Genomic DNA, 54,603 nt, shown 5'->3' with positions numbered 1-54,603 from the left:
CCGCCGCTGAGCGCCCCGACCTGGAGGTTGCTGTAGCCGAAGGTGGTGTAGGACAGCCCGAAGCCGAACGGGAAGAGCGGCTCGATGTTCTTGGCGTCGTACCACCGGTAGCCGACGTTCAGGCCTTCGCTGTACTGCACCTGCCCGTTGGTGCCGGGCCACTGGGCCGGGGTGTTGGCGGGCACGTCGGCGATCGACTTCGGGAAGGTGACCGGCAGCTTCCCGGACGGGTTGACGTCGCCGAAGATCAGCGCCGCCATCGCCGTGCCGATCTGCTGGCCGGGGTAGAAGCCCTCGAAGACGCCCGCGACCTGGTTCAGCCACGGCATGTTGATCGCCGAGTTGTTGTTGAGCACCACGATGGTGTGTGGGTTGGCCGCCGCGACCTGCGCGATCATGTCGTTCTGCTTGACCGTGCTGCCGCCGTTGTTCGGCAGGTCCAGCGTGGTGGTGTCGTGCTCCTCGTTGCCGTAGTTGTCGCTCGCGAAGACGATCGCGACATCGGAGCCGCGCGCGAGCGACACCGCGGAGTCCAGGTTGGTCGCGTCGTTGTACTGGACGGTGGTGCCGGTGCCCGCGACCCGGTTCTGGATGCCGGTGATGGGCCAGACCGTGCCGGAGCTGGTGACGGTGGCGCTGCCGCCGCCGATGGACTGCACGCCCGCGCCGCCGTCCCAGCCGATCACCGCGATCGACTTGGTGGTGGCGGTGGACAGCGGCAGGATGCCGTTGTTCTTGAGCAGGACCGTGCCCTCCTCCGCGCCCTGGAGCGCGACCTGCACATGCGCCGGGGTGGTCACGGTGGCGTCGCGGTTGCCGCTGGGCGCCTTGTCGAACAGGCCGAAGGCGAAGTACTGCGTGAGCAGCCTGCTGACCATGGTGTCCAGCGTGGCCTGGCTGACCGTCCCGGCGGCGACGGCCTGGGCCAGGAAGTCAGCGAAGAAGTACCCGTTGGGCATCTCCACGGTGAGTCCGGCGTTGGCCGACTCCACCGTGGAGTGGGTGCCGCCCCAGTCGCTGGTGATGAAGCCGCCGAAGTTCGCCTGCTGGTAGAGCCCGGTGTTCATCAGGTCCGGGTTCTGGCACGCCGGGACGCTGTTGACGATGCTGTACGCGCACATCGCCGCGGCGGGCGCGCCCTGCTGCGCCGCCGCCTGGAAGGCCGGCAGGTACAGCTCCTGCATCGTCCGCTTGTCGACGACGACCGTGCCCGCCGGGTTCTCGATGTTGTAGACGGCCACATGCTTCATCTCGGCCATCACACCCTGGCTCTGGATGCCCTTGATGTCGGCGGTGGCCATCTGCCCGTTGAGGTACGGGTCCTCGCTGAAGGTCTCGAAGGACCGGCCCCAGCGCGGGTCGCGCACGATGTTGAGTGTCGGGCCGAGTGCGACCTGCACGCCCTTGCCCGCGAACTCCTGGCCGATCGCGGCGCCGTACTGCTGCTCCAGCGCGTTGTCCCAGGTGGCCGCCGACAGGTTGGCCGAGGGCATCTGGGTGACGCCGCCGAGGCCGTCACCGACGCCGTGCGGGCCGTCCTGGAGGCCGATGGCCGGGATGCACAGCGAGGCGATACCGCTGATGTTGCCGATGTAGGGCGAGGAGTTGTTGTTGCCGTGCAGGATGGAGACCTTCTGCGCGTTCGTCATCTGCGCCATGACCTGGGAGACCCGGGTGGAGACCGGTGCGGTCGAGCCGACCCAGGGGCAGTTGCCGTCGCCGCCGCTGGGCGGCGGGGTCGTGGTGCCGCCGCTGCCGGGGGTCAGGATCGTGAACTCCCAGAGCGAGTAGCCGTACTGGGTGGCGCGGGCGGTGCCGTACATGCGTACGTAGCGGCCGGTGGCGGTGAAGGAGAGGTTCTCCACCCCGCCCTTGCCGGCGGTCGTGGAGTAGACGGTGTTCCACGTGGAACCGTTGTCCGAGACCTGGATCTGGTACGCCGTCGCGTACGCCGTCTCCCAGCTCAGCTGGGCTCCGCACAGCGACTGCGACGAGCCGAGGTCGACCTGGACCCACTGCGGGTCGGAGGCCGCGCTGGACCAGCGGGTGCCCGCGTTGCCGTCGAAGGCGGCGGAGGCCGGTGTGCCGGCGTTCTCGACGGAGGAGGCCGTGGCGGGCTTGCCGAGCGCCGCGGTGGTGGTGCCGCACACGGCGGGCGGGGTGCCGCCGCCTCCCGAGCCGCCGTAGACCTGGAACTCCCAGAGCGAGTAGCCCCACTGGGTGCCGCGGGCGGTTCCGTACATCCGCACGTAGCGGCCGGTCCCGGTGACATTGAGGGTCTGGACGCCGCCGGTGCCGGTGGTCGTGGAGTAGATCGAATTCCACGTCGACCCGTTGTCCGACACCTGGATCTGGAAGGCCTTGCCGTAGGCCGTCTCCCAGTTCAGTACGACCTGGGTGATCGGCTGGCTGGAGCCGAGGTCGACCTGGAGCCACTGCGGGTCGGACGCGGCGCTGGACCAGCGCGTGCCGGGGTCGCCGTCGACGGCCGCGCTGGCGGTGAAGGCGTCCTGGACGGAAGAGGCGGTGGCGGGCTTGCCCTGGGAGAGCAGGACGGGGCCGGCCGCGTGGGAGGAGGACGCCACGATCGACAGATACGCCGACGCGATCATGACCAGCACCAGCAGGACGACGCCCTGCGGGGATCGGAAACGTTTACGGGACAGGGAGAGCCCTTGTGGGGTGACCCTCATGTGTCTGCTCCTGTGTGTCGACTGCACAACGGGTGGGGGGTGAAGCAGAGGTGGGGCACCAGGAGCCTGAGAGCGCTCTCTGGCAGGGGATGTCTACGCCCGACCCCAGGGGGTGTCAACCTTTCTGACAGGGCGGCGGACGCGGAAAACGCTTGCTTTGCGCCGCCGTTGACATGGGAGCGCTCCCGTCCCCCCTTCGCGCCCCCGGCGGTGGCAGCCTGGGGGCATGGACGAGCAGGACGAGCGGGACGAGCAGCACGGGCAGGGCGGGGACGACCGGACCGGGGACGGACAGGGCGGGGACCGCGAGCGGATCAAGGTCGCGCTCGACGGCGTGCCCGAGACGCTGCTGTGGAATCTCTACCAGCGCTCGGTGGAGGCCGCCCGTCCCGAAGGGCGGGTGCTGGACGACCCCCGGGCGGTGGAACTGGTCGAGCGCATCGACTACCCGTTCTCCCGGTTCGGCGGCGCCGGGCTGGCCCAGTGGCACGCGCTGCGGATCGCCTGCCTCGACGCCGAGGTGCGCCGCTTCCTCGCCGCGCATCCTGGCGGCACGGTGGTGGCCCTGGGCGAGGGCCTGGAGACGCAGTTCTGGCGGGTCGACGACGGGCTGGTGCGCTGGCTGTCGGTCGACCTGCCGGAGACCGTGGCGGTACGCGACCGGCTGCTGCCCCCCGACCCGCCGCGTCGCCGCACGCTCGCCTGCTCGGCGCTCGACCTGCGCTGGATGGACGAGGTGGAGCCCGGAACACCGCCGCAGAACGTGCTGGTGACCGCCCAGGGGCTGCTGATGTACCTCCCGCCGCGGGACGTCAGGAAGCTGATCGCGCGGTGCGCCGAGCGCTTCCCCGGCGGGAGCTTCCTCTTCGACGCCGTCCCGCGGGCGATGGTGGCCCGCAGTCAGGCGGCCCAGGAGCGTGGCGCGGCGAGCGGGGACGGCTACCGCGCCCCGGCGTGGCAGTGGGGGATGAACGCCGGGGAGTACCGCAAGGTGGCCAGCGCCTCGCCGCGGATCGCGGAGGTGCGGCGGCTTGTACTGCCGCGCGGCCGGGGGCTGTTCGCGATCGCCCCGGTCTCCCATCTGGTGCCCGGACTGCGTTCGGCGCGGATGTCGATCGTGTCGGTGCGCTTCGGCCCGGCCGACTACCGTAACGGGGTCGCGCGCGGCTGACAGCGGGCGCGTGGTGGGCAGGCAAAACAAAAGACAGCAGGGCGAGTTCGGTTCGGCGACGGAAGGACGTGGACGGGTGACGGTGGAAGCCGGGTCCGGGGAACGGTCGGGCGGCAGCGGGCAGGGCGGAGCGGCAGCGGACACGGAGCTGCTGCCGTCCACCCGCAGGGCGCTGCTGCACCGGGTGGCGGTGGGGCAGCGGGACGGCCGGGCGCCGTCGCTGGTCGGCGCGGTGGTACGGGACGGGGCGCTGGTCTGGTGCGGCTCGCGCAGCATGATCGAGGGTCACGCGCCGGACGGGGACACCCAGTACCGCATCGGCTCGATCACCAAGTCCTTCGTCGCGGTGCTGGTGATGAGGCTGCGGGACGAGGGCCTGCTCGACCTCGCCGACCCGCTGGCCCGCCACCTCCCGGAGACCGCGGAGCCCGCCGGGCAGAGCGCTGACGCGGCGGCGGGTGCCGGGCTGGACGCCGCGGGCCTGCGCGCGGCCGGCCGTCTGACGGTCGCCCAACTGCTCAGCCACACCTCGGGTATCGCCTCGGAGACCCCCGGCCCCTGGTGGGAGCGCACCCCCGGCGATCTGCGGCCGGAGCTGGCCGACCTGCTGGGCATCGACCCCGTCAAGCACCCCGCAGGACGCCGCTACCACTACTCCAACCCCGGCTTCGCCCTGCTCGGCGCTCTCGTGGAGCGGCTGCGCGGGACGCACTGGTACGAGGCGCTGCGGGTGGAGGTGCTGGAGCCGCTGGGGATGCGGCGGACGACGCTGCTCCCGCAGGCTCCGGCAGCGGGCGGCTTCGCCGTCCACCCGTGGGCGGACGTGATGCGGCCCGAGGCCGTACAGGACACCGGGCGGATGGCGCCTGCCGGGCAGTTGTGGTCGACGGCCGAGGACCTGGGGCGCTGGGCGGCGTTTCTGCTCACCGGGCGGGACGGGGTGCTCGGTGCGGCGACGCTGGAGGAGATGCGGCGGCCCGCCGCGCCCCCCGAGGAGCCGGGCGCGGGGTACGGCCTGGGCCTCCAGCTCGCCCGCTTCGGGAAGCGGCGCCTGGCCGGGCACACCGGGTCGATGCCCGGCTTCCTGGCCACGGTGTGGGTGAGCCCCGAGGAGGGCGTCGGCGCCGTCGCGCTGGCCAACGCCACCTCGGGGCCGGCGGTGGGAGCCGTCGCCGCGGATCTGCTGGCGATCACCGCCGACGCCGAGCCCGGCCTGCCGCGGGCCTGGCGCCCGGCCGAGACCCTCGCGCCGGAGCTGCTGGAGCTGGCCGGGCCCTGGTACTGGGGGACCAATGCCCATGCGCTGCGGGTCGATGCGGACGGCGGGCTGAGCCTCGCCCCGCTGACGGGCCAGGGCCGCAGCACGAGGTTCCACGTGGAACACCACGGGACGGGCGGCACCTGGACCGGGCGCGAGGGCTACTACGCGGGCGAGACGCTGCGGCCGGTACGGCGGGAGGACGGCTCGCTCAGCCATCTGGACATCGGGTCGTTCGTCTTCACGCGCGAGCCCTACGATCCGTCCGCTCCGGTGCCCGGCGGTTTCCCGGGCTGGAGCTGACGGCGGAACCGGCCGCCTCCACCGGGGTGGCCGCGGGTCCCCCGGCGTCCACCGGGTCGCCCGCGGCAGGCTGGCCCTCGGCGGCGAGCACTCCGCGGGGGGCGGGGGCCCGCAGCAGCACCGCGGCGGCGACCGCGGCCACCACCAGCAGTCCGGCGGCGACCAGGAAGGCCAGGTGGTAGCCGCCGGTCAGGGCGCTGCGCAGCGGGTGGCCCGCCGCGGTGAGCCGGTCGGTGCGGGCGGCGGAGAGCGCGGCCAGCACCGCGAGGCCCAGCGCGGCACCGATCTGCTGGGCGGTGTTGAAGACACCGGAGATCAGACCGGAGTCGGCCGGGGTGGCGTCGGCCATCCCGAGCGTCATCAGCGCGGGCATCGCGAGCCCGAAGGCGGTGCCGAAGACCAGCGTCGCCGGGAGCACGTCGACCGCGTAGCCGGCGTGCCCCGCGGGCAGCCGCGCCAGCAGCAGGAAGCCGAGGGCGAAGAGCACGAGGCTCGGCAGCAGCACCGCGCGCTCGCCGAAGCGGGCGCCGAGCCGGGCGGACAGCACGAGCGACATCACACCGATGACCAGCCCGGTCGGTGCGATGGCCAGGCCGATCTCCAGCGGGTCGTAGCCCTGGACCTGCTGGAGGTAGAGCGAGACGGTGAACTGGAAGCCGAAGCCGCCCGCGACCATGAGCGCCTGCACGATGTTGGCGCCGGTCACCCGGCGGGAGCGGAAGATCCGCAGCGGCATGAGGGGCTCGGCCGCCCTCGTCTGGCGGACCAGGAAGGCCGCCAGCAGCACGAGCGACAGCACCGCGAGGCCGACGGTGGCCCCCGACGTCCAGCCGCGGTCGGCGGTGCCGACGATGGTGTAGACGCCGACCATCATCGCGGCGGTGACCAGCAGGGCCCCGGGGGCGTCGAGGCCGCGCAGCCGGGCGGTACGGGCGGTGCTCTCGGTGCGGGCCGCGGGCCGGTCGTCGGGCAGCAGTCGCAGGCTCAGGACGGCGGCGGAGGCGCCGATCGGCAGGTTGACGAAGAAGATCCAGTGCCAGTTGACGGTCTGGGTGAGCACGCCGCCGGCCAGCAGTCCGATGACGCCGCCCGCCGACTGCACGAAGCTGTAGACGCCCATCGCCCGGCCGCGGGTGCCCGGGTCGGGGTAGAGGGCGATGACCATGCCCAGGCTGACCGCCGAGACCATCGCGCCCGCCGCGCCCTGGACGAAGCGGGCGGCGATCAGCAGGCCCGCGGAGTCGGCGAGGCCGCAGGCGAGCGAGGCGGCGGTGAAGGCGGTGAGCCCGCCGACCAGGATCCGGCGGCGGCCGAGCAGGTCGCCGAGCCGTCCGGACAGCAGCAGCAGGCCGCCGAACGCGATCAGGTAGGCGTTCACCACCCAGGCCAGCGCGGACTGGGAGAAGCCGAGGTCGTGCTGGATGGACGGCAGGGCGACGGTCACGATCGTGCCGTCCAGGATGATCATGAGCGTGCCCGCGCTGAGGACGCCGAGGGCGGCGCTGCGGGATCGGGAAGACAGTGGCATGAGGTCGCCTCCTGGCGGGTGGGGATGCCAGGATCGACCGTAGCAGAAGGTTTTGTTGGGGACTATCTTTTACGGACCTAGCTTCACGGAGATCCGTCGGCCTGCCCCGTCACCGGCAACCCGCCCGTGGCGGCGGCTACTTGCGGGACTGCCGCGGGCGGCGCACCACCTCCGGGCAGTCGACCGGCTCCGCGAGCAGCCCCGTCGCCAGCGCGTTGAGCGCCGCGACGAAAGCGGCACGCTGGGGCTCCGGAAGGACGTCCAGCACCTCCTGGTGCACCCGGTCGACGATCGCCTGCCCCGTGCGCACCACCTCGGCGCCGCTCTCCGTGACCCGGATGATCCGGGCCCGGCGGTCGGTCGGCGACGGCACGCGCTCGGCGAGCCCGGCCTTCTCCAGGTGGTCGACGGTGACGACCATCGTCGTCTTGTCCAGGTCGGACAGGTCGGCGACCTGCGCCTGGGTGCGGTCCTGCTGGGCGGCGTGCGCCAGGACGCAGTGCTCGCGCGGCGACATGCCGATCTCGGCGAGGGCCGCGGTCATCCGCGTGGTGAGCACATGCGCGGTGTGCTGGAGCAGGTAGGAGACATCCGTGGTGGCGCCGAGCGCGCCTCCCGGCGGGGCGGCGGCGGGGGCTTGTGCGGTCATACCGTCGAGCGTAGCAAAATAGGTCCGCTACGGGATCGTCCCGTAGCGGACCTACTTGGGGGAGCGGTCGCGGAGCGGCGGCCGCTCAGCCCAGCTCGGGGCCGAGCAGGCCGAGCACGCCCTCGATGTTCGCGTCCAGGTAGTGCCGCAGCGTCAGCGGCACGATGTCGACCGAGGCGATGCCCTGCCGGGTGAACGGCACCCGCACCACGTCGTACTCCCCGCAGGGGTTGTCCACCTCGGGCCCGTGCCGCAGCGACAGATCCATCGACTCCAGGCGGCAGGCGAAGAAGTACTGCACCTTCACCCCGTGCGACCCGTCCCCGGCGATGTGCTCGACGGTGTCGACGAAGGCCGGGACCACGTCCGTGACCTTCGCGCCCAGCTCCTCGTCGACCTCGCGGTGCATGGCGGCGACGATGCTCGCGTCGTCGTCCTCCACCCCGCCGCCCGGGGTGACCCAGTACGGGGCGATGCCCGGCTTGGTGCGCTTGATCAGGACGAGCTGGTCGCCGTCCAGCAGCAGGGCGCGGGCGGTGCGTTTCACGACCGGGCGGGTGGCGGCGGGGCTGGGGCTGGGGTGCGTATCCGGAGGCATGCCAGTCATCTGCCGCGGCCGGAAGCGGGGCAAACGTGCGCACCGCCGGGAATCGGAGCGTGCGGGCCGGCCGTGCGCGTCCGGCGGCCGCGCCCGGCCGCCCACCTCGTCGCGCCCGGCGGCGGGCCCGTCACGTCAGACGGCCGCCGCCTCGTCCAGCGCGCGCAGCACATCGGCCACGATGTCCTCGGCGTCCTCGATCCCGACGGAGAAGCGGACGAATCCCGGCGGCACCGCGTCCCCGCCCCAGCGCGCGCGGCGCTCGGCGGTGCTCTGGATGCTGCCGAAGCTCGTGGCCTCCGACGTCATCCGCAGGGCCGCCAGGAAGCGTTCGGCGTGCGCCCGGTCGGGCAGTGTGAAGGACACCACGCTGCCGAAGCGGCGCATCTGCCGGGTGGCGACCTCGTGCGAGGGGTCGTCCGGCAACGCCGGGTGCCGCAGATCCATCACTTCGGGGCGTTTGAGCAGAGCCGTGGCAAGAGCCAGGGCGTTCGCGGACTGCTTGTCCACGCGCAGCGCGAACGTCGCGATCGAGCGGTGTGCGAGCCAGGCCTCCATCGGCCCGGGGATCGCGCCGACCGTCTTGCGCCAGTAGCGCACGCTCGCCGCGAGCCCGGCGTCGCGCGTGCTGACGTACCCCAGCAGCAGGTCGCCGTGGCCGCTGAGCGCCTTGGTGCCGCTGGCCACGGAGAAGTCGGCGCCGAGCGAGAGCGGCCGCTGCCCCAGCGGTGTGGCCAGCGTGTTGTCGACGGCGACCAGCGCGCCGGCGGCGTGGGCGGCGTCGGCGAGGCGGCGGATGTCGCACACGTCGAGCCCCGGGTTGGACGGGGTCTCCAGCCACACCAGCGACACCCCGTCCAGCGCCGCGAGCTGCGCGTCGCCCGCGGTCGGCGCGAACCGCACCGCGACCCCGTACGACTCCAGGCGCTCGCGCAGCGCGCGCGTCGTCTGGTAGCTGTCGGACGGCAGTAGCACCGTCTGCCCGGCCCTGACCTGCGACAGCAGCACCGCGGCGATGGCCGCCATGCCCGAGGCGAAGACCGCGGTGCCGACCTCGGGGTCGCCCGGTGCCTCCAGCTCGGAGATCGCCGCCTCCAGCCGCTCCCACGTCGGGTTGTCGTCGCGCCCGTAGACGTACGGCCCGGTGGGCTCGCCGGGCAGGTGGTAGTGCGAGACGAAGACGGGACCGGGCAGCGACGGCTCGTACGCCGTGGCCGGTGGCCGCCCCGCGTGCACGCTGCGCGTGCTGTCCCCGGGCCCGGCGGCGTCCCCCCGGCCCGCGGCGTCCTCGGAAGAGTGCGTGGAAAAGTTCGTGCCCCCCGGCTCGGCCGTCACTCGTCGTCCGGGAGGACGACGTGCAGGGCCCAGGACACGATGCTGACGATCAGGCCGCCGACGATCGCGGTCCAGAACCCGTGCACATGGAAGTCCAGATTCAGCTTGCCCGCGAGCCACGACGTGAGCAGCAGCATCAGGGCGTTCACGACCAGCGTGATCAGCCCCAGCGAGAGGATGAACAGCGGGAAGGACAGCACCTTGACGACCGGCTTGACCAGCCAGTTCACGACGCCGAAGACCAGGGCGACCAATATCAGGCTGAGCACCTTGCGGGCGTTGGAGTCACCGGTGAGGGTGATGTCCTTGATCACCCACGTGGCCACGCCGAGCGCTGCGGCGTTCGCCAGCGTTTTGACGACGAAATTCTTCATGGTGTGATCGTCGCAGACTCGATCAGCAGGACAAGAGACAGAGCGAAACCGTAGCCCGACCGCAGCGGAGGAGTGGCGATGAAGGTGTTCCGGCTGGACGACCTGGACGCGGAACGGGCCGCGAATCAGGGCGCTTACCTGCGCTTTCTCAAGGAGCGCACGATGTCCGCCGGGTTGTACGCGCTGCGCGCCGGTGAGACCGATACGCAAGCGCCGCATGCCCAGGACGAGATCTACCTCGTCGTGAGCGGGCGCGCGGCGCTCACGGTGGGTGACGAGACCACGACCGTCGCGCGCGGCAGCGTCGCCTTCGTCCCGGCCGGCACCCCGCACCGCTTCCACCACATCACCGAGGACCTCAGGGTCATGGTGGTCTTCTCCCCGCCCGAGCCCTAAGGGTGCAGTCAGGGTCGGATCCGGTCTCCCGGGGCCCCGCACGGGGTAGCAGTGGCCCTACAGTCGAAGTACCGGCGGATGCGCCGCCGGAAGGACCGGACCCGAAGAGGGGACGAAGGAGAGTCAAGGCGTCATGGACAAGCTGCTGAAGGGCCTGCCGTGGTGGGTCAAGTGGGTCGCGGTCCCGGTCATCGCGCTGGTGATCTTCGGCTCCCTCGTCGCGGCCCTGGTGAGTTTCGTCATCGGGCTGCTGTTCAAGGTGATCGTGTTCGTGATCCTCGTCGGCGCCCTGGTGCTGGTCGTCAAGCGCTTCACCTCCGGCGGGTCGTCCAAGCGCGACTGGTGACGGCGCCCGCGCCGTACCCCGCCCCTCCCGTACGTCTCCTCCGCCGCCGGTGGCCCCGCCACCGGCGGCGGTCGTGCGCCAGGGGCGCGGCGGCGGTGGCGGTCGTGTGCCGGGGGCGCGGCGGTGGCGTGAGACCCCCTGGTCCGGCGGTGGAGGCGGCCGCTACCGTGGTGGCTGCCTTTGCACACGCGGGAGCTCGGAGCACCGGGCTGAGAGGGCGCTGAGGAGCGGGCGCGGGCGTACACCGGTACGCCGGAGCCCCGCCGTCGCTGTGCCGACCGCCGAACCTGTTACCGGGTAATGCCGGCGTAGGGAGTAGGTCTCATGACCACGCAGGACTCACGCACGCACGCCATCGGCTGGCACAAGGACTACGTCACCGGGCCGCGGCCCGGCGTACGCGTCCCCGTCCGCCGGGTGCACCTGACCACCGGGGACGACGTGACGCTGTACGACACGTCCGGCCCGTACACCGACCCCGCGGCGGACACCGACGTCCGGCGCGGCCTCGAACCGCTGCGCGGCGAGTGGATCGCCGCCCGCGCGGACACCGAGGAATACCCGGGCCGCCCGGTCCGGCCCGAGGACGACGGCCGCAAGGCCGCTTCCGGCGGGGACCTCCGCAACCTCGACGCGGTCTTCCCCGGCCGCCCCCGGCTCCCCCGGCGCGGCCTGCCCGGCCGCCCGGTCACCCAGCTCGCGTACGCGCGCCGCGGGGAGATCACCCCCGAGATGGAGTTCGTGGCGCTGCGCGAGAACGTGGCGCCGCAGACCGTGCGCGACGAGATCGCCGCCGGGCGGGCGGTGCTGCCGGCCAACGTCAACCACCCGGAGATCGAGCCGATGATCATCGGCAAGAGCTTCCTGGTGAAGGTCAACGCCAACATCGGCAACTCCGCCGTCACCTCCTCCATCGAGGAGGAGGTCGAGAAGATGACGTGGGCGACCCGGTGGGGCGCCGACACGGTCATGGACCTGTCCACCGGCCGCAACATCCACACCACCCGCGAGTGGGTGCTGCGCAACTCCCCCGTGCCCATCGGCACCGTGCCCCTCTACCAGGCGCTGGAGAAGGTCGACGGCCGCGCGGAGGAGCTGAGCTGGGAGATCTACAAGGACACCGTCATCGAGCAGGCCGAGCAGGGCGTCGACTACATGACCGTGCACGCCGGCGTCCTGCTGCGCTACGTGCCGCTCACCGCGCGCCGCAAGACCGGCATCGTCTCGCGCGGCGGCTCGATCATGGCGGCGTGGTGCCTGGCGCACCACCAGGAGAACTTCCTCTACACGCACTTCGACGAGCTGTGCGAGATCCTCGCCGCCTACGACGTCACCTACTCGCTCGGCGACGGCCTGCGCCCCGGCTCCATCGCCGACGCCAACGACGAGGCGCAGTTCGCCGAGCTGCGCACCCTCGGCGAGCTCAACACCGTCGCCCGCGGGCACCAGGTGCAGACGATGATCGAGGGTCCGGGCCATGTCCCGATGCACAAGATCAAGGAGAACATCGACCTCCAGCAGGAGATCTGCGACGGCGCGCCCTTCTACACCCTCGGCCCGCTCACCACCGACATCGCGCCCGCCTACGACCACATCACGTCGGGCATCGGCGCCGCGATGATCGCGTGGTGGGGCACCGCGATGCTCTGCTACGTCACGCCCAAGGAGCACCTGGGCCTGCCCGACCGCGACGACGTCAAGACCGGTGTGATCACCTACAAGATCGCCGCCCACGCCGCCGACCTCGCCAAGGGCCACCCCGGCGCGCAGGCCTGGGACGACGCGCTCTCCGACGCACGCTTCGAATTCCGCTGGGAGGACCAGTTCAACCTGGCCCTCGACCCGGACACGGCCCGCGCCTTCCACGACGAGACGCTGCCCGCCGAACCGGCCAAGACCGCGCACTTCTGCTCCATGTGCGGGCCGAAGTTCTGCTCGATGAAGATCAGCAAGAGCATCACGGAGCGCTTCGGCGGCGACGCGGATCCGTCCGTCTCCGACGAGGAGGTAGCGGCGGGGATGCTCAGGAAATCCGAGGAGTTCGCCGCCGCGGGCAACCGCGTCTACCTGCCGCTGACCGACTGAGCCCACGGTCCGGCGCTGCCCCGGGAGCCCGTCCGCTTCCGGGGCGGCGCCTTGTGCACGGGCGCCACCTCCGCGCTCGTCAGGCGGCGGGGACCGGGGGCGGCCAGCCGACGGTGGAGAAGCTGCGCCACAGGCCGAGGTCCAGGACCGTGGTCGCGGACAGCGAGGTGGCCAGGTACGAGCTGGGGCGGCCGGGCGGGTCGGTGCAGTTGGCGCCCTTGTGCAGGACGATGTCGATGCCGGTGTTGTTGCTGACCTGGTCCACCCCGCTCGGCGCGAAGGAGTGGCACTTGTCGTGCACCGGGTCCTGGATGGACTGCCGGAAGGTCAGGCCGCGCGTGCCGATGACCTGCCCGCCGGAGGAGTCCGAGCAGCCGCTGGCCGCCCACACCAGCGGGGCGAGCGCGCACAGGGCGGCGAGCGTACGGCGGACACGCATGGACTTCTCCCGTCTGACCGACCCGCCTGATCAGGTACGGGACGAGTCAAACGCCGCCGGACCGCGCCCGCGAGCGGGGGCGGGCCAACCGGGTGCCGGGACGTCACGGCACCCGGGCCGCTGCGGGCGGGCCGGGGGGCGGCTCACTCCGGGGCGTGGTCGGGGCCGCCGAAGTCGGGGCTGGAGAAGTCCGGGCTGCTGAAGCGCGGCGCCGTACGCGGCGGTGATTCCTGCGGGGCGCCGAAATCGGGCCGCGAGTAGCCGAGCCGCGGGGTGCGGCGCAGCGTCGGCGCGGCGGCGGGCGCGGCGCCCGCGGTCGCCGGGTCGCTCAGCGCCTCCGTCAGGAAGGGCAGCATCCCGCGGGCGAGCAGCGCCTCGTGCCAGGCGTCGCGGGCCGCGAGCACCTCGGGCGGCATGCCCTCGGCCGAGTCGTGGATGGCGCCCGAGCCGTCCCGCAGCGCCGTCACCAGCAGCCCTATCGCGCCGACCAGGACGGATGCCGCGGTGACGGCCGCGAAGAACCACCCGGCGGTGCGCAGCGGTGAGGCGATGGCCGGCTGCGGGTCCACGGCGGACATCGCGTAGCCGATGAGCAGGAAGATCAGCGCCGCCGCGCCCGCGAGCAGCGGGGTGAGGACGGCGATCACGGCCAGCAGCCCGGCGCCCGACCCGGCGCCCTCCGCGACGCCCATCGCCGCGTAACCGAAGGCCCGGCTCTCCCGCGAGCGGGCGGCCTCGCGCACGGCGGTGCGCGCGTCGGCGCGCAGGGCGCGGTAGTCGTCGTACTCGGCGGCGGCCCGCGCGCATATCCGGTCCGCCGCGGCGAGCGCGAGCGTACGCAATTGCTCGGCGTTCAGCGGACTTCCGGCCTCGTCCGGGCCGGTGTCCGCGCCCGCCTCGGCGCCGCCGGTGCGGCCCGTACCTCGGGGGCCCCCGGTGTCGTCCTGGTCGAGGACGATGCGCAGGGCCCGGTCCAGTACGTGCTCGAAATCGGGGCGGTCCTCGTTGAGCAGGTGTGGAGCGGTGGTCATGTGCATCCCCCGATGCTCCGACTCCCCGTACGAGGCCGGTGTTCCGGTGACGGAACGGGCTCGGCCGACCGGATGCGCGGAGAGCGGTGTGCCTACGGATAAGCCGATGGTAGAGCGGGGAGGTGAGAGCGTGACAGGGTGCAACCGCGAAACGGGAAGAAATTGCGGCAGCCGGGTTCCGGCAGAGCTACGGCACGGGCGGACGGGAGCAACGGGGCACCGGGTCGGAAAACCGGACGGGAGCAACGGGGCACCGGCGCGGAGAACCGGACGGGAGCACCGCGGCACCGGTACGGAAAACCGCACGCCGACGGCCGGCCGGCCGCGGGAATCGCCGGTGGGTACGACCGGTGGGTACGACGGGTGGGTACGACCGGTGGCCGCGGAAATTGCCGTGGAAGGCCCTGTGACTAACCGATGAGCGGGAGTTGGGCGACCAGCAGCCGGCCGTCCATCGTCACGCCGCCGTCCATCGCGACCGCGAGGCTGTCGGCGTAGATCATCGGACCGCTCACCTGGTGCCCGTGTTCCTCGCCGTCCTGCGGCCCCTCGCCGCCCGCCTCGCCGAGCAGGTACGGGATCGGGCTGTGGCCGTGCACGACCCGCTGTCCGCCGTAGACACCGAGCAGTTCGCGGGCCGCCTCCGCGCCGCCGTCGCCGCGGAAGGCGAAGCGCTTGGTGAACTTGCGGAAGAGGTCCCAGCATTCGTCGGCGTCGTTGCGCTGGAGCACGCCGGTGACGGCGTCGTTCATCTCCTCGATGCTGCTGCCGTAGTCCAGGTACGCGGTGGTGTCGGAGTGCACCAGCAGGTGGCCGTCGGTGAGATGGGCCGCGTCCAGCCGGGAGATCCAGGTCAGATGCCGGTCCTCCAGCCGCTCCATGTCGGAGGGCTGGCCGCCGTTGAGGCGCCAGGCGGCGAGGAAGGAGGCTGTGCCGCCGGTGGAGTTGACCGGCTGGTCGCCGAAGCGGTGGGCGCCGAGCAGCAGCAGCTCGTGGTTGCCCATGAGGGCGCGGCAGTAGCCGCCGGCCGCGGCCGCCTCGGCGGACAGCTGCATGACCAGCTCGATGACGCCGATGCCGTCGGGGCCGCGGTCGGTGAAGTCGCCGAGGAACCACAGCCGGGCGTTGCCCGCCGACCAGTGGCCCGCGTCGTCGACCAGGCCGCGCTCGCCCAGCGCGGCGAGCAGCTCGTCGAGGTAGCCGTGCACGTCGCCGACGACGTAGAGCGGTCCGGGGCGTTCGGGCCGGTCGCCGGAAATCTCCGCGGGCTCGGCGATGACGGGCAGGTCGTGGGCGGTGGGCGTGTACTCGGCGGGGACGAGCGGGGTGTCGCGCTGGGTCGGTTCGTACGGCCGGGGCGGGGCGGGCACCGCGGGGGCGTGCGGGGGCGCGGGCGGCGCGCCGTCGAACGAGGCGGAGGGCGCGGAGGCGGGCGCCGGGTAGCCGCCGGGGGCGTGCTCGTGGCCGTAACCGGTGGCGGGCTCGGGCTCGAAGCCCGTGGAGGGGGCGTACGCGGCGGGCGCGGGGCCGAAACCGCCGGACGGCTCGTACCGCGCGGCCTGCTCGGGGCGCGGCTCACGGCCGAGTTCACCGGCGGGGACGTGGCTGGGTCCGTGGCCGGGTCCGTGGCCGTGCTCGCGCAGCGGTTCGCGGCTCGGCCCGCGCTCCGCGGCCTGCTCGTACACCGGGGCGGACAGCCCGCCCACCGCGTGCTCGTAGCCTGCCGCGCGCTCGAATCCGGGCTCGGGACGCCAGCCTTCCGCGGTCCCGGGCTCGGCCCCCTGACCTGCCCCCTGAGTCATCGACCCCTCCACGCTCGCGCCGCCATCCGCCCATCATAGGAATGACGCTGTCGCGTTGTGACATACCCGGGCAGCTGGATTTCGCAGGGTACAGACAAAACACCGCGTAGTCCCCATGGGAATGCCAAGCCTTGACGAAGGTTGTCCGGGCACGGTCCGCGGCCCGGTCGTGCGGGGCCCGCGGGCGGCTCCGGGACGGCCTGCCGGCGGCCCGGCGCAGGGCCCCGGAAGAGGCCCCCGGGGAGCCCGTGGAGGGGCCCTTCGCCGAGGGGGCCCCTGCGGAGGCCCCGTCCGTACCGTTCCCGGGGAGCGGCGGTCAGCCCTCCCCCTGGCTCGGCCCGCGCGGCGGGCTCACGGTGGTGCGGTGCGGACGCCGCTGCGACGAGGTGCGGACGATCAGCTCGGTGGGCATCACCTGCTGCACCGGGTGGGCGGGGCCGACGCCCTCGATGGCGTCGATGAGCAACTGCACCACGGCGGTACCGATCCGGCGCGGCTTGAGCGACAGCGTGGTGATCGGCGGTTCGGTGGCGGCGTATCCGGTGCTCTCGCTGCAGCAGACCAGCAGCAGGTCGTCGGGCACCCGCAGACCGTAGCGGCGGGCGGCGGCGAGCAGGTCGGTGCCGTTGGGGTCGAAGAGCCCGTAGACCGCGTCGGGACGGTCGGGGCGCGCGAGTAAGCGGTCGGCGGCGACCGAGCCGGCACACGGATCGTGCGCGGGATAGGCCTCGTAGACCGGCTCCTGCCCGACGCGCTCGCACCACTCCAGGTAGGCGGTCGTCGACAGCCGGGTGTACGTGTCGGTGCTGGTGCCGGTGAGCAGCCCGATGCGGCGGGCGCCGGCGTCGGCGAGGTGGTCGAGGATGCCGAGGACGGCCTCCTCGTGGTCGTTGTCGACCCAGGCGTGCACGGGCAGACTGCCCGCCGGGCGGCCGTCGCTGACCACCGGCACGCCCTGCCGGACGAGTTCGGTGACCACCGGGTCCTGGTCGGAGGGGTCGACGACGACCGTGCCGTCCAGCGCCACATTGCCCCACACGTCGTGCCGCGAGGACGCCGGCAGGATGACCAGGGCGTAGCCGCGGGCGAGCGCGGCGGAGGTGGCGGCTCTGGCCATCTCCGCGAAGTACGCGAACTCGGTGAAGGTGAACGGTTCTTCGCCGTATGTCGTCACCGTCAGGCCGATCAGGCCCGACCTGCCGGTGCGCAGAGTGCGGGCGGCGGCGGACGGGCGGTAGCCCAGCCGGTCGGCGACCTCGCGGACATGGCGGCGGGTGGCATCGGGCAGTCGGCCCTTGCCGTTGAGCGCGTCGGAGACGGTCGTGATCGAGACGCCGGCGGCTGCGGCGACGTCCCTGATGCCCGCCCGCTCCAGCCGGCGTCCGATGGACCGGCTCGCCTGGTGATTACCTGCTGCTGTCATGGCGTGCCGATAGTAGGGCGGCGTTGGTCCGTCCGGTGGCCTTCCCGACAGGCGTATGGAAGAAAGGTTTCTCCATGATCGAAGCCGTTATGCGAGGTGGAATATGCAGGCGGCAGGCGGGGAGTTGGCGGAATACACCCGCGTGGGCGCGATTCCATCGGCCAATGGCCCAGCGCAAGCAGGAGCGGCAACTCACTCCTACGGGGGATGCGCGCCACCCAGCGCGCCACCGGAGCATGGTGCGGCGCACACTCCCGACGCAACTCCCGGCACGCCGAGACCCGGGTGGCGTGGGCCGATACGCGCGCCACCTCGCGCCGATGCCGCGCCGGTGGCGCGCCACCCCCACCGCGCCACCCCCGCGGCAGGACAGGGGTGGAACAGGGGGTGGGCCTGCGGGGTGACGTACCGCACTCCCCAGCGGCGCGGCGCCCTCGTAGGGTGTGGCCATGAGCCCCGAGACCCCCAAGCTGCGCGCGGAACTGGACGGTATCCCGACCTACAAGCCGGGACGCCCGGCGGCGGCTGCCGCCGGCGCGCCCGCCTTCAAGCTGTCCTCGAACGAGAACCCGTATCCGCCGCTGCCCGGCGTCCTGGAGGCGGCGACGGCCGCCGCGGCGTCCATCAACCGCTACCCGGACCTGGCCTGCTCGGAGCTGACCGCGGAGCTGGCCGAGCGTTTCGGGGTGCCGGCCGCGCACGTTGCGACGGGGACGGGCTCGGTCGGGGTGGCGCAGCAGCTGCTCCAGGCGACGTCCGGACCGGGCGACGAGGTCATCTACGCCTGGCGGTCCTTCGAGGCTTATCCGATCATCACCCAGATCAGCGGGGCGCGGGCGGTGCAGGTACCGCTGGACGCCGCGGAGAAGCACGATCTGGACGCGATGGCCGACGCCGTCACCGACCGGACCCGGCTGATCTTCGTGTGCAACCCCAACAACCCGACCGGCACCGTCGTGCGCCGCGCCGAGCTGGAGCGGTTCCTGGACCGGGTGCCGGGCGATGTGCTCGTCGTACTGGACGAGGCCTACCGGGAGTTCATGACCGACCCGGAGGTGCCGAACGGCATCGACGTCTACCGGGACCGGCCCAATGTCGCGGTGCTGCGCACCTTCTCCAAGGCCTACGGCCTCGCCGGGCTGCGCATCGGCTTCGCCATCGCGCACGAGCCGGTCGCCGAGGCGCTGCGCAAGACCGCGGTGCCCTTCGGGGTGAGCCAGCTCGCCCAGGACGCCGCGGTCGCGAGCCTGCGGGCCGAGCCGGCGCTGCTGGAGCGGGTCGCGGGGCTCGTCGCGGAGCGGTCCCGGGTGGTGGCCGAGCTGGCGGCGCAGGGCTGGACGGTGCCGGAGACGCAGGCGAACTTCGTCTGGCTGCGGCTGGGGGAGCGCACCTCGGACTTCGCGGCGGTGTGCGAGCGGGCCGGGGCGACGGTCCGGCCGTTCGCGGGCGAGGGCGTCCGGATCACGATCGGCGAGACCGAGGCCAACGATCTGCTGCTGCGGACGGCGGCCGACTTCCGCAAGGAGCTCTGACCGAGTCCTTCCGGCCACCGATAAACAACCTCTGACCTGCTCTTTCGCCCTCTGACCACCCCCCGGTGGCAGGGGGCGAACGCATGTGCGCGATACTGCTTGTGAATGAGTTCACGTTCACAAGCGCGACGCAAAAGGAGACGTATCGTGCAGCTCGCACTGGAGCCACTGAACGTCGCCAGGTGGCAGTTCGGAATCACGACGGTCTACCACTTCCTGTTCGTTCCCCTGACGATCTCGCTGTCCGCGCTGACCGCGGGACTGCAGACCGCCTGGGTGCGGACCTCCAAGGAGAAGTACCTCCGGGCCACCAAGTTCTGGGGCAAGCTTTTCCTGATCAACATCGCCATGGGCGTGGTGACGGGCATCGTCCAGGAGTTCCAGTTCGGCATGAACTGGTCGGACTACTCGCGCTTCGTCGGCGACATCTTCGGCGCCCCGCTGGCCTTCGAGGCGCTCATCGCGTTCTTCTTCGAGTCGACCTTCATCGGGCTGTGGATCTTCGGCTGGGACAAGCTGCCGAAGAAGATCCACCTGGCCTGCATCTGGATGGTCTCGCTCGGCACGATCCTGTCGGCGTACTTCATCCTCGCGGCCAACTCCTGGATGCAGCACCCGGTCGGCTACCGCTACAACCCGGTGACCAAGCGGGCCGAGCTGACCGACTTCTGGGCCGTGCTGACCCAGAACACCGCGCTCGCGCAGTTCTTCCACACCATCTCCGCGGCCTTCCTCACCGGCGCCGCCTTCATGATCGGCATCGCCGCCTACCACCTGGCGCGCAAGCGGCACATCGCCGTGATGCGCTCCTCGCTGCGGCTCGCGCTGGTCGTCGCCGTGGTGGCCGGGGCGCTCACCGCGATCAGCGGCGACCAGCTCGGCAAGGTGATGTTCAAGCAGCAGCCCATGAAGATGGCCGCCGCGGAGGCGCTGTGGGACGGCGAGAAGGGCGCGCCCTTCTCGATCTTCGCCGTCGGTGACGTGAACAAGGGCCACAACGAGGTCGCCATCGACGTCCCCAACCTGCTGTCCTTCCTGGCCACCGACAACTTCGGCTCGTACGTCGGCGGCATCAACGACGTCGAGAAGGCCGAACAGCAGAAGTACGGTCCGGGCGACTACCGGCCGAACATCCCGGTCGCCTACTGGGGCTTCCGCTGGATGATCGGCTTCGGTGTCGTCTCGATCGGCGTCGGCGCGGCCGGGCTGTGGCTCACCCGGCGCCGGCTGTGGGTCGCGCCCGAGCACCGCACCGGCCCCGACGAGGTGCCGAACCTGATGCTCACCCGCTCGACCCGCTTCGGTCCGGGCCTGTCCCGCTGGTACTGGCGGGTGGCCCTGCTGACCATGGGCTTCCCGCTGCTCGCGAACTCGTGGGGCTGGATCTTCACCGAGACCGGCCGTCAGCCCTGGGTCGTCTACGGCGTGCTGCGCACCCGCGACGCCGTCTCCCCCGGGGTGACCACCGGCCAGGTGCTGACCTCGCTCATCGTCTTCACCGCCCTCTACGGGGTCCTCGCGGTCGTCGAGATCGGGCTGCTCGTGAAGTACGTCAAGGCGGGCCCGCCGGAGCTGACCGAGGACGACCTCCGGTCCCCCACCCGGATCGGCGGCGGCGGTACGGCCGACGGCGACGCCGAGGACGCCGACCGGCCGATGGCCTTCTCGTACTGAGCGGCAGGAGGAAAAGATCATGCAGTTGCACGACGTCTGGTTCGTACTCATCGCCGTTCTGTGGACCGGCTACTTCTTCCTGGAGGGCTTCGACTTCGGCGTCGGAGTGCTCACCAAGCTGCTCGCGCGGGACCGCACCGAGCGGCGCGTGCTCATCAACACGATCGGCCCGGTCTGGGACGGCAACGAGGTGTGGCTGCTCTCCGCGGGCGGCGCGACCTTCGCGGCCTTCCCCGACTGGTACGCGACGCTCTTCTCCGGCTTCTACCTGCCGCTGCTGGTCATCCTGGTGTGCCTGATCGTGCGCGGGGTCGCCTTCGAGTACCGCGCCAAGCGGGACGGCGAGCGCTGGCAGCGCAACTGGGAGCACGCGATCTTCTGGACCTCGCTGGTGCCCGCCGTGCTCTGGGGCGTCGCCTTCGCCAACATCGTGCACGGCGTGAAGATCGACGCGCACAAGGAGTACGTCGGCGGCTTCTGGGACCTGCTGGGCGGATACGCGCTGCTGGGCGGCCTGGTGACCCTCGTGCTCTTCACCTTCCACGGCGCGGTGTTCGTCTCGCTCAAGACGGTCGGCCCGATCCGGGAGCGGGCCCGAGCCTTCGCCACCCGGGTGGGCGCGCTCGCGGTCGTCCTGGCGCTGGCCTTCCTGATCTGGACCCAGGCCGCGAGCGGCAACGGGCGCAGCCTGGTCGCACTGGTCGTGGCCGCGGTCGCGCTGCTGCTCGCGCTGGGTGCCAACGCCGTGGGACGGGAGGGCTGGTCGTTCGCCTTCTCCGGGGTGACGATCGCGGCGACCGTCGCCCTGCTCTTCCTGAGCCTGTTCCCGAACGTGATGCCGTCGTCGCTGGACAGCGCGTGGAACCTGACGGTGACCAACGCCTCGGCGACCCCGTACACGCTGCGGATCATGACGTGGTGCGCGGCCGTCGCCACCCCGCTGGTGCTGCTCTACCAGGGCTGGACCTACTGGGTGTTCCGCAAGCGCATCGGGACGCAGCACATAGCCGGGGCGCAGCCCGCGAGCGTCCCGGCGGCGGGAGCGCGGTGATGTTCCACGTGAAACACATACGCGACGCAAGGGGGTGTTCCACGTGAAACCGGTCGATCCGCGTCTTCTGCGGTACGCGCGCACCACCCGGGTCTTCCTCGCGGGCACGGTGGCGCTGGGCCTGGCGGGTGCCGTGCTCATCGTCGCGCAGGCAACGCTGCTCGCGGACCTGGTGGTCGGCGGCTTCCAGCACGGTGAGGGCACCGGCCGGCTGGGCAGCGACCTGCTGTGGCTGGCGGCCGTGTCGGTGGGGCGGGCGCTCGTGGCCTGGCTGACCGAGCTGTGCGCGCACCGCTCGGGGGCCGCGGTCACCTCGCAATTGCGGGGCCGCTTGCTGGAGAAGGCCACCGCGCTGGGACCGGCGTGGCTGACCGGGCGGCGCAGCGGTGAGCTGACCACCCTGGCCACCCGCGGTATCGACGCGCTGGACGACTACTTCGCCCGCTATCTGCCGCAACTGGGCCTCGCCGCGGTGGTGCCCGCCGTGGTGCTGGCCCGCATCGTGCTGGCGGACTGGATCTCGGCGCTCACCATCGTGCTGACGCTCCCGCTGATCCCGCTGTTCATGGTGCTCGTCGGCTGGGCCACCCGGGACCGGATGGACCGGCAGTGGCGGCTGCTGGGCAGGCTCTCCGGGCATTTCCTCGACGTGGTCGCCGGGCTGCCGACGCTCAAGGTCTTCGGACGCGCCAAGGCACAGGCCGAGAACATCCGCGCCATCACCGGCGACTACCGCAAGGCCACGCTGCGGACCCTACGGATCGCCTTCCTGTCGTCCTTCGTGCTGGAACTCCTGGCGACGATCTCGGTTGCACTCGTCGCTGTCGACATCGGCATGCGCCTGGTGCACGGTGAACTGTCGCTGCGCACCGGACTGCTCGTGCTGATCCTCGCGCCCGAGGCGTATCTGCCGCTGCGGCAGGTCGGGGCGCAGTACCACGCCGCCGCGGAGGGCCTGGCCGCCGCCGAGCAGGTCTTCGAGGTCCTGGAGACCGAGCCCGCCGCCCGGCCCGGCACCACCCCGGCGCCCGACCTCGCCACCGCGACCGTACGGGCCGAGGGCCTGGCCGTCCGCAGCGAGGGAGTGCTCGCGCCCACCTCCTTCACCCTCGCGCCCGGCGAGACGCTGGCCGTCACCGGGCCCAGCGGCGTCGGCAAGAGCACGCTGCTCAGCGCACTGCTCGGCTTCGCCCCCGTGGCGCAGGGCAGCGTCACGATCGAGGCCGCGGACGGCACGGCGGTCGACCTGCGCACGATCGACCCCGCCTCCTGGCACCGGCAGATCGCCTGGGTGCCGCAGCGGCCGCACCTCTTCCCGGGCACGGTCGCGGACAACGTCCGGCTGGTACGGCCCGACGCCCGCGACGCCGACGTGGACGCCGCACTCGCGGCAGCCGGTGTGCTGGGCTTCGCCGCCCCCGACGACCTCGTCGGGGAGGACGGCGCCGGACTGTCCGCAGGCCAGCGGCAGCGCCTCGCCCTGGCCCGCGCCTTCCTCGCCGACCGCCCCCTGCTGCTGCTCGACGAGCCGACCGCCAACCTCGACGGTGACACCGAGGCCGCGCTCATCGCGACGCTGCGCGAACTGACCCACGGCCGCACGACGGTCCTGGTCGCACACCGTCCGGCCCTGCTGCCGCTCGCCGACCGGGTTCTCGCGCTGGAGCCCGGGGAACCGGGGACGGCGTACGGCGTCATGGCGGCTGCGGGGGAGACCGGACGGGCGCGCGCCACCGCGGTGGCCGCACCGGTCACGGGCGGTGCCGACGGGGCGCGCGCGGATGCGAGGCAGGACCGGGACGGGGACACGGCAGGTGCCGCGGCCGCCCGTACCGGTGCCGTGCCGCGGACCGGCGACGACGAGACGGGTCCGCTGCTGCGCGGACGCGGGCTGCTGCCGATGGCGCGGGCACGCGGATTCCGCGGGCGGTTCGCCGCGGCGTGCGGGCTGGGCGCGCTCGCGCTGCTCTCCTCTGTGGGGCTGATGGCGACGTCCGGGTGGCTGATCAGCCGCGCGTCGCAGCAGCCGCCGGTGCTCTACCTGATGGTGGCCGTGACCGCGACCCGCGCCTTCGGCATCGGGCGGGCGGCCTTCCGCTACGGGGAGCGGCTGGTCGCGCACGACGCGGTCTTCCGCGCGCTGGCGGGCGTACGGGTCGCCGTCTACCGGCGGCTGGAGCGGCTCGCCCCCGCGGGGCTGCGCGAGCGGCGGCGCGGCGATCTGCTGTCGCGGCTGGTCGCGGACGTCGATGCCGTGCAGGACCACTACCTGCGCTGGCTCCAGCCCGCCATCACCGCCGGGCTCGTGGTGCTGACCTCCGCGGCCTTCGCGGGCTGGCTGCTGCCCGCCGCGGGAGTCGCGGTCGGTGCCGGGCTGCTGGTCGCCGGGGTCGCGGTGCCCGCGCTGGCCGGAGCCGCCGCCCGCCGGACCGAGGCCCGGCTCGCCCCGGCCCGCGGGGAACTGTCGGCCCGGGTGCTCGCCCTGTTCACCGGCACCGCAGAGCTGACCGTGGCCGGTGCGCTCGACCGGCGCCGCGCGCAGGCCGCCGACGCCGACCGCACCCTCACCGCGATCGCCGCCCGGTCCGCCGCGGTGACCGCGCTGGGCGCCGGTCTGACCACGCTGGCCTGCGGTCTGACCGTGACGGCCTGCGGCTGGCTCGGGGTACGCGCGGTCGTGGCGCACCAGATGCCGGGGGTGGCCCTCGCGGCGCTGCTGCTCGCGCCGCTCGCCGCCTTCGAGGCCGTCAACGGCATGCCGCTCGCCGCCCAGCAGCGGCAGCGCAGCCGCCGGGCGGCCGAGCGGGTGAACGACGTGCTCGACGCCCCGCTGCCGGTCAGCGAGCCCGAGCATCCTGCGGCCCCGCCCGCCTCGCCCTTCCCGCTGGTGGTCCGCGACCTGACCGCGCGCCACCCCGGCCGGGGGGAGGCGGCGCTCAACGGTGTCGACCTCACCCTCACCGCGGGGCGCCGGGTGGCGGTCGTCGGCCCGTCCGGCGCGGGCAAGACCACGCTGGCCCATGTGCTGCTGCGCTTCCTGGACGCCGAGTCCGGCACGTACACCCTGGGCGGTGTGCCCGCGGCCGACTGCGACGGCGACGACGTACGGCGCCTGGTGGGCCTGTGCGCGCAGGACGCACATGTGTTCGACAGTACGGTCCGGGAGAACCTGCGGCTGGCCAGGCCGGGCGCCGGGGACGACGAGCTGCGGTCCGCGCTGGCCGCCGCCCGCCTGGACCTCGACCTGGACGCGGCCGTCGGCGAGCACGGCGCCCGGCTGTCGGGCGGCATGCGCCAGCGGCTCGCGCTGGCCCGCGCCCTGCTCGCCGGCTTCCCCGTGCTGGTGCTCGACGAGCCCGCCGAGCACCTGGACACCGCCACCGCCGACGCGCTGACCGCCGACCTGCTGGACGCCACCCGCGCGCACGACCGTACGACGCTGATCGTCACGCACCGGCTCGCCGGGCTCGCGGACGGCGCCGTCGACGAGATCGTGGTGCTGGACGCGGGCCGGGTCGTGCAGCGCGGCTCCTACCGCGACCTGGCCGAGGCGGACGGCCCCTTCCGCCGCACCCTGGAGCGCGAGCGGACCGCCGACGCGGCAGCCGCCTGCGGGGTGTCCTCGGCATCCGCCGCGGGGGCGCTGCTGACCGCCGCGGCCTGACACCCGGCGGAGGTGGGCGGAGGTCCTGCGGCCCGGTTGCAGCGGTATCCGGGCCGCAGGACGCTGAAAAGGACGGCGCGGCCGCGTTTTTCCGTGCGCGCGCAGAGCGCAGACCGCCGGCCGCGCACTGCCGGAAGGGTGAATCCCCATGCGGATGCTGCTCACCGCGAGGATGGACACCGAGGCCGCGAACCAGGCGGTGGACGACGGCACGATGTCCAAGACGATGCAGGAAATGGCCGAGGAGCTGCGGCCGGAGTCCGCCTATTTCACGGCGTCCGAAGGCGAGCGCTGCTGCTACATGGTTTTCGACATGAAGGACAGCGCGCAGATGCCGCCGATGCTCGAACCGTTCTTCCACGCCGGGGCGAAGGTCGACGTGCGGCCTGTGATGACCATGGACGACCTGCAGACCGGGCTCGCCCGTCTGGGCCGCTGACCTGGGTCCGGCCGGTCCGCCCCGGCCGTCCGGAAAGAACCCGCAGCGCGCTCCGGACATCCCCGAAATCGCCGCCGCATCACCCGCGCCGCCCTCCGCCGCAGGCGCATATTGCGCCAGGGGGGTGGCGTTGGTCTGAATATCGGCGAACTCGGGGTGCGGATCCGGCGAATCCGTGCTCGTTTCCTCATCATCGGATTAGTCAGCTCGATGGATAAGAAACGAGAGAGGTCATGGCTGCCACCACTTCCCGGATCAGCGCCCTCTGGGTCGCTTTCCTGAACCTCCTGATCACCTGCATCGGCGCCCTGGGCTTCACCGCCCCGGCCCGTCTGCGCGCCGCCGCGTCGGCCGCCCCCGCCGCCCCCACGGCCCCGGCCGTCCCCACCGCCCCGGGCGTTCCGCCCCTCCCCACGGCCGCGCCAACCGTGCCGGCCGGACGCCCCGCCGCCGGGCCGCCGCCGCAGGCGCCCGTGCGCGCCGGGCTGACCGCCGTACCGCAACAGGCGGTGGCCGGACGCGGGCGGACGGCTGCGCTGCCGGCGCAGGCCACGGCTTCGCCGGAACCGCGGGCCGGTGCGCCGGCCCGCCGGAAGAAGGCCGCCGCGCAGGACCGCCCCGCCGCGCCGTCCGCCCGGACGTCCGTGCCCGCACCGCGGCCGTACGGGCGGGAGCGCACGCTGCCGCCGACGATGAAGCAGCGCATCGGGGCCGAAGCACACGGCGCCTCCCCCAGCGCGCGCAGCGTGGCCGAGCCGTTCGACCTCGCCTTCGGCCCGCTCGTCTCCACGGCCGCCGCAGGTCAGGGCGAGGCCCGGATCCCCGCCGCCCGTCGTCGCCGCGACCGTGCGCTGTGCGGCTGAGCGCTGTGCGGCCGAGCGCGCGCACCGCGCGCCGCAACACCGCCGCGGTCGAGTGGCCGGACGTCCCGGTGTCCGGGTACGGCGCCACGCACCGCACGCCCCGCTCCACCCCGCAGGTCCGGCCGGCACACGCCACCGCCACCGCGTCACCACGGCGCCTTTCCGCGGCGACGGCGACCGGCCCGTGCGGGAGACCGGTGACCCCGGCGCTCTCCGCACACCAGTAGTCCCGTGCAGTACCCGTAATCCCGGAAACACCAGCAGCATCGCACCGTGCAGGACCCGTAGCACCCCGGACCACCGGCTCTGCTGAGCACGTATCCGCACCTTTGTGCGGGACAAGCACGGCGGATACGGGAGTATGGGGTACGTGACCCAAGCAATCGGTGCCCCCGGAGGGCATTCCCGCTCCACGGGCGCGCACCAGCAGCCCCACGCACACGACGACATCGCCATGGCCTCGCCGCGGCTGATCGCCACCGACCTGGACGGAACGTTGCTGCGCAACGACCGGACCGTGTCGGAGCGTACGGTCGCCGCTCTCGCCGCCGCGGAAGCGGCCGGCATAGAGGTCTTCTTCGTCACCGGGCGGCCCGCCCGGTGGATGGGTGTCGTCGCCGAACACCTCGCAGGCCACGGGATGGCGATCCTGGCCAACGGCGCAGCGGTCTTCGACCTGCGCGCCGGCCGGCTGATCGAGGCCTTCCCGCTGCCCGAGGACGACGCCCTGGCCGTCGCGCGCGATCTGCGCGCCGCGCTGCCCGGCACCGCCTTCGCGGTCGAGCGCGCCTTCCGTTTCCGGCGCGAACCCGCGTACGCCCCCGTCGAGCCCGATGGTGCTCCGGCGGCGTCGATCGAGGTGCTGCTCGCCGAGGACCGCGCGCAACCGCTGCTGAAACTGCTGGTCAAGCACCCCTCGATGGATCCCGACGGCTTTCTCGCGGCGGCGTTGGACGTCGTCGGCGGGCGGGCCGAGGTCACCCGCTCCAGCGACTACGCGCTGCTGGAGGTCAGCGGCGCGGGCGTCAGCAAGGCGACCACGCTCGCGCGCTGCTGCGCCGAGCGCGGGGTCACCGCGGCGGAGGTCGTGGCCTTCGGCGACATGCCCAACGACCTGGCGATGCTCGGCTGGGCCGGCACCTCCTACGCCGTCGCCAACGCCCATCCCGCCGTCCTGGCCGCCACCACCCGCAGGACAGCGGCGAACGAGGACGACGGGGTGGCGCGGGTGATCGAGCGGATCGTCGCCGCCCGCCGCAACTGACCGCCCTCCGGCCACCGGGCCAGGCGCGGGGGGCCGGGCGGCGGGCTTACGACGCCAGCGGGGCGACCACGGAGAAGACCGCGCCCTGCGGGTCCTGGACGACGGCCATGCGGCCGACCTTGTCCATGTCGAAGGGCGGTGCGAGCACGTTGCCGCCCGCGTGCACCACCGCGTCGACGATGCTGTCGGTGCTGTCCACCGCGAAGTTGACGAGCCAGTGCGGCGGGGTGTTCGGGGGCAGGTTCTCCATGCCCTGGACACCGCCGACGGTGCGGCCGTTGACCTGGATTCCGGTGAATTCCGGCATCTCGGGCATCGGTCCCGCGGCCACACCGAGGACGGCCGAGTAGAACGCGCCCGCCGCCTTCGGGTCCGGAGTCTGCAGCTGGTTCCACACCAGCGCGCCGTGCTCGTTGACGATCTCGGCGCCCTTGAAGTCGCGCGGCTCCCACACGCCGAAGACCGCGCCCTGCGGATCCGCGGCGACGAACATCCGCCCCAGCGTCATCACGTCCATCGCGGGCATGATCACGGTGCCGCCGTTCGCGGCGACCTTCGCCGCCGTGTCGTCGGCGTCGAGGACCGAGAAGTACGTGGTCCAGGCGGTGGGCGGGGTCGGCTGGCCCTCCTGGGTCATGGTCTTCATCAGACCGGCGACCGGCTTGCCCTTCTGCAGGCAGACCGAGTAGCCGCCGTACTCCTCCGGCCCGATCTCGGCCTGCCAGCCGAAGAGGTCGCGATAGAAGTCGAGGCCGGCCTGCTGGTCGGGCACCATCAGGTCGATCCAGCACGGCGTGCCGGGGTCGTAGGGGCCGGTGACTTCGGGCATCTGGCGTCTCCTTGCGTGGTGCGGGCGCCGGACGGGCGCCCGGCGGACGTCTCCCCGGTCCGGCCGGACGGCCGGGCCGCCCCCGCGGGCGAACCACCCCCGGCTTCCACCCTCCCCGCCGCCCGCCGCTCCCGCTACCCGAGCACGCCCGGTCCCGCCGCCCGTCCCGCCCGAGGGCTTCCGCGAGAAGGCGGTCGGCCGACGGGGCGGGCGGGACGCGGCCCGGCGGGGCGGCCGGTCAGCGGAAGGCCGGGGCGTGGGCCGCGGCCCAGTCGGCGTAGGAGCCAGCGGGGCGTCCCAGCAGCCGCTCGACGTCACCGGCGACCGCCTGCTCGGTCGGCAGCGGGCTGCCGAGAATGCCGAGGGTGGCGTCCACGACCGGTTCCGGCATGAAGGTGAGCATCCGCGCGCGGGCCTCGTCCCGGCTCTGCTCCACAAAGCGCACCTCCTCGCCGAGCGCCGCGCCGATCGCGCGGGCCTGCTCGCGCGGGGTGACGGCGGCGGGGCCGGTCAGCTGGTACGTCTGCCCGGCGTGGCCCGCGCCGTCGCCCGCGAGCACGGCCGCCGCGGCCGCGGCGATGTCCGCGGGGTCGATGACGGGCAGGGCGACGTCGCCGAAGGGCGCGACGACGGTGCGCTCGGCGCGGACCGACTCGGCCCAGCCCATGGAGTTCGTCGCGAAACCGCTCGGGCGCAGCACCGTCCAGTCCAGGCCCGAACCGCGGACCGCCGCCTCGAAGGCCGCGGGGTGGGCGTACGCCTCGGGGCGGGTGCCGGCGCCCTGCGAGGAGAGCAGGACGACACGGCGGACGCCCGCGGTCTTCGCCGCGTCGAGCACCTCGTGCGGGGCGTCCCCGGCGACGAGCAGGAAGAGCGCGTCCGCCCCGTCGAAGGCGTCCCGCAGGCTGCCGGGCTCGGCGAGGTCGCCGCGTACGTTGCGGACGCCCGCGGGCAGGTCGCCGGACTGCTGCCCGCGGGACATCGCCGTCACCTGCTCGCCGGCCGCGGCCAGCGCCTCGACCACTCGGCGGCCGACGTTTCCGGAGGCTCCGGTCACCACGATCATGATTGCTCCCCAGGTCTGCGCAGGCCCGTTCACCTGCTGACCCGACGAAGCTAACATCGTGCGGATAGTAGGTACCTAGGAGAAAGTATTGGCGAACGGGCTCGGCGTTCAGGCTCAGGAGGCTGCGGCGAGCTGGGCCAGGCCCTCGGTGGCGATGCGGGTGAAGACATCGTGGTCGGCGGCGAATTCGGAGTCCGGGATCGGGCGGTGCAGCACGATCTCGGTGATGCCGAGCTCCGCGTGCCGGCCGGCGAAGTCCACGAAGGCGTCGACGGAATCCAGCATGGCGTTGCGGTCCGGGGTGAAGCCGGTGAGCAGGATGTGCTCCAGCTCCCCGGGATCCCGCCCGGCGGCCGCGCACGCCGCGCCGAGCCGTTCGATCTGGCCGCGGATCGCCGCCCGCGACTGCTCCGGGGTGCCCTCGTCGAAGAGCGCCGGGTCGCCCGTGGTCACCCACGCCTGGCCGTACCGGGCGGCGAGCGCGAGGCCGCGCGGCCCGGTCGCCGCGACGGCGAAGGGCAGCCGCGGCTTCTGCACGCAGCCGGGGATGTCGCGCGCCTCGTCGGCCGTGTAATACGTGCCGCGCTCGGTGACCGCCCCGTGCGTGAGCAGCTTGTCGAGCAGCCCCACGAACTCCCCGAACCGCGCCGCCCGCTCCCGCGGCGACCACGGCTCCTGCCCCAGCGCGGTGGCGTCGAATCCGGTACCGCCCGAGCCGATACCGAGCACGACCCGCCCGCCGGAGATGTCGTCGAGCGACATCAGCTCCTTCGCGAGGGTGACCGGGTGCCGGAAGTTCGGCGACGTCACGAGGGTGCCGAGGCGGATGCGCTCCGTCGCGCCCGCAGCGGCGGTCAGCGTCGGCAGCGCCCCGAACCACGGCTTGTCCCGGAACGTCCGCCACGACAGGTGGTCGTAGGTGTAGGCGGCGTGAAACCCCAGCTCCTCGGCCTCCCGCCACACCTCCCGCCCCTGCTCGTGCCAGCGGTAGATGGGCAGGATCACGGTGCTCAGTCGCATGAGGACGACCCTATGGCCGATCGCGGGGCCCGGCCGCAGGAGTTGCCGTCCGCCACTCTGTTACAGCACGTCCTACCGTGTGCACACGGCTGCTCCTCGCCCCGGCGACACCCGCGTGACCAGCGTGTCCTTGCGCGCCGCGAGGATTCGAGCGCACTATGCGTGCCACCGTGTCGAGGCCCCACCGGCGGAACTCCGCGGTCCGACGACCCGGAGCTGCCGCGCCGTCGTGCCTCGTCGTCCGCCGTACGGTCAGGGGCCTTCGCGGTCGGAGGGCCGGGATACCGTCGCGAGGGCGTCCATGCGGCGGGCGGCGACCTCGCGGTCGGCGGCCGCCGCGACGAACGCCGCGACGTGCTCCGCGCCGACCAGCTCGCGGACGGCGTTCACGGTCGCGGCGGGGAGGGGCACCGCCAGGCCGTCCGCCGGAGCCGGGGCCGGAGCCGGGGCGGGCTGTGGTACGGGCTGCGCTACGGGCTCGGGCTCGTGGTCCGGGGCGGCGGCGGGCAGCACCGCGTCGCCGAGGTGGCGCCGTACGTGCGCGGTGGCGCGCAGCCGCATCGCGCGGGCCAGTTCCGCGTCGACCGTCTGCTGGGCCAGCGGGCGCAGCCGCCGCACCAGAGCGGCGGCCTCGGCCGCCTCGGTGTCGCTCGGCGGGTGCTGGAGGAAGCGCTGGAAGACATATTCGGTGGTGAACTCCAGGAAGCGCTCCGAGATGTGCTCCACCTGTCCGCGCAGCTCCCGCAGATGCCCGGTGATCGCCCCCAGCGGCACCCCGGCGGCGTGCAGCTCCACCGCCACGGCCAGCTCCTGCGGGCTGGGCACCGTGTACTCGTCCTGGCTGCCCGGCACCGGTTCCAGCACCCCGAGCCGCACCGCCTCCCGCACCGCGGTCGGGTCGGGGCTCCCGCCGAAGGCCTCGGTCAGCTCCTCCAGCCCGATGCGCGCGGGCCGCTCGTCCGACCAGGGCCGGTCCACCTCGCCGACCAGCCCGAGCACCCCGCCGAGCCCCGTGCCCGCGTCCCACGCGGCCAGCAGCTCCTTGATGCTGGCCAGCGTGTAGCCGCGCTCCAGCAGATCCGCGATCCGCCGCAGCCGCTCCAGGTGGGTGTCGTCGTAGACGTTCGCCCGCCCGCGGCGCTCGGGTTTCGGCAGCAGCCCGCGATCGGTGTACGCCCGGATGGTGCGGACCGTCGTCCCGGTGATCCGGGACAGGTCCTCGATCCGGTACGCGCTCCTCCCGGTGTCGGCGTCGCTGCTCACCCGCTGGCCCTCATGTGCTTCCGCTCGGCTGCTCGTCCCCGTCGTCCGGGCCCCGGGGCGTGACCGCCACTAGGCCCGTACCGCTCCCGCCTGCACCGTACGCCACCGGCTACAGCGGGGGATCGACCCGGGCGAGGGCCCGTATCGCGCCCGGGGACAGCCGGCCGAGCAACCGGGCGCCGCGGGCCTCGGGCGTCACGGGCACGACCGCGGTGTCCCGCAGCACCGCCCGGACCACCGCGCGGGCGACCTTCTCCGGCGGGTAGTTGCGCAGCTTGTACAGCCGCGCGGACCTGGCACGGCGGCGTTGCTGCTCCTCGTCGCTCACGCCGGTGTGCCGGGCGCTGGCGGTGATCGGGGTGTTCACCGGGCCCGGACAGATGGCGCTCACGCCGATGCCCAGCGGCGCCAGCTCAGCCCTGAGGCATTCGCTCAGCATCAGCACGGCGGCCTTGGAGGTGCTGTACGCGGGCAGGGTGCGCGAGGGCAGGAAGGCCGCCGCCGAGGCGGTGTTGACGATGTGTCCGCCCTCGCCGCGCTCGGCCATCTGGCGGCCGAAGAGGCGGCAGCCGTGGATGACGCCCCACACGTTGACGTCCAGCACCTGCTTCCAGTCCTCGGCGGTGGTGTCGAGGAAGCGGCCGGCCAGGCCGATGCCCGCGTTGTTGACCACCACGTCGGGCACCCCGTGGTGCTCGCGGGTGCGCGCGGCCAGCTCCTCCATCGCCGGGCCGTCGGACACGTCGACCGCCTCGGCCCAGGCGCCCGGCGCTCCCGCCGCGCGTGCCACTTCCGCGGTGTGCGCGGCGCCCGCGCCGTCCCGGTCCACGGCGACGACCCGCGCACCCGCCTCGGCGAACGCCACCGCGGTGGCCCGCCCGATGCCGCTGCCCGCGCCCGTGACCAGGACCAGCTGGCCGGCGAACCGTTCACCGGCCGCCCGCAGCTCCCGGCCCAGCACGGACCGCGCCCCCTTGCCGCCCTTCGCCGGGCGACCGCTCGCGGTGCCGGGCTGCGCCGGGGCGCCCTCCTGCGTCGCCGCGGCGAACTCCGCGATCCAGCGGGCCATCTGCTGCGGGCGGGAGCGCGGCACCCAGTGCTTGGCGGGCAGCGTGCGCCGGGTCAGCCGGGGCGCCCAGCGGTCCAGGTCGTCGTACAGCCGCTCGGACAGGAAGGCGTCGCCGGTCGGCGTGACGAGCTGCACGGGCACCTGCGCGTACGCGTCCGTCCGGGGGTGGCCCAGACGGCGGCGCACGTTGTCGCGGTAGAGCCAGGTGCCGTTCGCGGCGTCGCGCGGCAGGGAAGCGGTGGGATACCCGTCGGACGGCAGCTTCTCCGCGCGCGCGAGCATCCGGGGCCACTGCTTGCCGAGCGGGCCGCGCCACGCCATCTCGGGCAGGACGGGGGTGTGCAGCGCGTAGATGTACCAGGACTTGAGGCCCTGGCCGAGAACCTGGGCCGCGCGCCGCGGGGTGGGACGGCGCACCCGGCGCCGGATCCAGTGGCCGAAGTGGTCCAGGCACGGGCCGGAGACGGAGGTGAAGGACGCGATCCGTCCCGCGGTCTCCGGCACGGTGACGAACTCCCAGCCCTGCACCGAGCCCCAGTCGTGGCCGACCAGGTGGACGGGCCGGTCCGGGCTCACCGCGTCGGCGACGGCGAGGAAGTCCTGCGTCAGCTTCTCCAGCGTGAAGCCGCCACGCAGCGGATCCGGGGCCTGCGAGCGCCCGTGCCCGCGCACGTCGTAGCGGACCACGTGGAAGCGGTCGGCGAGCAGCCCGGCCACCTCCGACCACACCTCCTTGCTGTCCGGATAGCCGTGCACCAGCACCACGGCCGGCAGCGCGGGATCACCGGACTCGGCCACGCACAGCCGGACCCCGTCCGCACCGGTCACGAACCGCTCGGCCGTCCGCGACTCCCCGCCCGCGCCCGCGCTCCCGCCCGCCGCAGCCCGCGCTCGCTCCCGCTGCCGTTCCTCGTTCTCGCCGGCTCCCTGCTTCCCGCCCGTCCCGTTCATCCCGCTCACCCGCCCCTTCGTCCCGCACATCCGAAGCTGACATCACTCACTGTGACATCGCTCGATGGGACGGTCAAGGCCCGGTCACTCCCTGTGGACAACCCGCCCCCACCGCCCGCCGGCAGACCCCGGTCGTACCGACCCCTACGGGTGGTCAGCCCCGAGGAGTACATGAATCCACGACCCCGGGGGGACGCCAGGGTGCGCCGCGGACCACTACGGTCGTCCCGTGACTGTGATCTCCACCGAAAGCCTGAGCAAGCGGTACCCGGGCGTGACCGCTCTCGACCGGCTGTCCGTGGCCGTCACCCCCGGCGTGACCGGGCTGGTGGGGGCCAACGGCGCCGGGAAGTCGACGCTGATCAAGATCCTGCTGGGGCTGTCCCCGGCGACCGAGGGCAGGGCCGCCGTGCTCGGGCTCGACGTCGCGAAGGAAGGACCGCAGATCCGCAGCCTGGTCGGCTACATGCCGGAGCACGACTGCCTGCCGCCCGACGTGTCGGCGACCGAGTTCGTCGTGCACATGGCCCGGATGTCGGGGCTGCCGCCGTCCGCCGCGCGCGAGCGCACCGCGGACACGCTGCGTCATGTCGGCCTGTACGAGGAGCGGTACCGCCCGATGGGCGGCTATTCGACGGGCATGAAGCAGCGGGTCAAGCTCGCGCAGGCGCTCGTGCACGACCCGAAGCTGGTGCTGCTCGACGAGCCGACCAACGGCCTGGATCCGTCCGGCCGGGACGAGATGCTCGGCCTGATCCGCCGGGTGCACACCGACTTCGGCATCTCGGTGCTGGTCACCTCCCATCTGCTCGGTGAACTGGAGCGCACCAGCGACCACATCGTCGTCATCGACGGCGGCAAGCTGCTGCGCGCCTCCTCCACCAGCGACTTCACCCAGACCACCGCGTCCCTCGCGGTCGAGGTCACCGACCGCGAGGAGGAGCTGCGCGCGCGGCTGACCGACGCGGGCCTGACCACCCAGGCGCAGGGCCACCTGCTGCTGGTCGACATCGCGGACGACGAGACGTACGACATCGTGCGCGACGCGGTCGCCGGTCTCGGGGTCGGCCTGGTGCGCATGGAGCAGCGCCGGCACCGGATAGCCGAACTGTTCGTCGACGACGACACCACCCCGGCAGGGGACGACGCCCACAGCACGGAAGGAGACGGCCGTGAAGCAGCCTGACGTCGCCGCACCCGGCGGCACGCCGGCCGCCGCCGCGGATGCCCGCGCCACCGGTTCACCGCCCGACGTCATCCACGACATCGGCTACCGCAACTACACCGGGCCGCGTCTCGGCCGCGGCTATGCGCGCACCTCGCTGTTCGTCCAGAGCCTGCGCGGTGCGTACGGTCTCGGCCGCAGCGGCAAGTCCAAGGTGCTGCCGATGATCCTGCTCGGCGTGATGTGCCTGCCCGCGCTGATCATGGTCGCCGTCGCGATCTTCGCCGACGGCACCGACCTGCCGGTCGCGTACACGCGCTACGCCGTGGTGCTCCAGGCGGTCATCACGCTTTTCGTCGCCGCCCAGGCCCCGCAGTCGGTCAGCCGCGACCTGCGCTTCAAGACCACGCCGCTGTACTTCTCCCGCCCCATCGAGCGGGTCGACTACGTGGCGGCCAAGTACGCGGCGCTGGCGGCCGCGCTCTTCCTGCTGACCGCGATCCCGCTCCTCATCCTCTACATCGGCGCGCTGCTGGCGAAGCTGGGCTTCGCCCACCAGACCGCCGGGTTTGCGAAGGGCCTGGTGTCCGTCATATTGCTCTCCCTGCTCTTCGCAGGGATCGGCCTGGTCATCGCGGCGGTCACGCCGCGCCGCGGCTTCGGCGTGGCAGCGGTGATCGCCCTGTTCGTGATCACCTACGCGGCCGTCTCCAGCGTCCAGGGCGTGGCCGGGGCGCAGGAGCACTACGACGTCATCGGCTGGATCGGGCTCTTCTCACCGATCACCCTGATCGACGGCTTCCAGACCTGGTTCCTCGGCGCCCATTCCGCCTTCCCGCAGGCCGCGGGCCCGCCGAACGCGGCGGCAGGCCTCGCCTACCTGCTGGTCCTCGTGGGTGTCATCGCGGGCACCTTCGGGCTGCTGATGCGGCGCTACCGGAAGGTGGGCCTGTCGTGACCACGATCACCATCGACAACGTCTCGCGCTGGTTCGGCAACGTGGTGGCGGTCAACGACGTCACGATGACCATAGGACCGGGGGTTACGGGCCTGCTGGGCCCCAACGGCGCCGGCAAGTCGACGCTCATCAACATGATGGCCGGCTTCCTCGCCCCCTCCAGCGGCGCGGTCATGCTGGACGGCAGCGTCATCTGGCGCAACGAGCAGGCCTACCGGGAGATCGGCATCGTGCCCGAGCGCGAGTCGATGTACGACTTCCTCACCGCCCGCGAGTTCGTCGTGGCCAACGCCGAGCTGCACGGCCTGCCCGATCCCGGCGCCGCCGCCCAGCGGGCGCTGGCCACCGTGGGGATGGAGTACGCGCAGCACCGCCGGATCGAGACGTACAGCAAGGGCATGCGGCAGCGCGCCAAGATGGCGTCCGCGCTCGTCCACGAGCCGTCCGTGCTGCTGCTCGACGAGCCGTTCAACGGCATGGATCCGCGGCAGCGGCTGCACCTCATGGAGCTGCTGCGGCGGATGGGCGCCGACGGGCGCACCGTGCTGTTCTCCTCGCACATCCTGGAGGAGGTCGAGCAGCTCGCCCACCACATCGAGGTCGTGGTGGCCGGCCGCCATGCCGCCTCCGGCGACTTCCGCAAGATCCGCCGGTTGATGACCGACCGACCGCACCGCTACCTCGTGCGGTCCAGCGACGACCGGCGGCTGGCCTCCGTGCTGATCGCGCACGCGTCCACCGCCGCGATCGAGCTCGACCAGCGGGAGAAGGCCCTGCTCATCCAGGCGGTCGACTTCGCCGGCTTCACCGAGTTCCTGCCCCGGATCGCCCGCGACCACGGCATCCGGCTCTTCACGGTCTCGCCGTCCGACGAGTCCCTGGAGAGCGTCTTCTCCTACCTGGTCACGGCGTAAGGAGCGACCGACATGACCGTCACCACCGCCCCGCCCGGCCGCGGCGCCGCGCCGCCGTCACCGGGCCCCCGGTTCTACCACCCGACCGTCGCCCGGCTCACGTACGGCGCGCTGCTCGGCCGCCGCCGCGCCCTGCTGCTCTTCGGCCTGCCGCTGCTGCTGCTGATCATCGCGGCCGCGGTCCGGCTGCTCGGCGGCGCCGACGACTCCACGGCGAACGACGTGCTCCAGGGCTTCGGCCTGAGCGCCATGGTGCCGCTGGTCGGCGTCATCGCCGGCACCGGCGCCATCGGTCCGGAGATCGACGACGGCGCGATCGTCTACCTGCTGGCCAAGCCCGTCAAACGCGGCACGATCGTCCTCACCAAGCTGGTCGTGGCCATCGGCGTCAGCCTCGCCTTCACCGCGATCCCCATGCTGCTCGCCGGATTCATACTCAACGGCAACGGGCAGAACGTGGCCGTCGCGTACGCCGTCGGCTCCGCCGTGGCCTGCGTCGCCTACTCCGCGATCTTCCTGCTGCTGGGAGTGGTGACACGGCACGCGGTGGTCGTCGGCCTGGTCTACGCGCTGGTGTGGGAGGGCACGGTAGGCAACGTGGTGCCGGGCGCCCGCAAGCTCAGCGTGCAGCAGTGGGCGCTGGCGGTCGCGGAGAAGTCCGCGCACGGCGATGTCCTCAGCTCCGACGTGGGCCTCACCGCGAGCGTGGTGCTGCTCGTCGTCGTGACGGTGGCTGCCACCTGGTTCGCGGCCCGCAAGCTGCGCACCCTGAAGCTCTCCGTCGAGGAGTGACCCGGCGCCGCTGACGCACATGTGCGCATGCGCGTCGCCGGGCGGGGGAGCACGGCGCGGTGAAGACTGAGGGCGATGCCCCCGCAGACACCGCAGGCGGCGCGGCCGGCACCTGACCGGGTCCGCGCCGCAGCGCTCCGGCTCCGCCGCGTCACCCCGCGCGACGCGCGCCGCTTCGCCGTGCGGTGGGTGCGCTCCTCGCCCGGCACCCACATCTGGCTGGCCACGCTCGCCGTGACCAGCGTGGTCGTGGCGGTCGTCGCCCCGCAGACCCGCTCGGCGCTGCTGCACCACTACAGCACCAACCTCGTCGAACTGCACCGTCACCCGGTCCGCGTACTGATCGGCAGCGCGTTCTGGATCCAGACGCCGTCGGCGTTCGCCTTCTACGGCGTGCTCTTCGCGCTGGTGCACGCCCCCGCCGAACGCTGGCTCGGCACCTGGCGCTGGCTGTTCACCGCCGCCACCGCGCACGTCGGCGCGACACTCGTCAGCCAGAAGGCGGTCTTCTTCGGGATAAGGGACGACCGGCTGCCGCACTCCCTCGCGCACACCGTGGACATCGGGGTGAGCTACGGCCTGGCCGGGATCGTCGGGGTGCTCGCCTACCGGGTGCCGTTTCCGTGGCGCTGGGGGTATCTCGCCGCGCTGCTCGGCTTCTTCGCCCGGCCGGTGCTCAACGGCGGCACGTACACCGACCTGGGGCACCTCACGGCCTTCCTGCTCGGGCTGTGCTGCCACGCGGCGACTCCGCTGCCGGCGTCCCGCGGCAGGGCGGGGGCGGGGGCGGCAGGATCAGGGGCGGGCGGCGGCGGACCGTTCAGAGCAGCGGGCCGAAGAGCCTTTCCAGGACCGGCACGATCCCGTCCTCGTCGTGGGACGCGGTGACCTCGTCAGCGACCGCCTTCAGCTCCGGGTGCGCGTTGGCCATGGCCACGCCGTACCCGGCCCACGCGAACATCGGGATGTCGTTGGGCATGTCCCCGAAAGCGATCGTCTCAGCGGCCGTCACGCCCAGCCGCCGCGCTGCCAGCGACAGCCCGGTCGCCTTGCTCAGGCCCAGGGGCAGCAGTTCGACGATGCCCGCGCCCGCCATGGTCGCGCTCACCATGGTGCCCGCGACCTCCGTGGCCACCTGCGTCAGCTCGTCGTCCGTCAGCTGCGGATGCTGTATGTAGAGCTTGTTGAGCGGCTCGGCCCACAGCTCCTGCGGGCCGGAGATGTGCACGACGGGCAGCTCGGGATTGTGCACGTACCCCGGGCCGACCAGTACCTCGCCGGTGAGCCCGTCGCGGCTCGCGGCCACCGCCAGCGGGCCGGTCTCCGCCTCGATCTTGGCCAGCGCGAGCGCGCCGAGCTGCCGGTCCAGCGTGACCGAGGTCAGCAGCCGTCCCGATCCGGCGTCGTAGACCTGCGCGCCCTGGGCGCAGACGGCGAGCCCCTGGTAGTCGAGGTAGTCCAGCACGTGCCGCACCCACGGGACGGCCCGGCCGGTCACCACGATGTGCGCGGCGCCCTTGGCGGCGACCGCCTTGAGCGCGTCCCGCGAACGGGGCGAGACGGTGGCGTCGCTGCGCAGCAGCGTGCCGTCCAGGTCGGTCGCGACCAGCCGGAAGGGCAGCTCCCCCACGGCCGCCGCGGCGGCGGCCCGGTCCGGCGCGCTCACTTGGCGGCGGCCGGCGCGCCGGCGGACACGGTGCCGGCGGGCTCCAGAACCTCACGCCCGCCCAGGTACGGCCGCAGCACCTGCGGGACGCGCACCGAGCCGTCGGGCTGCTGGTGGTTCTCCAGGAGGGCGACGATCGTGCGCGTGACCGCGCACAGCGTGCCGTTGAGGGTGGCGAGCGGGCGGGTGCCGTTCTCGTCGCGCAGGCGCACGCTCAGCCGCCGGGCCTGGAACTCGTCGGTGTTCGACGTCGACGTCAGCTCGCGGTACTTGCCCTGGGTCGGGATCCACGCCTCGCAGTCGAACTTCCGCGACGCGGACATGCCCAGGTCGCCCGAGGCCAGCTCGACCACCTGGAAGGGCAGCTCCAGCGAGGTCAGCCACTCCTTTTCCCAGGCCAGCAGCCGCTGGTGCTCGGCCTCCGCCTCCTCGGGAGTGGTGAAGACGAACATCTCGACCTTGTCGAACTGGTGCACCCGGAAGATGCCGCGGGTGTCCTTGCCGTACGAGCCGGCCTCGCGCCGGTAGCAGGACGAGAAGCCCGCGTAGCGCAGCGGCAGCCGCCGTGCCTCGATGATCTCGTCCATGTGGTAGGCCGCGAGCGGGACCTCGGAGGTGCCGACCAGGTACAGGTCGTCCTTGTCGAGGTGGTAGACGTCGTCCTCGGCCTGGCCGAGGTAGCCGGTGCCGGCCATGGCGGCGGGCTTGACCAGGTTCGGCGTGAGCATCGGGGTGAAGCCGGCGGCGGTGGCCTGCGCCATGGCCGCGTTGACCAGGGCCAGCTCCAGCAGCGCGCCGATGCCGGTCAGGTAGTAGAAGCGCGAGCCGGAGACCTTCGCGCCGCGCTCGGTGTCGATGGCGCCGAGCAGCTCGCCCAGCTCCAGGTGGTCGCGCGGGGTGAAGCCCTCGGCGGCGAAGTCGCGCGGGGTGCCGTGCTGCTCGACGACGGCGAAGTCCTCCTCGCCGCCGATCGGGGCGTCGGGGTGGACGATGTTGCCGATCCGGAGCAGCAGCTGCTGGGCCTCCTCGGCAGCTTCGTGCTGCTCGGTGTCGGCGGCCTTGACCGCGGCCGACAGCTCGCCTGCGCGGCGCAGCAGCTCGGCCTTCTCGTCGCCCTGCGCCTTGGGGATCAGCTTGCCCAGCTGCTTCTGCTCGGCGCGCAGCTCGTCGAAGCGGGTGCCGGAGGAGCGGCGGCGCTCGTCGGCGGACAGCAGGGAGTCGACGAGCGCGACATCCTCTCCACGGGCACGCTGCGAGGCGCGCACACGGTCGGGGTCGTCACGGAGCAGGCGAAGGTCGATCACGGCTACAGGCTACCGGGGCGGGGCGCGCGGGCGCGACAACTTAGCGGCTTTATGCCCGATATGAGAACTTCACGACATAAGCGCGGGAAATCCGCAGTAGGGGCGAAAAAATGGCGCGTCAACCATATTGCGGGCGACCCACCGGCAGGTGCATCCGGCTTGTGGAGAACCGGAGTTGATCATCGCTTCCGGGACGAGTTATCCACAGGCCTGCGGAAGATCTCCGCAACTTGTCCACAGGGTGTGGGGAAGTTCTGTGGAGGAAGACGAGATCATTCCCGGGGCGGGATGATCGGCTATGGATTCCCCGTCCAAACTCGCCCCACACTCACTTTCGAGTGAGAAATACTCCCTCGGACGAGTGGGCCGCGCGAAATGGGCTGACGAGGTGCACCTGTGCCGCTCTGTGGTGCGCCGGTGTCTGTGTACCGATTTGTCGATGACGTCGGCTTCGCCTGTCGACTTGTCCCCACGTTACCCACAGGCTCGCGGTGCTCCCTGTGGATAACTCGCGGGTAGCTGTGCAGAACAGTGCAGAACCCCTGTGCGGGGCCGGTGTGCCGCAGTCGCGGGGCCGACACGGCCCGCCGCGCGGAACCGCTCAGCCGCGGCCGTCGAGCGCGCGGTTCAGCCAGTCCGAGGCCTCGGCGAACTCCGTGTCGCCCGTGCCGCGCGCGACGGCCCCGGCCACCTCGTCCGCCCGCGGGTACGACCCGAGGAAGCGCACGTTCAGGCAGCGCCGCCGCAGCCCCATCAGCGTCTCGCCGACCCGCCGGTCGGTCAGGTGCCCCTCGGCGTCGACGGAGAAGCAGTAGCGGCCGAGGCCCTCCCCCGTCGGGCGGGACTCGATCCGCATCAGGTTCACACCGCGGATCGAGAACTCCTGGAGCAGCTCCAGCAGTGCGCCCGGGTGGTCGTCGCGCAGCCAGAAGACCGCCGACGTCTTGTCCGCGCCGGTGGGCGCCGCCAGCCGCGCGGGGCGGCCGACGAGCACGAAGCGCGTCGTCGCGTTGGCCGCGTCGGCGATGTCCGTCGCCAGCGGCTCCAGCCCGTACGTCGGCGCGGCGAACTCCCCCGCGAAGGCCCCGTCGAAACGGCCCTCCTGCACCAGCCGCGCGCCGTCCGCGTTGGACGCCGCCGACTCCCACACCGCGTCCGGCAGGTGGTCCGACAGCCACTGCCGCACCTGTGCCTGCGCCGCCGGGTGCCCGGTGACCGTCTTCACCGACGACAGGTCCGTGCCGGGCCGCACCAGCAGCGCGAAGGCGATCGGCAGGAGCACCTCGCGGTAGATCATCAGCGGCTCGCCGAAGGCCAGCTCGTCGAGGGTCGCGGTGATGCCGCCCTCGACGGAGTTCTCGATCGGCACCAGCGCGCCGCCCGCCTCGCCCGCGCGCACCGCGTCCAGCGCGGCCGGCACCGACACCATGGGGACGAGCTCGCGCGTCGCCGCCTCGGGCAGCGACCGCAGCGCGGCCTCCGTGAAGGTGCCCTCGGGACCCAGGTACGTGTAGCGGCTCGCTGACGACATGTACGCAGCCTAACGGCCCCCGCGCACTGCTCCGTACGGGTCACGCACCGTCACGCCGTCCGCGGTATCCTCCGGCGCGCTCACCCCTCCAGCAGCCGCTGACCCACGTATTCCCCGGGTCCCGCGCCGCCCGGCACCGCGAACAAACCGCTCGCCTCGTGCCGCAGGAAGCGCGACAGCCCGTCCGCGCCGTCGAGCTTGCGCTGCACGGGCACGAAGCCCCGCATCGGATCCGCCTGCCAGGCCACGAACAGCAGCCCGGCGTCCGGCGTCCCGTCCGCGCCGATGCCGTCGTGGTACGAGAACGAGCGCCGCAGCATGGCCGCGCCGCCGTTGGACGCGGGGGCCGCGACGCGGATGTGGGCGTCGCCCGGGATCGCGAGGGTGCCGTCCGCGCCGAACCGCGCGAGGTCGACCGGTGTGGTCTCGGTGCCGCCCGACAGCGGCGCCCCGTCCGACTTGCGCCGCCCGATCACCCGCTCCTGGCGCGGCACCGGGAGGTGGTCCCAGTCGTCGAGCAGCATCCTGATCCGCCGCACCACCGCGTACGACCCGCCCGCCATCCACGCCGGGGAGCCGTGCGGCGGCACGAAGACCCGGGCGGCGAAATCCGTGTCGGAGGGCTTGGGGTTGTTGGTGCCGTCGATCTGGCCCATCAGGTTGCGGCCGGTCATCGGCCGGCCCGTCGCGCCGGGGCTGCGGGTGAAGCCGTTCATCTGCCAGCGCACCACGGCCCGGTCCCGCGCCGCCTTCTGGAGCACCCGCAGCGCGTGGAAGGCCACCAGTGCGTCGTCGGCGCCTATCTGCACCCACACGTCGCCGTCGCTGCGCCCGGCGTCCAGCCGGTCGGCGGGGAAGCGCGGCAGCGGGGCCAGCGCCTCGGGCAGCGCCGAGGCGAGCCCGGTGCGCGCGAAGAAGCCGCGGCCGAAGCCGAAGGTGACGGTCAGCGAGGCAGGACCGGCGTCGTCCGCGATCTGGTCGTCGTACGCCGCGGGGGCCGCGGGGCGGTCCTGCCGGGTCATCGTGCGCACCGCGGCCGACCAGCGGCGCATCAGTGCCGCCGCGCCCTGCCGCCCGGCGTCCGGCAGCAGGTCGAAGGCCACCAGGTGGCCGCGGGCCTGCGCGGGCTGCACGATGCCCGCCTGGTGGGCGCCCTCGAAGGGGATGTGCGCGGAGCCGACCGTGCCGAGCGCGACAGGGTCCGTGTGCGCCGCGGCCGCGCCCGCCGCCCCGGCCGCGCCTCCGGCGACCAGCCCGGCGGCGCCCGCGGCCCCCGCGGCACCGAGGAGGCGGCGCCGGGTCATCGGCGCGGCAGGGTGCCGGGCCGTACGGTCCTCGGCACATACTGCCGGTCCGTCGGTGGGCGGGACGTCTGTGCCGAGCGAGACGTCTGTGCCGGGCGGGGGCGTCTGCGGGACGTCTGTGCCGGGTGGCGCCGGTTGCGGGTCGTCGGCGGGCGGGGGTGTCCGCGGGGAGTCCGTGCCGGGCGGCGCCGACTGCCCGTCTGCCGTGGGGCCGTGGGCGGTGTGCGGGGCCTGCGCCCCCGGGCCGGCGGCGGATCCGCGGTCCTCCGCCGCGGATCCGCCGCCTCCCTTCCCCTCTGCGGGGCCGGTCCTGCCAGTTGTGCTCATCTGTGCTCGCTCTTGCCGTGGCTCGGTGATGCCGGTGCTCAGGAGGTGATCTGCACGGTCCGCGTCACCGTGACCTCGTCGATGTCGGAGGTGCGCACGGTGAGCGCGAGCTGCCAGGTGCCCGCGAGCGGCAGCCGTACGCCGGTCGCGATCCAGTGCCCGGCGGTGAAGGCACCGACCTTCGCCTGGAGCGGGCCCAGGTGCTGCGCGGGCAGCGTGAAGGCGAGCCGTACCTCGGGTGCCTTGATCGGCTTGCCCGCCGGGTCGGTCAGTTCCAGGTGCACCTCGGCGTCCTTCCCCGCGCGCGGCGGGGCGAGGGTGAGGGACGCGGTGCCCTTGCCTCCGGCGCCGCCCGTGTCGAAGGGGATGCTCAGGCTGACCTGCTGCGGCGCGGTGGCGGCCGGGGCGCTCGCGCCGGGGGCGGCCGGTGCCTTGCCGAGGTTCTTCTGCTCCTCCGCGGCCCGGCCGGGCTGGCTGCCGGTGAGGATCGTGGTGACGGTCAGCAGGACGACGGCGATGCCCGCCTCGATCAGCACCGAGCGGCGCAGCGCCACCCGTGCGGGGTCGGCGTCGCGCACCTTGCGCTCACGCGCGGCGGCCCGTACCTCCTGCTGTCTGCGCAGCTGAGCCGCCCGCCGCGGGTCGCCCCCGGCGGCGCGCCCGACGGCGCTGTCCGGGGCCGGGTCCGCCGCGGAGGAGTCCCCCGTCCCGGCTGCCGCAGAGGCGGCGTCCGCACCGCTCTGCGGGCCCTGGGCGGGCTCCTGGGGGCCTCCCGCGTCCGTCACGGCCTCCGGCCCGCCCGCCGCGGCCACGACGGCCTGACGGGCCGTCCGGCGCGTTTCCCGCTCCCGCCCGGCCGCGCGCTCCTTCTGCCGCCCGACCTTCGAGCCCCGGCCCGCGGCCGCCGCCGCGGGCACCGCCTCGCCGAGGGACTGCGTCCAGCGGCGCGAGAACCACGCCGTGCCCACGAGGCAGCACACCAGCCCGATCTTGATGAGCAGCAGCCGCCCGTACGAGGTGTCGGTGAAGGCGCGCCAGGTGCCGATCTGCCGCCAGGCCTGGTACGTGCCGGTGCCGACCAGCGCGGTGATCGCGGTCAGCGCGATCGTGGAGAAGCGGCGTACGGCGGCGCGTTCGAGGGCGGCCGCCGCCGAGGGCACGCTGAGCGCGGTGAGCAGGGTGATCAGGCCGCCCAGCCACACCGCCATGGACACCAGGTGGACGACGTCGACCGGCATCGCCAGCTTGCGCTGGATGCCGACCGAGGCGTGCTCGGCCATCGCCCAGGTGGCGGCGATGCCCACCGCCACGACGCTGCCGCCGATGCCCAGGCCCCAGGCCAGGTCGGCGCGTTCCTCCGGGTCCTCGCGCTCGGTGAAGCTGCCGAAGAGCACGGCGAGGAAGACCGCGGCGGCGGCGAGCAGCAGCAGCCGGGAGACCAGCGCGGCGCCCGGCCGGGTTTCCAGCTGGGTGCGGATCACGTCCAGGTCGAAGGCGTTGCCGAGCCCGGTGCCGTTGGCGTAGGGGCCGCGCAGCATGATCAGCGCGATGGTCGCGGCGACCAGGGCGACCCAGCCGCCGGCCGCGAGCCGCTTCATGGGGCGCAGTTTGGCGCCCTGCGGCCAGCACACCGACAGGAAGACGCAGCCGCCGACCAGCAGGGCGAAGCCGCCGTACGCGACGTAGCGGGCGACGCCGTAGAGCGTGCCCGCGGCGCCGCCGCCCACCGCGGCCTCCGCCGACACGTCGACGGTCGTTCGGGAGGGCGCGCCCACCGAGAAGGTGAAGGCGCCCGCGACCGGGTGGCTGTCCTGCGAGACGGCCTTCCACGCGACGGTGTACGTGCCGTTGCCGAGCCCGGTGCGCAGTCCGACGGTGGCCGTGGACCCGGAGTCCTTGCCGTCGGCGTGCGCCGGGGTGCCGACGGCGACGTTCACGCCCTGCGGGTCCAGGACGCGCAGCGAGTCGGCGGACAGGAGCACGCCCTCGGAGAAGGTGAGCACCACCCGCTGCGGCGCGGTCTGCACGACCGAGCCGTCGGCGGGGTCGGTGCGCAGCAGCGCCGCGTGCGCGGACGCGGGCGTGGCGGTGCCGAGCAGGACCGCGACGAGTGCGCCCAGCGTGGCGAGCACCGCCGCCGCGGCACGGCGCGGCATGGTCCGCCGCTCGTGCCGCCGTGCGGGAAGCCGTCTGTTCATCGGTGGATCAGCCCCTCGGGTCGTACGCCGTCGGCCGTACGGGCACGGTGACCGTGACCGTGGCGGGCGAGGCGTGGGTGAAGTGGAGTCGCAGGGTGATCTGCTCGCCCACCGAGGGTTTGTGGGTGAGCCCTTCGAGCATCATGTGGGCACCGCCGGTGCCCAGGGTGAGTCTGCCGCCCGCGGGCACGGTGAGTGCGCTCACCTGGCGCATGGTGGTGCCGGTGGTGGTGTGCAGGGTGACGTGCGCGGCGAGCGGCGTGGTCACCGACGTCAGCTCGGCGTCGGTGCCGCCGGTGTTGGCCACCGTCACATAGGCGGCGGCCTCGTCGGTGAGCAGCGGCTGGGGAATGTACCCGCCGCTCACCTCGAGCCGTGCGCCGCCGGAGCCCTTGCCCGTGTCCGGCCCGTGCCCGGCCAGGCCTGCCGCCGCGCCTGTTGCCGCGGCCACTGCCACGACTCCGCCTATTGCGCCCAGAAGTGCCCGCCGCCGCTTCACGGCGCCTCGCTCCTGATGAGCTTGGGCAGGTCGTGGGCGAACTGGGCGGCGGTGGTGCCGGACATGTACAGCACGTGGGCCTTGTCGTCCTTCGGCCAGAAAGCCAGCACCTCTGCGCCGTGGGTGACCGTGATGCTGCCGTCCTTCTCCTTCACCGGCGGCGCGATGCCGACCCCGACCGACCGGGCGGCGTTCTCGATCGTGGTGAAGTCGCCGGTCAGGCCGATGAAGCTCTTGTCCATCGCGCCCAGCCACTCGGTCAGCCGGGCCGGGGTGTCGCGGTCGGGGTCGGTGGAGACGAACACGACCCGCAGCTTGGCCTGGTCGGCGGCGGGCAGCTTCGCCTTGGCCAGGGCGATGTCGCTCATGGTCGTCGGGCAGACGTCGGGGCAGTGCGTGTAGCCGAAGAAGAGCAGCACGGGGTGCCCGGCGGTCTGCTTGACGAGGTCGAACGGCTTGCCCTGGTTGTCGGTCAGGTGGAGCTGCGGCTTGGTGAAGGGTGTGTCGAGCAGCGTGCCGGGCTGGCTCGCCTCCGTGGACACGTCGGCGGCGGGGCGGGAGTCCTGGCCGGAGGAGCCGGAGCTCCCGGAGCCTCCGCAGCCGCCGAGCAGGAGGGCACAGGCGGCGGCGAGGGCGACGGAGGCGGTTTTGACGGTGGTACGCATGGATGGTCCCCAGGGTGCGATGGCGAAGGCCGGGCGGCCGCGGAGCCGCGGTGTGCGGGCGCGGCCGCCCGGCGTCTTGCGGGTGCGTCAGTCGGTGGCCGTGCTGCTGCCGGAGCCTGCCGCCGCGGCACGGCGTCGTCCGGCGAGGACGCCGAAGCCGACACCGGCGGCGCCGACGACGATCCCGGCGATGCCGAGGGCCCGCGCGGTGTCGTCGCTGTCACTGCCGGACGCGGCGGCCTGCGGCGCGGAGGTGCCCGAGCCGCTGTCGGCGGCGGGGGCGGGCGCCGGGGTGCCGGTGGTGGCCCCGGCGTCGTCGGAGGCGGCCGCGGTCAGCTTCAGGGTCGGCGCCGGGTTCTGCGGCTCGGCCTGGCCCGCCTGCGGGACCTCGATCCAGCGGACGACGTCGCCGTTGTCGTAGGTCTGCAGCGTCTTGAACGACAGTGCGTCGGTGTCGGAGGGCAGTGGTCCGAAGGAGACCGGGAACTGCTGGAACTGCCCGGGTGCGATCTTCCCGCCGGACCAGGTGATCTTGGTGACGGCCTGGTCGATGGTGCCGTCGTCGGTCTTGATCGGCGTCGTGAGTTTCGACTTGGTCACCTGCGCGGTCCAGCCCGGCACCGGCTGGAGGGACACCGAGGCGATCGGGTGGTCGGTGGGCAGGTTGACCTCGATCTTCACGGTCGAGGCGGCGTCCTGCTCGTTGGGCACCTTGAAGGCGACGGTGGTGTAGCCGCCCTTCGCGGCGGACGTCGGCTGCACGGTGACATGGGCGAAGGCCGGCACCGCGGCCAGCACGACGGTCGCGCCGGCGATCGCGGCGACGGTTGCGGCGCGGCCGCGCAGGCGGGACATGCGGGAAGTGCTCATGACAGGGCTTCTCCACGGTGAGGGATGCTGCGGACGGAAGGCTGTACGGGGCGGGCCGGGCAGCCGGCAACGGCGGCGGGACGCACGGGCGTACGGGGCCGGGCGCCGCGGCCGTGGACGGCGGGCGGCGGATACGGGCGTACGCGGGTGCGCCGCCGGTGTACTGCTGCGGCGGCCGGGGCGGGGCGGACCTCCCGACGTCCGCCTGCCACCCGGCCGCACCTTCCGCGGACAGCCGGGGCCGTCCGCGCCGTCACCGCCGGGTCACGGCACCTGAGGCACCGGAAGGTCCGGTGGCATCGGAATGCCGGAAACGGGAGGAACGCGAATGAGCCCGGACGAACCGGGTGAGGATGGGGCAGGCGGAGTCGACGCCGCGTCAGGCCGCCAGGACCACCGGGGGCCCGCGCCGGGCCAGCGAGTGCCGCAGCAGCACCGTGCGCCAGGCGGCGTCCGGTGTCCTCCCGGCGTGCGGCGGGCCGTGCCGCGGGGCGCCCGCCGGGCAGCCGGTGAGCGCGGCCAGCAGCGCGTACGCACGGCGTACGGCGGCGGGGCTGAAGCCGGTGAGCTCCGCCACGCCGCGCGCCGAGAGCCTGACCAGCCGCCAGAGCGCGGCCTCGCCGCTCCGCAGCAGCCAGCCCGCCACCAGGGCGGCCAGCAGGTGCGCGAGCAGCATCGGCAGCGAGCACAGCGGCAGCGCGGCCAGTACCGAGCGCGCGGTGAGACCGGCCTGCGGCGTCATCCCCGGCATGCCCGCGTGCGGGCCGATGCCCGCGGCGGACACGATCTGCTGCGCGCTCTGCGGGGTCAGCGCCGTCGCGTGGGTGCCGCACACCAGCCGGGCGGCCACGGTCAGCAGTCCGCCGCCACCGCCACTCGAAGGAGTGAGTCCCGGCGTGGCGCACATCTGACCCGCGCCGAAGACCATGTGCAAGGTGAGCTGTCCGGCGGCCAGGCTCGCGGTGATGCCCGGCAGCGTCCGCTCCCGGCCCGCCAGCGGCGCCACGACGGCGACGACCCCGAGCCACCCCAGCGCCAGCGACCAGCTCGGCACCGCGGTGCCGGAGGCCAGTGTGTGCCCGGCGGCGGCCAGCACGACGCAGACCGCGGCGAAGAGCGCGGCCCTCAGCAGTCGCATGCCGGCGCCTGCGCGCACAGCGACGGGGGTAGCCATGACGGCCGACATCTTCTCACCACGGGCCCCATCCGTGAACAAGGGGGTGCCCGGCTCGCGGGGGTGTGTCCGGTGGCCTTTTACACCCGTATGCCGGGTGCGGGCATCCGCCGAATGAGCGGTGTCACGTCAACACCGCGCTTACGGGGCGCCCTTCGCGGCAATACGTAGTCGTATGTCGAGCCGCAGCCAGGAGGCTGAGCATGAGCATCTGGTGGTCACTCCATTTGCGGCGCGAGGCTGCGAGCGTCCCGCTCGCCCGGAAGCTCCTGATGGGGACGATGGAGACCGCCGGGGTCGATCCCGACATCTCCTTCGACCTGTCGGTGGCGCTGTCCGAGGCGTGCGCGAACGCCGTTGAGCATGCCGGAGAGGCGACCGGCTACTGCGTCACCGCCCACATCGACGGTGACTGCTGCCGGATCGAAGTCGCCGACTCCGGGCCCACGACCTCCCGCGACCGCACGACCGTTTTCGAGCACTCACCCGACCTCGACCGCAAACCCGACTGGATCCTGCACCCCACCCGCACGCTGCCGCACCGCGGGCAGTACGTCGAGCACGGGCGCGGGCTCATCCTGATCGAGGCACTGGTCGACCATGTGCGCTTCCACGACCGGCCCGGGGTGGGCACGGCCGTGTCCTTCGACAAGATCCTCAAATGGCGCGACGACGCCCTCCTCAGGGCGTCCTGACACGCTGAGGAGGGCGCCCGTGGGACGTACCCGGCGGGGCTCCGCGGCGGAGCCCCGCACGGCCCGCTAGCCGCGCAGTCCGGCCATCCAGGACTCGACCTCGGCCGAGGCGCGGGGCAGGGCCGCGGACAGATTGCGGTTGCCCTCCGCGGTGACCAGGATGTCGTCCTCGATGCGTACGCCGATGCCGCGGTACTCCTCCGGCACGCTCAGGTCGTCCGCCTGGAAGTACAGGCCGGGCTCCACGGTGAGCACCATGCCGGGCTCCAGCGTGCAGTCGACGTACGCCTCGGTGCGCGCGTGCGCGCAGTCGTGGACGTCGATGCCGAGCATGTGGCCGGTGCCGTGCAGCGTCCAGCGGCGCTGCAGGCCCAGTTCGAGCACCCGCTCGACGGTACCGTCCAGCAGGCCCCACGCGACCAGGTGCTCGGCGAGCACGCGCTGGGCGGCGTCGTGGAAGTCGCGGTAGGCGGCACCCGGCTTGACGGCCGCGATGCCCGCCTCCTGCGCCTCGTACACCGCGTCGTAGATCTTCCGCTGGAGCGGCGTGAAGCTGCCGTTGACCGGGAGCGTACGGGTCACGTCCGCGGTGTAGAGGTGGCGGGTCTCGACGCCGGCGTCCAGCAGCAGCAGGTCGCCGGAGCGCACCGGGCCGTCGTTGCGCACCCAGTGCAGCGTGGTGGCGTGCGGGCCGGAGGCGCAGATGGAGCCGTAACCCACGTCGTTGCCCTCGACGCGGGCACGCAGGAAGAAGGTGCCCTCGATCCAGCGCTCCGACGTCGCCTCGGCCTTGTCGAGCACCTTGACGACGTCCTCGAAGCCGCGCGCGGTCGAGGCGCAGGCCTGCTCCAGCTCGGCGATCTCGAAGTCGTCCTTGACCAGGCGCAGCTCGGACAGGAAGACGGTCAGCTCGGTGTCCCGCTCGGCGGTGACCTTGTCGCTCAGCGCGGCCTCGACGCCCGCGTCGTGGCCGCGCACGACCCGGACCGGACCGGTGGCCTCGCGCAGCACGTCGGCGACGGTGCGCACGTCACGGCAGGGCAGGCCGAGCAGCTGCTCGCCCTCGGCCAGGCTGTTGCGGCGGCCGACCCACAGCTCGCCCTGGCCGTGCAGCCAGAACTCGCCGTTCTCCCGGTCGGAGCGCGGCAGCAGATACGCGGTGGCCTCGTGGCCGCCCTCCGCCAGCGGCTCCAGCACCAGGACGGCGTCCTCCGTCTGGTCGCCGGTGAGGTGGGCGTACTCGGTCGCGGCGCGGAAGGGGTAGTCCGTGTCGTTGGAGCGGCGGCGCAGATTGCCGGCCGGCACCACGATGCGCTCGCCGGGGAAGCGTGCCGACAGCGCGGCGCGCCGCGCGGCGGTCTGCCGGGCCTGCGGGATCGGCTCCAGGCCGCGCCGCTCGGTGTCCGCCCAGCCGGACTTCATGACGGCCGCCAGCTCGTCCGACACCGCCGGATACAGCCCGTTCTTGCGCTGCTTGACCGGCTTGTCCGCGGCCGCCTCGGGCTCCTGCGCCCCCGCGATCTCCTGCTCTTCCCCGTTCGTGCCCCGCTGCCCGTCGGCCTCCGTCACGTCCCTGCCTCCTCAAGATGAACCTTTCGTCCATCGTAGGCGGGGGGTGTGTCAGTCGAAACGGGCCACCATCAGCACCAGGTCCTCGGTGCCCGCGGTGCGGTCCAGGCCGCCGGGCAGCACGGCCCGCAGCAGGTGGTCGGCCAGCCGCCCGGGATCCTCCCGTACGGCGTCGGTCGCGCTGCGGGCGGCCGCGTGGACGCGGGCGACGGCCCGGTCGGCGCTGTCGCCGGTGCGGTGCAGCAGCCCGTCGGTGAAGAGCACCAGGCTCTCGCCGGGCCGCACCCGCAGCTCGACACTGGGTGCCTCCCAGCAGCTGAGCATGTTCAGCGGCGCCGACAGCGACGTCTCGACGAATTCGCAGCGGTGGTCGCCGACCAGCAGCGGCGGGCAGTGCCCGGCGCCCGCCAGCGTCACCCGCCGGCTCCCCGCGGACTGCGGGGCGCCCACGTGTCCGAAGAGCGCGGTCGCCGAACGGGCCGGTTCGGTCAGCCGCAGCAGCAGCTCCAGGTCGGAGAGCACCGCGACCGGGTCCTCGCCCTCCATCACCGCGTACGCCCGCAGCGACGCCCGCAGCCGGTCGCGCGCCGCCACCGCACCGGGACCCGCACCCGTGACGCCGCCCACCGCCAGCCCCAGCGCGCCCTCGGGCAGCGGCAGGGCGTCGTACCAGTCGCCGCCGCCGCGCGGCCCGCACTGGTGCCGTACGGCCATGCGCACGCCGGGGACGCGCGGCAGCCGGGCCGGCAGCATCTCGGCGGACAGGGCGGCGGCGTCCCGCCGGGCGCGCTCCAGGTCCAGACCGCGGGCGAGGTGCTCGGCGGCGTACCGCAGATACATGCCCGCCAGCCGGCGCTGCCGCACGGTCGGCGCGGCGGGCTCGTCGTAGAACCACACGACCGCGCCGAGGCGCAGCCGGGGCGGCACCGCGGGGGAGAGGACGGCGCCGCCCGCGGACGGAGCGGGCCCGGTTGTGGAGAAGTCGGGGAAGTCCTCGGCGGCGCGGTCGCCCGGGAAGGGGCCGGAGCCGGGCACAGACGTGACGGGCTCGCGGTCGGCGGCGGAACAGGTGACACCGTTTGTGGAGGAAGTGGCTGAATCGGGTGTGGATACGGTGCCGTCCTCCGGCCCCGTCGCGGTGCGGTCCGCGGCCAGCGCGAGCCCGTAGGCGGCTGCCACGCCGAGCTGCGCCGCCACCTCGTGGTGCCGCCCGTGCGCGTCCGTGCCCGGCCGCAGGTCGGGGTGCGCGGCCTCGTCGGCGCCGGGGGGCACCGCGCCGAAGCCGACGGTCTCCAGGGCGCCCAGCTCGGCGTGCCCGAGACCGTGGCCGACGGTGGTGTCTGGGCCCAGGCCGTCGGCGGGCGCCAGGGTGACGAGGCCGCGCCGGGCGCCGACCAGGGCGTCCCCGGCCAGCACGACCTCGCGCAGCGCGTCGTCCAGCAGGGCCGTTCGGGCGAGTCTTCCGGTCAGTTCATGGAGCAGCGACAGGTCACAGGCCCAGGACGCCAGCGCGTCCTGAAGGGCGGGAGCGCCTCCGGAAGCGTTGCGTCCCGGCAAGCCGGGGGCGGATTCCGCGGCGGGCGCGGACGCCGCGGCCGGGACCGCGGGCACCGCGGAGGACGCCGTGACAGGCGCGGTCGCCACGCCGGCGGGCGAAGCCGCGGTGGTGACAGGCGCGTTGGGAGTATGCGCCGCGGCGGGTCGCCGTGGCTCGCTTCCGGCCACTTTTCTGACCCGGGAGGGGTTCACCGCCCGCGACTTCCGGGCAGAGAACGGAGGGTGGGGCAATCCGAGCTTTTTGCCCGCGCAAGGCGGAGCACTCGCATGATTAGCATCGCAAACCCCCATGTGTGCTGCGCCGCTGCCGAGGACCCCACTTCTACACGGGCGATCGTGGGCATGTCCAGGATTGTCCCGATACCGGGAATGGTGTCGGGTCCCTTGCGTCCGCCGTGCCCGACGGCATACGTTGGCCGAAAAGAACCACCCCCGCCGTATGCGCGCTGTCGACTGATCCAAGCCAACAGCGCGTCATATTGCGGGCGATGGGTAGGAACCCGAAGTCTGGCTCAAGCGTCGTAAGTACGTAATCAGTTGACGGCCGACCCAACCCGAGTGGCAGGGGTGCTGGGCCCGAAGTGAGCCACGAACGAGTGGGTCACGATCAGGGCACCGCGAAGTGCCAAGCGCCGTAATCGCGCTAACCTCCGCCACGTTCCACGCTCGGCTGGCGGCGGCGTGTTGCGCTGCCTCGCAAGCGGTGTGCTCGACAAGTTACGTTGTGTAATGGGCAGATCCCTGGGCGTTAACGGAAAGGAACGAGCGCTGATGCGCGAGATCCTCGGAAGGCGACGCAAGCTCTCACTACAGCGGAAGGAGCGGACCGCGTTGCTCAACGCGGCGCTCACTTACGCCGAACAGTGGCAATGGCGAGTCGTGCCCGGCGTCGGGTACGACCGGCGCGGAAGCTGGCGCGCGGCAGGTGCGCAGCCGTGCGCCTGTGCCCGCCCCAACTGCCCCGTACCCGGGGCCCATCCGCTCGACCCCGGACTCCTGGCCGCGACCCGCGACCCGCGCATGGTGCGCTACTGGTGGACCAGCAGGCCCGACGCACCCGTCGTCGTCGCCACCGGCGACCGCGTCTCGGCGGCGAGCCTGCCCGCCGTGGCCGGTGCGCGCGCCCTGGAGGCGCTGGAGGCCATGGGCGTACGGCTGGGGCCCGTCGTTGCCACCCCGACGCGGTATCAGCTGCTGGTCGCCCCCTACTCGCTCGCCGACCTCGGCGAAATCCTCGACAGTCACGAATGGGTCCCCACGTCCCTGCGTTACCACGGCGACGGCGGCTACGTGGGACTC

45 protein-coding genes (1 of these 45 cut by a window edge) are annotated in these 54,603 nt (G+C 73.2%); 19 read left to right on the top strand and 26 right to left on the bottom strand.

Annotated features, from left to right (window positions below; all coding sequences use genetic code 11):
* Window positions 1-2,612: discoidin domain-containing protein (locus tag ACWERV_RS11400; RefSeq protein ID WP_452931587.1), on the bottom strand; the 2,612-nt coding region annotated here is incomplete at its 3' end.
* 307 nt (window positions 2,613-2,919) lie between these two features.
* Here ACWERV_RS11400 and ACWERV_RS11395 point away from each other — a divergent pair.
* Together ACWERV_RS11395 and ACWERV_RS11390 are read left to right on the top strand one after the other, a co-directional pair.
* Entirely contained in the window at window positions 2,920-3,864 is a 945-nt protein-coding gene (locus ACWERV_RS11395) for a class I SAM-dependent methyltransferase (RefSeq protein ID WP_452931559.1), read from the top strand.
* Between the two features lie 148 nt (window positions 3,865-4,012).
* Entirely contained in the window at window positions 4,013-5,425 is a 1,413-nt protein-coding gene (locus tag ACWERV_RS11390) for a serine hydrolase domain-containing protein (RefSeq protein WP_452931584.1), read from the top strand.
* Here the strand turns inward: ACWERV_RS11390 and ACWERV_RS11385 are convergent.
* From ACWERV_RS11385 to ACWERV_RS11365, 5 genes are all read right to left on the bottom strand, one after another.
* Window positions 5,364-6,953, bottom strand: a complete 1,590-nt coding sequence (locus tag ACWERV_RS11385) for a DHA2 family efflux MFS transporter permease subunit (protein ID WP_452931557.1) — start codon at window positions 6,951-6,953, stop codon at window positions 5,364-5,366. The two genes, ACWERV_RS11390 and ACWERV_RS11385, sit on opposite strands and share 62 nt — an antisense overlap.
* Before the next feature lie 136 nt (window positions 6,954-7,089).
* Window positions 7,090-7,602 carry a MarR family winged helix-turn-helix transcriptional regulator gene (locus tag ACWERV_RS11380; RefSeq protein ID WP_452931554.1) on the bottom strand — a complete coding sequence of 171 codons (513 nt, stop codon included), beginning with the start codon at window positions 7,600-7,602 and terminating at the stop codon, window positions 7,090-7,092.
* 85 nt (window positions 7,603-7,687) lie between these two features.
* Complete coding sequence (locus tag ACWERV_RS11375) at window positions 7,688-8,200, bottom strand: NUDIX domain-containing protein (RefSeq protein ID WP_452931551.1); 513 nt, start codon at window positions 8,198-8,200, stop codon at window positions 7,688-7,690.
* 135 nt (window positions 8,201-8,335) lie between these two features.
* Window positions 8,336-9,535 (bottom strand): cystathionine gamma-lyase, encoded by a 1,200-nt coding sequence (locus ACWERV_RS11370; protein ID WP_452931548.1) that lies wholly within the window; start codon window positions 9,533-9,535, stop codon window positions 8,336-8,338.
* Complete coding sequence (locus ACWERV_RS11365) at window positions 9,532-9,909, bottom strand: phage holin family protein (protein WP_452931545.1); 378 nt, start codon at window positions 9,907-9,909, stop codon at window positions 9,532-9,534. Before ACWERV_RS11365 ends, ACWERV_RS11370 begins: the two co-directional genes overlap by 4 nt.
* Window positions 9,910-9,987: 78 nt before the next feature.
* Here ACWERV_RS11365 and ACWERV_RS11360 point away from each other — a divergent pair, with 78 nt between their 5' ends.
* From ACWERV_RS11360 to thiC, 3 genes are all read left to right on the top strand, one after another.
* The gene (locus tag ACWERV_RS11360) at window positions 9,988-10,305 is read left to right on the top strand and encodes a cupin domain-containing protein (protein ID WP_398175191.1); all 318 of its coding nucleotides are present in this window, start codon (window positions 9,988-9,990) and stop codon (window positions 10,303-10,305) included.
* Between the two features lie 133 nt (window positions 10,306-10,438).
* Window positions 10,439-10,651 (top strand): DUF5326 family protein, encoded by a 213-nt coding sequence (locus tag ACWERV_RS11355; protein ID WP_031512659.1) that lies wholly within the window; start codon window positions 10,439-10,441, stop codon window positions 10,649-10,651.
* 324 nt (window positions 10,652-10,975) lie between these two features.
* Window positions 10,976-12,736, top strand: coding sequence for a phosphomethylpyrimidine synthase ThiC (gene thiC, locus ACWERV_RS11350; RefSeq protein WP_398175193.1), 1,761 nt, complete (start codon window positions 10,976-10,978; stop codon window positions 12,734-12,736).
* Window positions 12,737-12,815: 79 nt separating this feature from the next.
* Here thiC and ACWERV_RS11345 read toward each other — a convergent pair whose 3' ends face one another.
* The 4 genes from ACWERV_RS11345 to ACWERV_RS11330 form a co-directional block, all read right to left on the bottom strand.
* Window positions 12,816-13,175, bottom strand: a complete 360-nt coding sequence (locus tag ACWERV_RS11345) for a hypothetical protein (protein WP_398175195.1) — start codon at window positions 13,173-13,175, stop codon at window positions 12,816-12,818.
* Between the two features lie 143 nt (window positions 13,176-13,318).
* Window positions 13,319-14,212 (bottom strand): hypothetical protein, encoded by an 894-nt coding sequence (locus ACWERV_RS11340; RefSeq protein WP_452931541.1) that lies wholly within the window; start codon window positions 14,210-14,212, stop codon window positions 13,319-13,321.
* Window positions 14,213-14,616: 404 nt separating this feature from the next.
* Window positions 14,617-16,008, bottom strand: coding sequence for a metallophosphoesterase (locus tag ACWERV_RS11335; RefSeq protein WP_452931538.1), 1,392 nt, complete (start codon window positions 16,006-16,008; stop codon window positions 14,617-14,619).
* 316 nt (window positions 16,009-16,324) lie between these two features.
* The gene (locus ACWERV_RS11330) at window positions 16,325-17,431 is read right to left on the bottom strand and encodes a LacI family DNA-binding transcriptional regulator (RefSeq protein ID WP_398175201.1); all 1,107 of its coding nucleotides are present in this window, start codon (window positions 17,429-17,431) and stop codon (window positions 16,325-16,327) included.
* 449 nt (window positions 17,432-17,880) lie between these two features.
* Between ACWERV_RS11330 and hisC the strand changes: the two genes are divergently transcribed.
* The 7 genes from hisC (at window position 17,881) to ACWERV_RS11295 (ending at window position 27,918) form a co-directional block, all read left to right on the top strand.
* Window positions 17,881-18,963, top strand: coding sequence for a histidinol-phosphate transaminase (gene hisC / locus ACWERV_RS11325; protein ID WP_452931535.1), 1,083 nt, complete (start codon window positions 17,881-17,883; stop codon window positions 18,961-18,963).
* Between the two features lie 147 nt (window positions 18,964-19,110).
* The gene (locus ACWERV_RS11320; protein ID WP_452931532.1) at window positions 19,111-20,637 is read left to right on the top strand and encodes a cytochrome ubiquinol oxidase subunit I; all 1,527 of its coding nucleotides are present in this window, start codon (window positions 19,111-19,113) and stop codon (window positions 20,635-20,637) included.
* 19 nt (window positions 20,638-20,656) lie between these two features.
* Window positions 20,657-21,688, top strand: a complete 1,032-nt coding sequence (cydB, locus tag ACWERV_RS11315; RefSeq protein WP_452931529.1) for a cytochrome d ubiquinol oxidase subunit II — start codon at window positions 20,657-20,659, stop codon at window positions 21,686-21,688.
* A 43-nt stretch (window positions 21,689-21,731) separates the two neighbouring features.
* On the top strand, window positions 21,732-25,352 hold the full coding sequence (cydD, locus tag ACWERV_RS11310; protein WP_452931526.1) for a thiol reductant ABC exporter subunit CydD: 3,621 nt from the start codon (window positions 21,732-21,734) through the stop codon (window positions 25,350-25,352).
* A gap of 148 nt (window positions 25,353-25,500) precedes the next feature.
* Window positions 25,501-25,791 carry a DUF3303 family protein gene (locus ACWERV_RS11305; protein ID WP_452931523.1) on the top strand — a complete coding sequence of 97 codons (291 nt, stop codon included), beginning with the start codon at window positions 25,501-25,503 and terminating at the stop codon, window positions 25,789-25,791.
* 233 nt (window positions 25,792-26,024) lie between these two features.
* Window positions 26,025-26,654 carry a DUF6344 domain-containing protein gene (locus tag ACWERV_RS11300; protein WP_452931520.1) on the top strand — a complete coding sequence of 210 codons (630 nt, stop codon included), beginning with the start codon at window positions 26,025-26,027 and terminating at the stop codon, window positions 26,652-26,654.
* Window positions 26,655-27,108: 454 nt separating this feature from the next.
* Complete coding sequence (locus ACWERV_RS11295; protein WP_398176050.1) at window positions 27,109-27,918, top strand: HAD family hydrolase; 810 nt, start codon at window positions 27,109-27,111, stop codon at window positions 27,916-27,918.
* A 46-nt stretch (window positions 27,919-27,964) separates the two neighbouring features.
* Here the strand turns inward: ACWERV_RS11295 and ACWERV_RS11290 are convergent, their stop codons facing one another.
* The 5 genes from ACWERV_RS11290 to ACWERV_RS11270 form a co-directional block, all read right to left on the bottom strand.
* Complete coding sequence (locus ACWERV_RS11290) at window positions 27,965-28,747, bottom strand: VOC family protein (RefSeq protein WP_452931517.1); 783 nt, start codon at window positions 28,745-28,747, stop codon at window positions 27,965-27,967.
* A gap of 238 nt (window positions 28,748-28,985) precedes the next feature.
* Window positions 28,986-29,813 (bottom strand): SDR family oxidoreductase, encoded by an 828-nt coding sequence (locus ACWERV_RS11285; protein WP_452931515.1) that lies wholly within the window; start codon window positions 29,811-29,813, stop codon window positions 28,986-28,988.
* Window positions 29,814-29,927: 114 nt separating this feature from the next.
* Complete coding sequence (locus ACWERV_RS11280) at window positions 29,928-30,833, bottom strand: LLM class flavin-dependent oxidoreductase (protein ID WP_452931512.1); 906 nt, start codon at window positions 30,831-30,833, stop codon at window positions 29,928-29,930.
* 252 nt (window positions 30,834-31,085) lie between these two features.
* A complete protein-coding gene (locus tag ACWERV_RS11275; RefSeq protein WP_452931510.1) occupies window positions 31,086-32,096 on the bottom strand; it encodes a MerR family transcriptional regulator in 1,011 nt (336 codons plus the stop codon).
* 109 nt (window positions 32,097-32,205) lie between these two features.
* Window positions 32,206-34,116 (bottom strand): SDR family oxidoreductase, encoded by a 1,911-nt coding sequence (locus ACWERV_RS11270; RefSeq protein WP_452931581.1) that lies wholly within the window; start codon window positions 34,114-34,116, stop codon window positions 32,206-32,208.
* Window positions 34,117-34,345: 229 nt separating this feature from the next.
* Between ACWERV_RS11270 and ACWERV_RS11265 the strand changes: the two genes are divergently transcribed.
* From ACWERV_RS11265 to ACWERV_RS11245, 5 genes are all read left to right on the top strand, one after another.
* A complete protein-coding gene (locus ACWERV_RS11265; protein ID WP_398175227.1) occupies window positions 34,346-35,302 on the top strand; it encodes an ABC transporter ATP-binding protein in 957 nt (318 codons plus the stop codon).
* A 70-nt stretch (window positions 35,303-35,372) separates the two neighbouring features.
* Complete coding sequence (locus ACWERV_RS11260; RefSeq protein ID WP_452931579.1) at window positions 35,373-36,239, top strand: ABC-2 transporter permease; 867 nt, start codon at window positions 35,373-35,375, stop codon at window positions 36,237-36,239.
* Window positions 36,236-37,153, top strand: a complete 918-nt coding sequence (locus ACWERV_RS11255; RefSeq protein ID WP_398175231.1) for an ABC transporter ATP-binding protein — start codon at window positions 36,236-36,238, stop codon at window positions 37,151-37,153. Before ACWERV_RS11260 ends, ACWERV_RS11255 begins: the two co-directional genes overlap by 4 nt.
* 12 nt (window positions 37,154-37,165) lie before the next feature.
* Window positions 37,166-37,945 (top strand): ABC transporter permease, encoded by a 780-nt coding sequence (locus ACWERV_RS11250; RefSeq protein ID WP_452931506.1) that lies wholly within the window; start codon window positions 37,166-37,168, stop codon window positions 37,943-37,945.
* Window positions 37,946-38,020: 75 nt separating this feature from the next.
* Entirely contained in the window at window positions 38,021-38,833 is an 813-nt protein-coding gene (locus ACWERV_RS11245) for a rhomboid-like protein (RefSeq protein WP_452931503.1), read from the top strand.
* Here ACWERV_RS11245 and ACWERV_RS11240 read toward each other — a convergent pair.
* The 9 genes from ACWERV_RS11240 to ACWERV_RS11200 all read right to left on the bottom strand — a co-directional run bounded on the left by ACWERV_RS11240 (window position 38,766) and on the right by ACWERV_RS11200 (window position 49,447).
* Window positions 38,766-39,611: an HAD family hydrolase gene (locus tag ACWERV_RS11240; RefSeq protein WP_452931500.1), complete on the bottom strand. Its 846-nt coding sequence runs from the start codon at window positions 39,609-39,611 to the stop codon at window positions 38,766-38,768. The two genes, ACWERV_RS11245 and ACWERV_RS11240, sit on opposite strands and share 68 nt — an antisense overlap.
* A complete protein-coding gene (gene serS / locus ACWERV_RS11235; protein ID WP_452931498.1) occupies window positions 39,608-40,915 on the bottom strand; it encodes a serine--tRNA ligase in 1,308 nt (435 codons plus the stop codon). Before serS ends, ACWERV_RS11240 begins: the two co-directional genes overlap by 4 nt.
* Before the next feature lie 601 nt (window positions 40,916-41,516).
* The gene (pheA, locus tag ACWERV_RS11230; protein ID WP_398175242.1) at window positions 41,517-42,446 is read right to left on the bottom strand and encodes a prephenate dehydratase; all 930 of its coding nucleotides are present in this window, start codon (window positions 42,444-42,446) and stop codon (window positions 41,517-41,519) included.
* Window positions 42,447-42,526: 80 nt separating this feature from the next.
* Entirely contained in the window at window positions 42,527-43,750 is a 1,224-nt protein-coding gene (gene efeB, locus ACWERV_RS11225; protein ID WP_452931494.1) for an iron uptake transporter deferrochelatase/peroxidase subunit, read from the bottom strand.
* 365 nt (window positions 43,751-44,115) lie between these two features.
* On the bottom strand, window positions 44,116-46,275 hold the full coding sequence (locus ACWERV_RS11220) for a copper resistance CopC/CopD family protein (protein WP_452931491.1): 2,160 nt from the start codon (window positions 46,273-46,275) through the stop codon (window positions 44,116-44,118).
* A 7-nt stretch (window positions 46,276-46,282) separates the two neighbouring features.
* Complete coding sequence (locus tag ACWERV_RS11215; RefSeq protein WP_452931488.1) at window positions 46,283-46,726, bottom strand: copper chaperone PCu(A)C; 444 nt, start codon at window positions 46,724-46,726, stop codon at window positions 46,283-46,285.
* A 44-nt stretch (window positions 46,727-46,770) separates the two neighbouring features.
* Window positions 46,771-47,439 carry an SCO family protein gene (locus tag ACWERV_RS11210; protein ID WP_398175250.1) on the bottom strand — a complete coding sequence of 223 codons (669 nt, stop codon included), beginning with the start codon at window positions 47,437-47,439 and terminating at the stop codon, window positions 46,771-46,773.
* An 87-nt stretch (window positions 47,440-47,526) separates the two neighbouring features.
* Window positions 47,527-48,309, bottom strand: coding sequence for a YcnI family copper-binding membrane protein (locus ACWERV_RS11205; RefSeq protein WP_452931486.1), 783 nt, complete (start codon window positions 48,307-48,309; stop codon window positions 47,527-47,529).
* 379 nt (window positions 48,310-48,688) lie between these two features.
* Window positions 48,689-49,447: a hypothetical protein gene (locus tag ACWERV_RS11200; protein WP_452931483.1), complete on the bottom strand. Its 759-nt coding sequence runs from the start codon at window positions 49,445-49,447 to the stop codon at window positions 48,689-48,691.
* A gap of 239 nt (window positions 49,448-49,686) precedes the next feature.
* Here ACWERV_RS11200 and ACWERV_RS11195 point away from each other — a divergent pair, with 239 nt between their 5' ends.
* Entirely contained in the window at window positions 49,687-50,178 is a 492-nt protein-coding gene (locus ACWERV_RS11195) for an ATP-binding protein (RefSeq protein WP_452931480.1), read from the top strand.
* Window positions 50,179-50,244: 66 nt separating this feature from the next.
* Here the strand turns inward: ACWERV_RS11195 and ACWERV_RS11190 are convergent, their stop codons facing one another.
* Complete coding sequence (locus ACWERV_RS11190) at window positions 50,245-51,699, bottom strand: aminopeptidase P family protein (protein ID WP_452931576.1); 1,455 nt, start codon at window positions 51,697-51,699, stop codon at window positions 50,245-50,247.
* A gap of 99 nt (window positions 51,700-51,798) precedes the next feature.
* Complete coding sequence (locus tag ACWERV_RS11185) at window positions 51,799-53,391, bottom strand: PP2C family protein-serine/threonine phosphatase (protein WP_452931477.1); 1,593 nt, start codon at window positions 53,389-53,391, stop codon at window positions 51,799-51,801.
* 684 nt (window positions 53,392-54,075) lie between these two features.
* Here ACWERV_RS11185 and ACWERV_RS11180 point away from each other — a divergent pair.
* Window positions 54,076-54,603 carry the 5' portion of a bifunctional DNA primase/polymerase gene (locus ACWERV_RS11180; protein ID WP_452931475.1) on the top strand. The gene runs 162 nt beyond the window's last position, so the window shows 528 of its 690 coding nt (coding positions 1-528); its start codon is at window positions 54,076-54,078; the stop codon falls past the right edge of the window.

It is taken from the genome of Streptomyces sp. NPDC004031 (assembly GCF_053604375.1).
The sequence above is the reverse complement of the archived record's forward strand: the minus strand, read 5'-3'. Positions and strand labels throughout refer to the sequence as shown.

Coding starts and splice junctions, on each gene's coding strand:
- ACWERV_RS11395 (WP_452931559.1), top strand. CDS start 2,920: ATGGACGAGCAGGACGAGCGGGACGAGCAGCACGGGCAGGGCGGGGAC.
- ACWERV_RS11385 (WP_452931557.1), bottom strand. CDS start 6,953: ATGCCACTGTCTTCCCGATCCCGCAGCGCCGCCCTCGGCGTCCTCAGC.
- ACWERV_RS11380 (WP_452931554.1), bottom strand. CDS start 7,602: ATGACCGCACAAGCCCCCGCCGCCGCCCCGCCGGGAGGCGCGCTCGGC.
- ACWERV_RS11375 (WP_452931551.1), bottom strand. CDS start 8,200: ATGCCTCCGGATACGCACCCCAGCCCCAGCCCCGCCGCCACCCGCCCG.
- ACWERV_RS11365 (WP_452931545.1), bottom strand. CDS start 9,909: ATGAAGAATTTCGTCGTCAAAACGCTGGCGAACGCCGCAGCGCTCGGC.
- ACWERV_RS11360 (WP_398175191.1), top strand. CDS start 9,988: ATGAAGGTGTTCCGGCTGGACGACCTGGACGCGGAACGGGCCGCGAAT.
- ACWERV_RS11355 (WP_031512659.1), top strand. CDS start 10,439: ATGGACAAGCTGCTGAAGGGCCTGCCGTGGTGGGTCAAGTGGGTCGCG.
- thiC (WP_398175193.1), top strand. CDS start 10,976: ATGACCACGCAGGACTCACGCACGCACGCCATCGGCTGGCACAAGGAC.
- ACWERV_RS11345 (WP_398175195.1), bottom strand. CDS start 13,175: ATGCGTGTCCGCCGTACGCTCGCCGCCCTGTGCGCGCTCGCCCCGCTG.
- ACWERV_RS11340 (WP_452931541.1), bottom strand. CDS start 14,212: ATGCACATGACCACCGCTCCACACCTGCTCAACGAGGACCGCCCCGAT.
- ACWERV_RS11335 (WP_452931538.1), bottom strand. CDS start 16,008: ATGACTCAGGGGGCAGGTCAGGGGGCCGAGCCCGGGACCGCGGAAGGC.
- ACWERV_RS11330 (WP_398175201.1), bottom strand. CDS start 17,431: ATGACAGCAGCAGGTAATCACCAGGCGAGCCGGTCCATCGGACGCCGG.
- hisC (WP_452931535.1), top strand. CDS start 17,881: ATGAGCCCCGAGACCCCCAAGCTGCGCGCGGAACTGGACGGTATCCCG.
- cydB (WP_452931529.1), top strand. CDS start 20,657: ATGCAGTTGCACGACGTCTGGTTCGTACTCATCGCCGTTCTGTGGACC.
- ACWERV_RS11305 (WP_452931523.1), top strand. CDS start 25,501: ATGCGGATGCTGCTCACCGCGAGGATGGACACCGAGGCCGCGAACCAG.
- ACWERV_RS11300 (WP_452931520.1), top strand. CDS start 26,025: ATGGCTGCCACCACTTCCCGGATCAGCGCCCTCTGGGTCGCTTTCCTG.
- ACWERV_RS11295 (WP_398176050.1), top strand. CDS start 27,109: ATGGCCTCGCCGCGGCTGATCGCCACCGACCTGGACGGAACGTTGCTG.
- ACWERV_RS11290 (WP_452931517.1), bottom strand. CDS start 28,747: ATGCCCGAAGTCACCGGCCCCTACGACCCCGGCACGCCGTGCTGGATC.
- ACWERV_RS11285 (WP_452931515.1), bottom strand. CDS start 29,813: ATGATCGTGGTGACCGGAGCCTCCGGAAACGTCGGCCGCCGAGTGGTC.
- ACWERV_RS11280 (WP_452931512.1), bottom strand. CDS start 30,833: ATGCGACTGAGCACCGTGATCCTGCCCATCTACCGCTGGCACGAGCAG.
- ACWERV_RS11270 (WP_452931581.1), bottom strand. CDS start 34,116: ATGAACGGGACGGGCGGGAAGCAGGGAGCCGGCGAGAACGAGGAACGG.
- ACWERV_RS11250 (WP_452931506.1), top strand. CDS start 37,166: ATGACCGTCACCACCGCCCCGCCCGGCCGCGGCGCCGCGCCGCCGTCA.
- ACWERV_RS11245 (WP_452931503.1), top strand. CDS start 38,021: ATGCCCCCGCAGACACCGCAGGCGGCGCGGCCGGCACCTGACCGGGTC.
- pheA (WP_398175242.1), bottom strand. CDS start 42,446: ATGTCGTCAGCGAGCCGCTACACGTACCTGGGTCCCGAGGGCACCTTC.
- efeB (WP_452931494.1), bottom strand. CDS start 43,750: ATGACCCGGCGCCGCCTCCTCGGTGCCGCGGGGGCCGCGGGCGCCGCC.
- ACWERV_RS11220 (WP_452931491.1), bottom strand. CDS start 46,275: ATGAACAGACGGCTTCCCGCACGGCGGCACGAGCGGCGGACCATGCCG.
- ACWERV_RS11210 (WP_398175250.1), bottom strand. CDS start 47,439: ATGCGTACCACCGTCAAAACCGCCTCCGTCGCCCTCGCCGCCGCCTGT.
- ACWERV_RS11205 (WP_452931486.1), bottom strand. CDS start 48,309: ATGAGCACTTCCCGCATGTCCCGCCTGCGCGGCCGCGCCGCAACCGTC.
- ACWERV_RS11200 (WP_452931483.1), bottom strand. CDS start 49,447: ATGCGACTGCTGAGGGCCGCGCTCTTCGCCGCGGTCTGCGTCGTGCTG.
- ACWERV_RS11195 (WP_452931480.1), top strand. CDS start 49,687: ATGAGCATCTGGTGGTCACTCCATTTGCGGCGCGAGGCTGCGAGCGTC.